Below are 54,979 nucleotides of genomic sequence, written 5' to 3'. Positions count from 1 at the left end.
AGGTCAACGACGTCAACGAACAGATGCGGCGCGCGATGGATGCGCGTTTCGGCAACGGTTACGACTACATGTATCTGTACCCGGGCTTGCAGAAGGTCGTGCAGGCGGCCGGGCGCGTGATCCGCACCGAGCACGACGAGGGCGTCGTGCACCTGATCGACGATCGTTACCGGCGGCGGGAGGTGCGCGATCTGCTGCCACGGTGGTGGCGGATCGGGTGACTGTCGGGGGCGCCCGGCGTGCGCGCCTGCGCCGAACGCCTACAGCACGTTGAGCATCGCCAGCGCGGCTTCCTGCAGATGCGGCAGCACGCGCCGCACGGCCGCGTCCGTCGATTCCGTGCCGATCGGCATGTTCGTGCTCAGCGCGGCGACGACTTCGCCGTGACGATTCTTCAACGGCACCGCGATGCCGCGCACGCCGACCTGCAGTTGCTGCTCGATGACCGCGAAGCCCGCGTCGCGCGCGTGGTCGACCTGTTCGAGCAGTCGTGCCTTGTTGGTGATCGTGTGCGGCGTGAACGGCGCGAGTTCGGCGTCGGCGAGCCACGCGCTGACGGCTTCGCGATCGGGATGGTGCGCGAGCAGCACGACACCGGGCGACGTCAGCGGCGCCGGCACGCGTGCACCGAGCACGAAGCCGGTCGTCATCACGCGGGACACGCCGTTGCGGGCGATGAACACGAGTTCCCAGCCATCGAGCACGCTCACGTACGCCGATTCGTTCAGCGACGCGCTCAGTTGCTGCAGATAGGGCTGGACCGTACGCGGCAGCCGCGCCGAATCGAAGTACGACCAGCCGACCCGCAGCACGCGCGGCGTGAGGCCGTAAAGCTTGCCGTCGGTGTACACGTAGCCGAGCGATTCGAGCGTCAGCAGGTAGCGCCGCGCGGCCGTGCGCGTGAGCCCGGTGCGGGCGGCGGCCTGGGTGGGGGTCATCCGCGCGTGCTGGCTGTCGAACGCTTCCAGGATCGCCAGGCCTTTTTCGAGGCCGGCGATCCAGTCGCGTCGGTCGAGGTCGGGTTTTTTCATTGGCGGCGGCTGGACGGTGGCTGCGCGGTGTTCGCGCGAATTTGGGCGATTATCGCTCGAAGTGCGGGGCGGCGGCGAATCCGTTGCTGCACCATCGTGGCCGGTTGGGTCGCGCAGAGATAGAGTCGACGACGTTTATCGAGGGAGGTCGTATGCGGATTGCAAAGTGGGGGGATAGCCTGGCCGTGCGCCTTCCGGCCGGTCTGGTTGACGAACTGGGAATCCGTGAAGGCGACGAAATCGAAATCGTCGTTCGCCGCGCCGGCGCTGTGGCCGCGAGCGGAGACGCATGCCCCGAAGAGCTTCTTCTGTCTTTGCGGCGTTTCAGAGGCAAGCTGCCGGGTGATTTCAGGTTCAGGCGGAGCGAGGCAACCGAGCCGGACTGAGTCGGCCGAATCGATCGCCGGAAGGCAGCCGCGGTGCGGTCCAGCTTACTTGTGGGCATGGCAAAGGGCGGCAATGCGCCATCGCGCATCAATCACACACCACCGCTCCACGAAATCGAAGCGGGAATCGATTGCCTGGCCGATCCAGACCGACCCGGTGCCCGTGACTGTCGCCCGTTGCCCCCGTGTAACGATCTGCATGGTTTCGTCCCGATATGCGGCGCAAACTCTCCCCGATGCGCGCTCGGCAGCTACGACGCGCATGCGCGCAAGAAATTGGGCCTTTGTGCGAATCCGAGTTTCGTGCTGGACAAAGAAGTGTGGGCTTGCGACGAAATCGAGTTGTTCGACGTCGGCGTGACGATACGCATCGATCCAGACGTCACGCATCTGCGCCAAGGTGAATTGAGGTCCCATAGGGTGAGCATGTTCCTGCTGGCTCGCGGGTTCGCGGTTTTCGGCGGTATCCGCCGGTCCGGAACCAAGCCTATGGCCGGGCCTCACGTTTCGGCAATTGGACAGGTCTGAATCTGGTTTTTCCGCGAGCGGCAAGACGCCACCGGGCCACAGGAGGAGACCTCCCGACGATGATCATCGGGCTGCCGTTGACTGCCGGGAGGGGAATGAAGCGGCGAGCAGCGTGCTGACGCGAACAGATGACGGCCGATGGCAGAACGCTGCGCGGCGGCACATTGAAGCTACAGATACGGCGTGGAAAGCGAAGGAACCGGATGCGGCGCGACCACTATGCGCGCCGCATCCGTACCAACCTTACTCGCTGCTCGTCCACTCGACGTTCGCGCCGACCGAACGCAGGTTTTCGACGAAGTGCGGGTGCGCGCGGCGGATCGGCAGCGCGTTCATGATTTCCGAGCGGCCTTCGATGCTCGCGGCCACCATCAGCAGCGCGATCGCGACGCGGATGATGTACGGGCTCTCGACGCGCGCCGGCGTCAGTTGCAGCCCGCCGAACGTGATCAGCCGGTGCGGATCCGACAGCAGCACGTGCGCGCCGAACTTCGACAGTTCGCCGGACCAGCCGAGCGCGCCGTCGTAAACCTTGTTCCAGAACATCGCGCTGCCTTCCGCGCGCACGCCGAGCGCGATGAAGATCGGCAGCAGGTCCACCGGCAGGTACGGCCACGGCGCCGCTTCGACCTTGGTCAGGATGTTCTGCGTGAACGGCCGGCGCACGCGCAGCGGGCCGTCGCGTTCCGCGCGGGACCAGCCGTCGCGGTGCGTGACGGTCACGCCGAATTTCGCGAACGTGCGGTCGATCAGCGGGAAATGCTCCGGCGACGAGTTGCGCACGGTGATGTCGCCGCCCGTAATCGCGCCGAGCGCGAGGAACGTCGCGATTTCGTGGAAATCCTCGGCGAAGCGGAATTCGCCGCCGCCGAGCTTGCCGCCGCCCGTCACGCACAGACGCGACGTGCCGATGCCCTCGATCGAAACGCCGATCATCGCGAGGAACTGGCAGAACTCCTGCACGTGCGGCTCGGACGCCGCATTCATCAGCGTGGACGTGCCGCGCGCTGCCGTCGCGCACAGCGCGAAGTTTTCGGTGGTGGTGACCGACGCGTAGTCGAACCAGTGATCGTTGGCCGTCAGCGGGCCGTCGGCACGGACGATCAGCGAATCGGGCGTGCGCTCGATATGCGCGCCGAAGCGCTCGAACACCTCGACGTGCGGATCGATCTCGCGCACGCCGAGCGTGCAGCCTTTCACGTCGTTCTCGAGGCGCGCGACGCCGAAGCGCGCGAGCAACGGCGGAATCAGCATGATCGACGAGCGCATCGCCTCGGGCAGGCGGTGAACGGCCGGGTCGAACGTCGTGTTGCGATGGTGGAGCTCGAGGATGCCCGTGTCGAAGTCGACCGACACGTCGCTGCCGAGCGTGCGGAAGATGTCGAGGATCTTGCGCACGTCGGTGATGTCCGGCACGCCGACGAGGCGCAGCGGCTGATCGGTCAACAGGGTGGCGCACAGAATCGGCAGGACGGCGTTCTTGTTCGCGGACGGCTTGATGTCCCCGCGCAGCGGAGTGCCGCCGTGGACGATGAGATTCGACATGATATGGGGGCGTATCGGTGACTGACGTAGGCCCATATGATGCCATTGGTCGGCGCGCGGCGTGGAATGTTCAGCGCGGAAAAAGGGCTTCTGCGTGCGGGATTGACGGTGTTTGACGTTGGGCGGGCGCGGATTGCACCCGACTGCCGGCAGAGGGAAGGCGCGGCAGAAATGGCCGGCCGCGTAGCGGGCCGGCCATGCGGTCATTGCGTCACTGCGCCGCCCGCATCCGCGCGGCGACCACCAGCGAGATCAGGCAGCCCACCGCGAGATAAGCGGCGACGAAGTGCCACGAACCGCCGGCCATGCTGACCAGCGCCACCGCGATGAACGGCGTGAACCCGCCGCCGACCACACTCGCGAACTGATAACCGACGCCTGCGCCGCTGTAGCGGTATTCCGCGCCGAACAGCTCGGTGAAGAGCGGCTGCTGGACACTCACGACCATGTCGTGCGCGGCATTGGCCAACAGGATCGAGAACACGACGATCCACGCGATCGAACGCGACTCCAGCGCGACGAAGAACGGCACCGCCGACACGAGGCCGATCACCGCGCCGATCAGGTAGATGCGGCGCAGGCCGAAGCGGTCGGCGAGCCACGCGAAGCACGGGATCGTCACGCAGCTCACCGCGCCGACCAGCAGGCCGATGTTCAGGAACAGGTCACGCGACAGGCCGAGGTTCGACGTCGAATAGCTGAGCGCGAATGCCGTGACGATATACATCGTGAACAGCTCGGCGAGCCGCAGCGCGACGATCAGCAGGAACGCCTTCGGATGGCGCGTCAGCGCTTCGAGCACCGGCAGGCGCAGCTTGCGGTTGCCGTGCTCCACCTTCTCGACGAACTCCTGCGACTCGTCCATGCTCTTGCGGACCCACAGCCCGATCAGCACCAGCACGATGCTGAACACGAACGGCAGGCGCCAGCCCCACGTCTTGAACGCGGCCTCGCCGAGCGTATGGCTCAGGATCGACACGATCCCCGTCGCCAGCACGAGCCCGACGCCGTAGCCGACCTGCACGCCACTGCTGTAGAACGCCTTCTTCTGCTTCGGCGCGCTCTCGACGGCCATCAGCGCCGCGCCGCCCCATTCGCCGCCGACCGCGAAGCCCTGGATCGCACGCATCAGCACGAGCAGCACGGGCGCCCACCAGCCGATAGTCGCGAAACCGGGCAGCAGGCCGATCGCGACGGTCGACAGCCCCATCAGCATCACGGTCAGCACGAGCATCCGCTTGCGGCCAAGCCGGTCGCCGAAATGGCCGAACACGATCCCGCCGAGCGGACGGAACAGGAAGCCGACACCGAAGGTCGCGAACGCCGCGAGCGTGCCCATGGTCGGGCTGATCTTCGGGAAGAATTCGGAATTGAATACGAGCGCGGCGACGATCCCATACAGCAGGAAGTCGTACCAGTCGACGACGGCGCCGACAAAGCTGCCGATCGCGGCCTTGCGGGCCTGGCTGCGCGCGCGCACGCCAGCGGCGGGGTCGAGGGTGTCGAAGGTGGGTGTCATGCGAAGTCTCCTGGCACGGCGCATCGTGGAATCGTGGCGGCGCCGCGTCCGATGCTGCATTAAGTCGATGGGGTGAGCGGAGAATAGGGGGCGCGCGCTGTCACGGCAATTAGCCGATCGGTCAAAGTGCGCGATTATCGTACTATTCTGTGCGATTATCGAACGCTTTTCGGGTTTGCACTAAGCGAGGTACCGATATCCCGTTCGGCCAGGGTGTGCCGCCGTGAACGATCTGGTTAAAATCTGGACCATCAAAACCTCGCCCGGATCGGGCGGATGTCCGGCCGTCGCATCGGCCGGCCGTGCCGCGCGCCGGGCGTCGTCCCCATCGACCGCATGCCCCCGGAGACTGCAATGCCCGGCACTTCCCGCCCCCTGTCCAGCGATACGCCGCCCGTCGCCGATCCGGCCGCCAATCCGCTCGGGATGGCCGGGCTCGAATTCGTCGAGTTCGCGGCGCCGGTGCCGGACGCGCTCGCGCAACGCTTCGAGCAGCTCGGGTTCAAGGCGATCGCGCGCCATGTGAGCAAGAACGTCACGCTGTACCGGCAAGGGCAGATGCAATTCCTGATCAACGCCGAGCCCGAATCGTTCGCGGCGCGCTATGCGGAGGAATACGGGATGGGCGTTTGCGCGATCGGGCTGCGCGTGGCGAGCGCGCGGCGCGCGTTCGAGCGCGCGATCGAACTGGGCGCGTGGGCGTTCGAGGGCGAGCGGATCGGGGTCGGCGAACTGAAGATTCCGGCGATCCAGGGCATCGGCGATTCGCACCTCTATTTCGTCGATCGCTGGCGCGGGCGGGACGGCCAGCGCGGCGGCGTGGGCGACATCTCGATCTTCGACATCGATTTCCGGCCGATCGACATCGCGACCGCGCATACCGATTTCGATTGCGCGGGCACGGGCCTGCAACAGGTCGACCACTTCACGCAGACGGTCGGGGCCGGGCGCATGCGCGAATGGCTCGACTTCTACCATGACTTGCTGCACTTCCGCGAAATCCACGAGATCGATGCGCACTGGCATGTATCGGAAGAATCGCGCGTGATGGTGTCGCCATGCGGCGCGGTGCGGATTCCTGTGTACGAGGAAGGCACGCGGCGCACCGAGCTGATGCACGCGTATCTGCCGGACCATCCCGGCGAAGGCGTCCAGCACGTTGCGCTGTCGACCGACGACATCCTGGCGAGCATCGACGCGCTGCGCGCGAACGGCGTCGAATTCATCGAGCCGCCAGCGCGCTATTACGACGAAGTCGATGCGCGGCTGCCGGGGCACGGCGTCGATCTCGACGCGCTGCGCCGCCGTGCGGTGCTGGTCGACGGCGAAATCGGCAGCGATGGCGTGCCGCGGCTGTTCTTCCAGACCTTCGTCAAGCGCCGGCCCGGCGAGATCTTCTTCGAGATCGTGCAGCGGCAAGGGCACCACGGTTTCGGGGAAGGGAACCTCGCGGCGCTGGCCCGCGCCCGCGGCGCCTAGCCGGCCGCGCCGAGCTTGCGCGCCTGGCGGCGCATCCCGTCGAAGATCGCATCGGCCACGTCTGCGGGGAAGTCCGCGGGAATGCGCGACGCGACGTCGGCAATCGCCGGTTCGGTGCGTGCGGCCACGTCGGCCATCGCCGCGCGGACCTCGTCTTCGGTCAGACCGACCCGCGCGCCCTGCGCGATCCAGTGGCGCGGCTGGATGTCGGCGATCACGTAATGGCGATTCTTCCCGCACACGGCCATTGCCAGCCGTGCGCGTCGCGGCGGCAGCTGGTTGCGTCGGGTGCCGATGATCGGATGCGCGGACAGCACGTCGTACAGCGGCGTGCTCCGATACGTGTTGCCCGGCAGGTGCGCGATGCTGAAATTCTTCGCGTGGCCGTCGATGGCCGCGAGTACCCAGAACACGAGGTGCGTGACGAAGAAGTTCTTCCGGTCCTGCTCGGCCTCGGCGGAATTCGCGAGGATGCCCATGATCGTCGCGATGCCCGGGCCGCCGTCGGATTCGTATTTCGCGCCCGACGGCGTGCCGGTCGCCTGGCACATGTCCTCCTGCGGCAGCCGCAGGATCCATGTGCCGTCGCGCGACGGGCGGCGGTCGAAGCGCTCGACGATCAGCGCCTTCTGGTCGTCGAACCGGCCGATCTCGCACGCGGCGACCGGCAGGCCGTATGCGGCGACGATCTTCGAGCACAGCCATTCGTTCTCGACCGACGTGCGCATGTCGGCCTGCATGTTCCCGACGCGCCCCAGCGGCAGCTTGAAGATATGCGTGGTCGGCGTGCTGCCCGACGGCAGCAGCCAGCGGCTGCCGTGGCGCAGCAGCGCGGTCTTTTCCTGCGCGCCGGCGATCGACAGACGCAATTCGCCGTCCGGTTCCGCGTGGCCGGGCAGCGGCGCGGCGGTCGCGTGGCGCAGCACGTCGGCGACGGCTGCGTCGTCGAGCGCGGTGCCGTCGATCGCTTGCAGGTCGACGGGCGTCTCGTCCGGCGGCAGCAGCTGCAGCGCACCGACGCAATCGCGCCCGATCGACGCGAGCAGTTCGAACGGCGCCGTCGAGCCGAGCCGGTAGCGCTGCGCGATGCGGCGGCGGATCGGCTGGCTGTCCGGCAGCAGATTGTCGAAATAATCGGCGACGATTGCGCCCTGGTGCGGCTGGTTGCCGGGCGTGAACGGCAGGGACAGCGACAGCGGACGCCCCTGCGGATCGTCGATCCACGCCGGCAGGTAGACGAGGCGCTCGGCGCCGCGCCGGACTTCCCAGTATCCGACCGGGATGCCGTTCATCCACAGGTCGAGGCGGTCGTGGCGGGGGCGGCGGGCCATCGTCACCAATCCTCCCGCTTGGGGTTCCGGGGCTTGCCGGGTGTCGCCGCGGCAGGCCGTTTCCGCGCGCCGGCGGAGGGAGCCTTCGCGGCGGCTGGCGGGCGGTTCGGCGTATCGGATAAGGCGGACGAGCCGGACGAACCTGACTTGCGACCGCGCGCGGCGGCTGCACGCTTGGGTACGGGCACGGGCTCAGGCACGGCGACGTCGGGCGTCGCCGCGTCGTCCGGCGTGCCTGGATCCAGCGTCAGGCGCACTCCCAGCACGTTCAGCACCTTGAAAAACCGTTCGATGCTGACCGCGGACGGATTGGCTTCTAGCTGCGCATACGACTGCTGCGTGACGCCGAGGCGGGCGGCGAGCTGCGCCTGCGTGAACCCCGCGGACTTCCGGAAGCCGACGAGGATCGGGCGCAACTGGCTCAAGGTCTGGACAGGGAATGCCATGGGCTCTCCGCGAAATGACAGGCGATCGCTTGTAATCGAAAAATACAGTGTATGGTATGTATCGTCAAAATACAAACCCGAGACTGTATTTCACAAAAACAAGCGATAGCCTGTCAGGCGGACACCCACGGGTCAGCGCACACACGGGCGAAGTGCGCCCGCCGGCGCCACGTCACGCCACCCCGCAGCGGGCTCGCATGCGCGGCGCGGCGCGGCGCGCTTCTCGCAGACGGGCGTGACGCGCCAGGCGACGCTCGTGCGGATCCTGCTCGCGAGCGTGGTGCCGCTGGGTTGATCGGGAGCGGCGCATCCGGCGCCGCCGCATCGATATCGCGCGCATTCGCCTGCGTTCGGCGTGTACGTTATGGCGACCACGGTGGTCACGACATCATGAACAAGAGGCTCGCGCGTTGCGAGCCTCTTTCGTTTCGTGCGCCATCGAAGGCGGGTTTCGAATGCGTCAGCTCATCGCCCGGGACGAGACGGCGAACATCGTCACGACCCCCGCGTCGAACGGTTCGCCCACGCCGCCCATGCCGGCCATTGCGCGCAACCGCGCCGGATGAACCCGGCGCCCGTACGAATCACGATCGCGCCGATCGCAAGCGCGGCGAGATCGTCGAGACGGCCGAGGCCGACCCACGCCGCGCACATCGCCAGCGCCGCCAGCAACGCGGACAGCGCGTCGGTGCGCACATGCCAGCCGCTCGCCTCGAGCAGCGCCGAGCCGGTTTCATGCGCCTTGCGCAGCATCCAGCGCGACAGCGCGGCCTTGCCGGTCAGCGTGAAGACGACCAGCGTGAGCGTCATCGCGCCGGGCTGCACGACCGGCGGCGCATCGAACCGATTTGCCGCGTGCCAGATCATCTGCACGCCTGTGGCGACGAGCAGCGCGCCGAGTCCTGCCAGCGCGAGCGGCTCGTAGGTCGGGCGCCGCTCGGGCGGCAGCCGTGCGTCGAGCCGGCACGCGACGAGAATCAGCGCGTCGGCCGCGAGATCGATCGCCGCATGCGCGACGTCCGCGAGCAGCCCGGACGAATGCGCGGACCACGCCGCGACCGCTTCGGCGGCAAGCAGCAGCAGGTTGATCGCAAGGCTGGCAGCGAGGGCGCGGGAGGTGGCCGCATAAACGTGGGGCGTGGCGCGCGAGGTGCGCTGCATGGCGGATTCGTCTGTCGAAAGCGTGGGCAGCCTCGAACGCTACCGGTCGACGATTGCAGATACGTGACAGCAGCGGCCGAAGCTGGTCAGGAATCGTGCCGATGCGATCGGCGGGTTCCTGCACGGAGCGCCGCTTCGGAACTTCATCGTGTCGGCAACCGTCCGGCGGCCGTTGACCCACGTCAAGCGCCCGTCACCGGGCCGTGCGGACGCGATGCGCGACGAGTAGCCTTGAAACGCGAAGCGCGCGAACACGATCGCGCGGTGGGGAGACGAGCATGCTCGCGATGATGTTTGACGGCACGACACCGCATTTGCGCGAAGCGCGCATGCCCGACTTGTCGCCTGCTGCCGGTCAGCTCCTGATCGACATCCATGCGTGCGGCGTCTGCCGAACCGATCTGCACGTCGTCGACGGCGAACTCGCGCATCCGAAACTGCCGCTGATTCCGGGGCACGAAATCGTCGGAACGGTGCGCATGCTCGGCGAAGGCGTGACGGGTTTCTCCGTGGGCGACCGGGTAGGCGTGCCGTGGCTCGGCTCGACCTGCGGGCATTGCGCGTATTGCACATCCGGCCGCGAAAACCTGTGCGACAGCCCGGGCTTCACCGGCTATACGATCGACGGCGGCTATGCCGAGTGCACTGTCGCCGACCATCGGTATTGCGTGCATCTGCCGCGGCGCTATTCCGACCTGGAAGCCGCTCCGCTACTGTGCGCCGGGCTGATCGGTTATCGAACCTTGCGCATGGCGGGCGACGCTCGCCGCATTGGAATCTACGGCTTCGGTGCCGCGGCCCATCTCGTCGCGCAGGTCGCGCATCGCGAAGGGCGCAAGGTGTTTGCGTTGACGAAGCCCGGCGACACCGTGGCGCAGCAGCTCGCGCGGTCGCTGGGCGCCGCGTGGGCCGGCGGCAGCGACGAAGCGCCGCCCGAGCCACTCGATGCCGCGCTGATTTTCGCGCCGGTCGGTGCGCTGGTGCCGGCGGCGCTGCGTGCGGTCGACAAAGGCGGGATCGTCGTCTGCGGCGGCATTCACATGAGCGACATCCCGGGCTTTCCGTACGCGTGGCTGTGGGGTGAGCGCCGCATCGCGTCGGTGGCCAACCTGACGCGTGCGGATGCAGTCGAATTCATGCGGATCGCGGACGCGATGCCGCTGCAGGTCGAAGCCGTGCGCTACGCGCTGACCGATGCCAACCGTGCACTCGACGACTTGCGCAGCGGGCGCGTGTCGGGTGCCGCCGTGCTGGGCATGCGCGGTTGATCTGCTCGACGGAGCCAGGCGGCGCGATCAGATTTGCCGCAGGCCTTCCGGATCGACGATCCGGATCTGCTTGCCCTGCGTCGCGACGAGCCCCTTGTGCTGGAACTTCGACAGCATGCGGCTGACCGTTTCGAGCTTCATCCCGAGATATTCGCCGATCTCGTCGCGCGTCATCCGCAGTACGAATTCCGCGGCCGAATAGCCGCGCGCCTTGAAGCGTGCGGAAAGATTCAGCAGGAACGCGGCCACGCGCTGTTCGGCGGTCATCGTGCCGAGCAGCAGCATCTGCGAGGATTCGCGCACGATCTCGCCCCCCATCATCTGATACACGTGATGCTGCATCGGCCGCACTTCGCGGCACATCTGCTCGAGCTGGCCGAACGGGATGATGCAGACCGTGCTGTCCTCGAGCGCGATCGCGTCGCCGTTGTGATGCCCGGTGTGCACGCCCTCGAGCCCGAGCGACTCGCCGACGAGCTGGAAGCCGGTGATCTGTTCGTCGCCGTCGCGATGCATGACGATGGTCTTGAACGACCCGGTTCGCACCGCATAGATGCTGTTGAACGTGTCGCCCGCGCGAAACAGCGTTTCGCCGCGCTTGACGTGGCGCGTGGTGCAGATCATCGCGTCGACGCGCGCGAACTCGTCAGGCGAAAGATCGGATGGCATGCAGACGGTACGCAATGCGCACGTCGAACAGCGGGACGCGGCGCGCTTGGGCTGATCCGCCGGCTGGACCGGATGCAGCGGGATGAACGGGCGTGACGGCATGGTCGTCGAGACTTCGGCACTGCTCTGCATGATCGGCTCCAGTTCGGGGCAGCGGCGGCTCGCCGTCGGGCGGAATCGCGCTGACCGTTGTATCGGCGGCCTTGGTCTCTGCCGCCTGACTGTCGGGAAGCCCCATCGGACGCGCAGGAAGACCGATACGCCGGTCTCGACGATGCTGCATTGGCTCCGGGAGGCACGCTGGGTTGCTTTTCTCGACGTGCAGTATGGATGTTGCGCGACGTCAAGAAAATCAGCGGGAATTGAAGTTGCGGTAGGCGAGAGGGAAGCCTTGTAGGGAGATTCCTACACGGGCATGGCAATTTGTCGCGATCGGCGCGGGCGTGCGCCGGACACGGATGACGGGCGTTGACCGGTGTCAAGGCAACGGTGCCCGTCAGGATCAGACTGGCTCGATGAACCGATCGAACCCGGACGGCAGCAGGGAGGCAACATGTACCAAAGGATCTTCGCGGCACTCGACGGCAGCCGCAGCGCGCGGCTCGCGCTCGACGAGGCGATTTCGCTCGCGCGCCATTCGGGCGGCCTGGTCATCGCCACATGCGTGGTATCGGATGCGCTCCGGCCGGCCGGCATCGACCGGGACAGCGGCCAGATCGACCAGCGCGACCCGGCCGGACTGGACGCGAACAACGCCGCGACCGCGGTCTCGGACGCGGAAGCCGCGTTTCGGCTGTCCGGCGTACGCGGCATCGCGCGCACGATCGATGCGTGTGGAGCGGACATTTCGGACGTGCTGGCGCGCGCCGCCGCCGAATGCGATGCGGACCTGATCGTGATGGGCACGCATGGTCGTCGCGGCTTGCGCCGTGCGTTGCTCGGCAGCGTTGCCGAATCGCTGGTGCGCATCGCGGATCGGCCGGTGCTGGTCGTGCGGGAAGGGCCGGGCGCGGGCGCGGACATGTCGTGACGGGCGTGACAACAAGCGGGCCGCCGCAAGCGGCTGCCCGCTTTCACGCGCTCAGTGGGACAGCAGAACCGGCACCGTCATCGTCTCGAGGATCGTGCGCGTCGCGCCGCCCAGCACGCGTTCGTGCATGCGGGCATGGCTGTACAGGCCCATCACCAGCAGATCCGCATGCACGTCGGTCACCCGGTTCAGCAGCATCGCGCCCGCGCTCACCGAGCGTTCGCGGGGCGTGGTGGAGAACGACGCGCGAATGCCGTGCCGTTCGAGATACGCGGCGACATCGACGCCCGCCGGCGTCTCGTCCGGATCGGGATGCGCGCGGGTGATCGTCTCGACGTGGACGAAGCGCGCACGGGCGAGCAATGGCAGCGCGTCGGCCGTCGCGCGGGCGGCCTCGCGTCCGCCGTCCCAGCCGATCAGCACGTTCTCGCCGAGCGTTCGCACGTCGCCCGCGTACGGGACGACGATCGCCGGCCGTCCGCTACCCATCACGACGTCCTCGACGAAATGACGCGCCACGTAGGTCATGCGGTCGTCGGGATCTTCCTGGCCCAGCACCAGCAGATCGGCATGGCGTGCATGCAGGATCGCGGCAGCGGTCACGTCGCCGGCGGGCGCCTGCCATTCGACGCTGCGTCCGGCACGCTCGGCGGCCATCAGGAATCGTTCTTCCGCATCCTTGCGTCGCTGCTCGCACAGGCGTTCGTAGACGGCTAGCTTGAGCGGCTCGTCAGGCCGCCGCAACGGCTCGAAGAGATCCTGGCAGACCGCGTAGAGGCCAATCAGGTGGGCATTCCAGCGTCCCGCGAGTTCGAGCGCGAGGTCGACGCGCGCGTGGCAGCGGTCGCTGTCGTCGAGATGGACGAGCAGGGTCTTGTAGCTCATGATGGCTCCTTTTCGGTTGATGCGGCGACGGTTCCGGCGGATGCCCCGGCCGCGCAACGCGCCGGGATCATCAGGACCGGACACGTGGCATGACGCAGCACGCGTTCGGCCACGCTGCCCAGCACGAGGCGGCGAAAGCCGCGCCGGCCGTGCGTGCCGAGCACGATCAGGTCGGCATCGATCTCGCCGGCGAAGCCGACGATCCGTTGCGCGACGTCTTCGCCCGCCGGCGCGACATTGCAGATCTGCGGCATGCCGGCCACGTCGCGCGCCTTCATGCGGGTTGCCGCGTCCGCCGTGACGCGCAGTCCTTCGTCGCGGAATGCATCGATCAGGATCGACGGATCGTATCCGGACGCGTCGTACGCCGGCACCAGGAAATCGACGACGTAGACAGGTGTCAGCCGTGCACGCGTCTGCGACGCGAGGTCCAGCGCGGCGTCGAGTGCGCGCGACGACGTATCGCTGCCGTCGAGCGCAACCAGAATGTTCGAATACATGACGTTTCCCTTGAGCGGATGCCGATGCAATCATCTTCGGCGCACGTGTGCCGATCGCGCTGATCTGGATCAACCGTCGCGGTTGCCGCGCAGTATGCGCACCGCCGCGCGCGCCGCGACCCATGCGTCGTTGGTCGGCTCGACAACCACCGTGACCGCGCTCGACGCAGACGACACCACATGTGCATGCGCGGCATTCGCGCGCGCGTCGAGCTCGATGCCGAGCCAGCCGAGCGACGTGCAGATCCGCTCGCGCAACGCCGCCGAGTGTTCGCCGATGCCGGCAGTGAAGGCCAGCATGTCGAGACCGCCGAGCAGGGCGGTCAGCGCACCCGCTTCACGCACGATGCGATGGACGTAGCGTCCACGTCGCGATCCGCGCGAGCACGGCGCGGTACGGATCGCCCGCGACGAACGGCAGCGAATCGTGCGGCGCCGCATCGAAGCGGATCGACGCGCCATTGCCGGTTGTGACCGCTTCACCGTCGTGCAGCGGCCGCCGCGCGGGATCGCCGTGCGGCGGATACGCAAAGACCGCGAACTTCACGCTCGACGAACCGGCATTGACGACGAGCAGCGCGAGCGTACGCATCGGACGGCTCAGTGCGACATCAGCACCGGCAGCGTCATCGACGCCAGCACCGTGCGCGTGGCGCCGCCCATCACGAGCTCGCGCCAGCGCGGATGGCCGTAGGCGCCCATCACGAGCAGGTCGGAACCCGTTTCGTAAGCGCGCGACAGCAACGTGTCGCCGACCGACGAGCCGTCACCGGTATCGATATCGAGCACGTTCACGTCACGTGCATGGCGCGCCAGCATCAGCGCGGCATCGGCGGCCGGAATGCGCGTGGCCGCGGCTTCCGAAGCGCCGTCGATCACCGCGGCGACCGTCGTGCGACCGGCATGTTCCAGAAAGGGCATCGCGTCGTGCGCGGCGCGGGTCGCTTCCCGGCCGCCGTCCCACGCGACGAGCACCCGTTCGCCGATCGACGGGAATTCACCGGTGTACGGCCAGAACAGCACCGGACGGCCCGCCGACAACACGAGATTTTCCGCAAACTGGTCGTCGATATAGGTCTCGGGGTCGTTGGGGTCGCTCTGGCCGGCTATCACGAGGTCGGCAAGGCGTGCGGCGCGCGGCACGGCCAGATTCGCGCGCTCGTCGGCACGTACCCAGGCTGCCGGCACTTTCGCGCGCGCCGTCTCCGCATGGAACAGCCGCTCCAGCGCGGCGCGCCGTTCGTCGCGCTGTTCGCGATGCGCGCGGAAATAATCGGCGGACCCCGCCATCACGTAGAACGAATGCGGTTCCGGCGTGTAGACCGCAAACAGGCCGGTCAGGTGCGCACCGAAGCGCCGGGCCATGCGCAACGCGAACTCGAGGCGCGAATGCGCGCGAGCGCTCGTATCGAGGTGCACGACCATGCTCTTGTAGCTCATCGGAATCGCTCCATCGACGGGTGATCCGCCAGTGCAATCCAGTCTACGAAGCAGGGTTTTAGCGGGCTTGACTCAGATCAACGGCACTCGTGCGCCGTGGCCGCACAGTAAAGCGGTCGCAATGCCGATCCCGGGCACGCGGGATGCGGCGTGATGCCGACCCATTGACTGGATCGAAAGAGGGGAGCCGATGAGCACGTACGCTTTCACGACACCGAACGACGTTGGCCGCGCGGGCTGCGATCTCGCGCTGCGGATGGTCGCGCTGAACCGCGACTGGCAGCACGAATGGCATGCTCTGGCTGGGCGGCGCATCGAGCGGGACCGCTCGGCGGTGCACCAACTGCAGCAGGCGCTGGCGGACACGAACGAGTGGACGGCCTTCGGCGAGGCAAACCGGCAGGTGATGCGCGACTATGCGATCGCGAGCGTCGCGATCTGGCAGGACGCCACCGAGCTGTGCATGCGAGCGCAGTACGAGGGCGCGGGCGTATGGCGTACCTGGTTGCGCGAATACGGCGCGGGCGCGCTGTCGCGTTTTCAGACCGACTGGCTGCCCGATCTGGGACGACTGGCGATGGTGAACGAGGCCAGCATGCCGTGGGCGGACTGGATGACGGCATTGGAGCACGGGATCGAGGACGCGGCTGGCGCGAGTGACGGTGCGCTGGTGGATCCCGAGCGTCTGAACGGGATGGCCGACGCACGGGAGAACGACCATGTGCGCTGATCGGGTCGCATTCGTCACGGGCGGCATGGGTGGCCTCGGCGCCGCGATCAGCCGTCGCCTGCACGAGGCCGGCATGACGGTGGCGGTGTCGCACACGGAAGGCAACGACCACGTCGCGACGTGGCTCACGCACGAACGCGAAGCGGGCCGCACATTCCATGCGTTCGCCGTCGACATCGCCGACTACGATTCGTGCCAGCACTGCGCGGCACGCGTGCTGGCCGAATTCGGGCACGTCGACGTGCTGGTCAACAACGCCGGCGTCACGCACGACGCCACGTTCGTGAAGATGACCAAGAGCATGTGGGATGCGGTGCTGCGCACCAATCTCGACGGCATCTTCAACATGACGAAGCCGTTCGTGCCGGGCATGATCGAAGCCGGTTTCGGGCGCATCGTGAATATCGGCTCGGTGAACGGTTCGCGTGGCGCATACGGGCAGGCGAACTACGCGGCCGCGAAGGCCGGCATCCACGGCTTCACGAAGGCGCTGGCGCTCGAGCTCGCGCGCCACGGCGTGACGGTCAATACGGTCGCGCCCGGTTACCTGGCGACCGCGATGCTCGAGTCGGTGCCGCAAGACGTACTCGATACGAAGATCCTGCCGCAGATTCCGGTCGGCCGCCTGGGCGATCCCGACGAAATCGCGGCGCTCGTCGCCTTCCTGTGTTCCGACGCGGGGGCGTTCGCGACCGGCGCGGAATTCGACGTCAATGGCGGGATGCACATGCGTTGAGGTCGTCCCACGCCACTGCCCGCCATACCCCCGAAGGAAGTCCCTTGGGAAAAGGCGGGGTTTCTCGGAGCAGAGTCTGATGAAAGCGTCCGTCACGCGCGCCCCGCGCGGGAACGAATCCATACGGCCATCGGGCGCGGGTGAGCCCAAGGCGGGCGCGCCCCAACGCGCGCAACGCGCGCGAGCCGGTACAACGCCCGCGGAACAATGGAACCGCGCGGCGCATGCGAACGTGGCAGCGATGACGTTCGGGCTGTCGCCCGTGTCGCTGGCGCTGGCCATGCTCGACTGGGGCGCGCATCTCGCGGTGTCGCCGGGAAAATGCTTCGATCTCGCGATGCAGGCGTGCCTGGCGGCCGGTGCACCGGCGGCAAACCAGTGCGAGGCCGAGGCCGGCGATCCGGACCCGACGGGCCTGGCGGTGCACGCGGGCCAAGCCGATCCGCGCTTTGCGGCGCCCGCGTGGGCCGGATGGCCGTTTCACGTGTACCGTGACAGCTTCCTGTCGATCCAGCGCTGGTGGCGCGACGCGACGCGCGGCGTGCCGGGCGTCGAGCGGCACCATGAGGAACTGGTCGGATTCGCTGTGCGACAGTGGCTCGACGCGTGCTCGCCGGGCAATTTCCTGGCGACCAATCCGGTCGTGCTCGACGCGACGATGTCCAGCGGCGGCGCGAATCTCGCGGCAGGCACCCTGAACTGGCTGGAGGATGCGAAGGCGCAGCTCGAGCGGGCCGGCGGCACGCATGCCCAGGACGCGCGACCGTATCTGCCGGGACGCGACGTGGCCATCACGCCGGGCCGCGTCGTGTGGCGCAACGCGTTGTGCGAACTGTTGCAGTACGAGCCGACGACGGCGCGGGTCGCGAGCGAGCCGATCCTGATCGTGCCGTCGTGGATCATGAAGTACTACATCCTCGATCTGCAGCCGCACAATTCGCTGATCCGTTTCCTGGTCGATGCCGGCTACACCGTGTTTGCGGTGTCTTGGCGCAACCCGGGTGCGGAGGCGCGCGACCTCGGGCTCGACGACTATCTGCGCGACGGGTGCATGGCGGCGCTCGATGCCGCCCGTTCGGTCTGCGGGGAAGCCGTTCACGCGGTCGGCTATTGTCTCGGCGGCACGCTGCTGGCGATCGTTGCGGCGGCGCTCGCGCGCGACGGGCGGCAGCGCGAAGCACTGCGGTCCATCACGTTGCTGGCGGCCCAGACCGATTTCAGCGAACCCGGCGAACTCGGCCTATTCATCGACGCGAGCGAATTGTCCGCGCTCGATGCGCTGATGTGGCGGCAGGGCTACCTGGACGGCGCGCAGATGTCCGCCGCGTTCCAGCTGCTGAATGCGCGCGACCTGATCTGGTCGCGGATGATGAGCGAATACCTGCTCGGCACGCGCACGAAGCCGAACGACCTGATGTCCTGGAATGCGGACACCACGCGCATGCCGTATCGCATGCATTCGGAATACCTGACGCGGCTCTTTCTCGACAACGATCTCGCGGTCGGCCGCTACTGCGTCGACGGGCGGCCGGTCGCGTTGTCGGATATCGACGTGCCGACGTTCGTGGTCGGCACCGAGCGCGATCACGTGTCGCCGTGGGGCTCCGTCTACAAGCTCCATCTGCTCACGCACCACGCGCTGACCTTCGTGCTGACATCGGGCGGCCACAACGCGGGCATCGTGTCGGAACCCGGTCATCCGGGACGCCACTACCGCCGCGCGACCCGCAAGCCCGGCGCGCCGTATCGCAGCCGGCACGACTTCGTACGGGAAACGGCGGCGGTCGACGGATCGTGGTGGACATGCTGGCGCGACTGGCTGCACGAGCATTCGTCGGGCGACGTGCCGGCCCGCACGCCAGCCGCCGGACTCGGCGCGGCGCCCGGCACCTACGTGCTCGAAACTTGACGTCCTCACCCGCCTAAAGGCAGGTGATTCCCACACCTGGCGATGCACGTCCGCATCGGAGAATGTTCAGCGCAGCGTTGGTATCTCGATCATGCTCGACACCACATTCACTACAGGCCCACTCTCTCATTCGCAGTCCCGCGATACCTTTCGGCCGCGTCGTGCTGTCTTTCGACCCGCACGCCGAACAGGACTGGGTGGAACCGCTTTCGTCCACTTCCTCGAACGTGGCCCCGTGCGCGATCGCTTTGTAGCGGAGCTTGTTTCGGAAGGACGACCAGGATGCGTCGTAGACGCTCTTCGCCATCCTGGTTCTGGCAAGTTTGACGGCAGACACATTGCCGACCGCGATGTAATCGAAACGCCGCACCAGATCGAGCGCGAGCTTGTGCTGAAAATCGGCACGGGCATTCGTCACCTTGGCGTGCAGCTTCGCGATATGGCGTTTGTGCTTTCGCGCCCGTTGCGCTTTCGCCAGTTTCTCCGCCGCGCGTCGGCCGAATCGGTCATTAAGCAGCTTCTCGCCGGTCGAAAGTGTGGCGAAGTCTTTCAAGCCGAGATCGATACCGACACCCGAACGGATCGGGCGGCCCTGAACATCGGGCATCTTGAGAAACCAGTTGCCGCGCGCATCCTGCGCAAAGTTGGTCCCATCCTTGATTTTGCCTTCGGGAAGCGCCCGGCTGTGGAATACCCGAAACGTGTTGCCGGCGAAACGGAACGCGTCACCCTCACGCTTCAGGTCGCGACCCTTCAGCGGCACCCAGCCCAGCGATTTCCTGCCGCGATAGCGCAGGTAAGGGCGCCGGTGCTGACTGCGCGACTTCGCATATTGCTCGCACGTCGCGTTGATCGTGCCGGAGTGGATGCCGAGCGCCTTGCTGCTCCCCGTCGTCAGCACGTTCAGATCGAATCCCGTCGGTCACTTCTTGCTCCACTTGAGCGCGTGCTTCTGCGTGTCGTTGCAGAAGTTCCAGACGTAGTTCACCGCACGGCTCTGCTTGTTGAGCAGTCCGTTGAGCGACTTCACGCGGTAGCGGTAGACAAGGATCATGCCGGTGATCCTAACCCGTGGAAGAAGCTGCCTGTCAACAGCACCCCTTTTCCTTCCCACCATCAATGGCGGGGTTTCTCGGAGCAAATTCTGATGAACGGCAATCCGTATGCCGAGGCGGCCGACGGCGCGCGCCTGCCCGGCCTGCTGCCGCGGCCGGCATTACCGCCTGACGCGACTGCGCCGCTATCGCGCCCTCGACGCCGGATTCAGCTGCGCGACGAACGCGACGATGCCTGAAACCAGCGTGACGATCGCGTACGGGACGATACGCTCGTCGACCAGCATCGCATGTACGACACCCAGCAGCGATGCGAGGGCGATGAACACGCAGGCCGTCGCAAGCGCGCTTCGGTATTGCGGTCGGATCATGATGTTCTCCCGGGAAGGCGGCCGCCGATGACAGGCTTGCCGCAAGCGAAGATGCCGCTGCTTGCGCAGGACATGGCGTCATGATCGCGTGCCGGGCTCCCGCACGGTTGATCTGTATCAACGGACACATCCTGATCGCGCCCCCGATGCGCCGTGCGCCGGTCGCCCCGCCGGCGGGAGTCTGCGCGCGGCGGAGCCGACCGCCGGAAGCCCATTCCGAAGCCCGAGTTGAAAAGGGCGCCCCCGGTGCGGCGACAACGCACCCGCGACGCTGCGCGATTCGGGTAAAGTGCCGCTGAACTTGCCGGCTCGACGTTACTAGACGACCGGTCTAATCGTTGCTAAGATACGCCATCATGAATGCATCTTCAGGCGCGGAAGTCCGCCAGCACATCCTGAATACCGCGAAGCCGATCATGCTCCACAAGGGGTTCTCGGCGGTCGGTCTGAACGAGATTCTCGCCGCGGCGGGCATCCCGAAGGGCTCGTTCTACCATTACTTCGGCTCGAAGGAAGCATTCGGCGAGGCGCTGCTCGAGTCGTATTTCGAAGGCTATCTCGCGCATCTCGACAACCTCCTCAAGCATCCGGCCGGCACGGGCGCGCAGCGCCTGATGACGTACTGGGGCAACTGGCTGCACACGCAATGCGCGGACGATCCGGAAGGCAAGTGCCTCGCGGTGAAGCTCGGCGCCGAGGTGTCCGACTTGTCGGAGGCGATGCGCGCGGTCCTGCGGCGCGGCACCAGTCAGATCATCGAGCGGCTCGCGGGCGGCATCGAGGCCGGGCTGGCCGACGGTTCGCTGAGCGGCGTCGACGATCCCGCACATGCGGCCGCGATCCTGTATGAGCTGTGGCTTGGCGCAACGCTGCTGGAGAAGATTCACCGCAACCGCCAGCCGCTCGAGCGCGCGATGCTCGAAACACGTCGGATGCTGAACCTGCCGCCCGTCGAGCCAGACGGAGCGCAGTCATAATCCGGGCGCGCAGCGGCGCGCCTTGTTTTTACGTGAGCACTAGACGACTGGTCTACTCAGCCGGGAGTCCGATTGCTTGACCCGCCAGGGCCGCGGCTGCGCCGGCTGATTCGCCGGCACGGCCGCGGCCTCCCGCATCACGGTTGTCGAACGTTGATCCGATCGTGCCCGTGGCACATCCATTCCTGTTGACGGAGGTTCCCATGCCGCAAAACAACACAGCAAACCGCAGAATCGTCCTGAACGCGCGTCCGGTCGGCGCACCTACCCCGAACGACTTTCGCACGGAGACCGCCGACGTGCCGGTGCCCGGCGCCGGACAGGTGCTGTTGCGCACGGTCTGGCTGTCGCTCGATCCGTACATGCGCGGCCGCATGAGCGACGCGCCGTCGTATGCGCCGCCGGTCGAGCTCGGCGGCGTGATGGTGGGCGGCACGGTCAGCCGCGTCGTCGCATCGAACCTGCCCGCGTATCGCGAAGGCGACCTGGTCGTCGCGGGCGGTGGCTGGCAGGACTACGCGTTGTCCGACGGCAGCGATCTCATTGCGCTCGGCCGCGACTTCGCGCATCCGTCGTATGCGCTCGGCGTGCTCGGCATGCCGGGGTTCACCGCGTACACCGGATTGCTGAAGATCGGCGAGCCGAAGGCCGGCGAAACCGTGGTCGTGGCCGCCGCGAGCGGGGCGGTCGGATCGGTGGTCGGCCAGATCGCGAAGCTGAAGGGCTGCCGCGTGGTTGGCATCGCGGGCGGCGCCGACAAGGTCGCGTACGTGAAGGACACGCTCGGCTTCGACGCGTGCATCGATCATCGCGATCCGCAGTTCGCGGCCAAGCTGAAGGAAGCCTGCCCGAACGGCATCGACGTCTATTTCGAGAACGTCGGCGGTGCCGTGTTCGATGCGGTGTGGCCGCTGCTCAACGAGCATGCGCGCGTGCCGGTGTGCGGCATCATCGCGCATTACAACGACGCGGCGTACGACGACACCGCGGTGTCGAGCGGCCGTGACCGCGTGCCGGCGCTGATGGGGACCATCCTGCGCAAGCGCATCCGGATGCAGGGTTTCATCATTCTCGATCATTATGCGACGGGCTATGCGCCGTTCCTGAAGGAGATGAGCGAGTGGGTCGCGCAGGGCAAGGTGAAGACGCTCGAGGACGTGATCCCCGAGCTCGCCGATGCGCCGAATGCGCTGATCGGCTTGCTCGCCGGCAAGAACTTCGGCAAGGTCGTCGTGCGCGTCGGCCCGGACGAACTGGCCTGAGGCGACGCGTCCGTCTGCACGCTGGCGTCACCGGATGCCGGCTTATGGCATGCTCGATCCCGTTTCCCAAGGAGTGAAAAACATGGCGCTTTATGTGATGGCATCGGTATTTCCGAAACCCGAACACGCGCAGGCCGTCGAAGCCGAATTGCGCAGCATGGTCACGGCGACCCGTGCCGAACCCGGCAATCGCCGCTACGACCTGTTCCGCGAACAGGACGGCTCGCCGGCGCTGCACCTGTTCGAGATCTACGACGACCAGGCCGCGTTCGACGCGCACGTCGCGAGCCCGCACTTCACCGCGTTTCGCATCAAGTCGGCCGAATGGTTCTCGGCACCGCCCGTGATCAAGGTGCTGTCGGGCATCGACGCGGCCGAATAACCCGCGCGGAACCCCCGCCGCGGCTCGCCCCACCCGGGCCGCGCGGCAGCCGCCGTGCGCTGCGCGGCGGCGATGAACAATCCGGCGCGCCGGTCGCGCCGCTTCCCCAATACACCGGCCCCGGAGGCTGAATGGTCACCCTCAATATCAACGGCGAGAGCCGCACCGTCGACGCCCCCGACGACATGCCCCTGCTATGGGTCCTGCGCGACGTCGTCGGCCTGACCGGCACGAAATTCGGCTGCGGAATCGCGCAATGCGGCGCGTGCACCGTGCATCTCGACGGCGTCGCCGCGCGCTCGTGCGTGCTGCCGGTCGCGGCCGTCGCGGGCCGCAAGATCACGACGATCGAAGCCGTCGGCGCGACGCCGGCCGGTCAGAAGGTTCAGGACGCATGGCGCGAGCTGGACGTCGTCCAGTGCGGCTACTGCCAGTCCGGGCAGGTGATGGCGGCCACGGCGCTGATCGCGTCGAACCCGACGCCGACCGATGCCGACATCGACGCGGCGATGGCCGGCAACATCTGCCGCTGCGGCACGTACAACCGGATTCGCGCGGCCGTGAAGCACGCCGCGAAGGGGAACTGACATGTCGCGAGGACTGATCGAAGCAGGTCGGGCCGGCGCGGGCGTGTCGCGCCGTTCGTTTCTCAAGGTGGGCATGTCGCTCGGCGCGGCGGCGGGCGGCGGCCTGCTGCTCGGCTTCAGCATGCCGGCGGCCGGCGATGACGCGCGGCGCTCGGTGATCGGCGGCGATGCGGACGAAAACGCGCGTGCCGGCGTATTCGCGCCGAACGCGTTCGTGCAGATCGACCGCGGCGGCAAGGTCACGCTGGTGATGCCGAAAGTGGAAATGGGCCAGGGCGTCTACACGGCGCTGCCGATGCTGATCGCCGAGGAACTCGAGGTGCCGCTGTCGAACGTCACGCTCGACCATGCGCCGCCGAACGAGAAGCTGTTCCTCGATCCGCTGCTCGGCGGCCAGTTGACGGGCGGCTCGACGTCGGTGCGCTACGCGTGGGAACCGCTGCGCCGCGCGGGCGCGACCGCGCGCACGCTGCTGGTTGCCGCGGCCGCCAAGCAATGGAACGTCGATCCGGCCACCTGCCGCGCGCAAAACGGCGAAGTGCAGCACCCGCCGAGCGGCCGGCGCGCATCGTACGGCCAGCTCGCCGATGCCGCGTCGAAGCTGCCGGTGCCGAAAGACGTCGCGTTGAAGCAGCCGGCCGATTTCAAGCTGATCGGCAAGCCGGTGAAGCGGCTCGATTCGCCGGAGAAGGTCGACGGCACCGCGCAGTTCGGGCTCGACGTGCGCCTGCCCGGCATGCTGTACGCGGTGATCGTGAACAGCCCGGTGTTCGGCGGCACGGTTGCGAGCGTCGACGATACGGCTGCGAGGAAGATTCCCGGCGTGCGCCAGGTGGTGCGCGTCGACAACGCGGTCGCGGTGGTCGGCGATCATACGTGGGCCGCGAAGCGCGGCGCGTCGGCGCTCGTCGTCAAATGGAACGAAGGCGCGGACGCGAAGGTGTCGACGAAGGACATCGTCGCCGATCTCGCGCAGGCCGCGGCGCACGGCAAGGGTGCCGTCGCGCGCAAGGAAGGCGACGTCGGCCGCGCGTTCGCGAACGCGAAGACGCGCGTCGATGCCGTTTATGAGCAACCATTCCTCGCGCACGCCACGATGGAACCCGTGAACTGCACGGTCCAGGTGCGCGCCGACGGCTGCGAGATCTGGGTCGGCACGCAGGTGCCGACGCGGGCGCGCGATACGGTGCAGCAACTCACGGGGCTGGCGCCCGAGAAGATTGTCGTGCACAACCATTTGCTCGGCGGCGGCTTTGGCCGGCGGCTCGAGACGGACATGATCGGACAGGCCGTGAAGGTCGCCAAGCAGGTCAACGCGCCCGTGAAGGTCGTGTGGACGCGCGAGGAAGACATCCAGCACGACATGTACCGGCCGTACTACTACGACCGGATCTCGGCCGGCCTCGACGCGAACGGCAAGCCGGTCGCATGGCAGCACCGGATCGTCGGCTCGTCGATCATCGCGCGTTTCGCGCCGCCCGCGTTCAAGGACGGCGTCGACCCCGACGCGGTCGAGGTTGCGGCCGAATTGCCGTACGACCTGCCGAACCAGCTCGTCGACTACGTGCGGCAGGAGCCGCGGCACATTCCGACCGCGTTCTGGCGCGGCGTCGGCCCGACGCGCAGCACGTTCGTCGTCGAGAGCTTCATCGACGAACTGGCGACGCAAACCAAGACCGATCCGGTGCAATACCGCCGCGCGCTGCTCGACAAGACGCCGCGTGCGCGCAACGTGCTCGACGTCGCGACGAAGGCGGCCGGCTGGGGCACGCCGCTGCCGAAGGGGCAAGGGCGCGGCGTGTCGGTGATGCACGCGTTCGGCAGCTTCTTCTCGATCGTCATCGACGTCGCGGTGGAGGAGGGCGAAGTGCAGGTCAAGCGCGTCGTGTGCGCGGTCGACTGCGGGATGGCCGTGAATCCGAGCACGATCGAGGCGCAGGTGCAGGGCGGCATCATCTTCGGGATCACCGGCGCGCTGTATGGCGAGATCACGATCGAGGACGGCCGCGTCGTGCAGAGCAACTTCACCGACTACCGGATGATGCGCATCAACGAAACGCCGCCGATCGAGGTTCATCTCGTGAAGAGCGCCGAGGCGCCGGGCGGAATCGGCGAACCGGGCACCGCTGCGACCGCGGCGGCCTTGTCGAACGCGATCTTCGCGGCGACCGGCAAGCGGCTGCGCAAGCTGCCGGTCGGCAATCAGCTGAAGACGGCCTGAGGGGAGGGACGAACCATGCGAAACCTGAACCTGAACCTGAACCTCAACCTGAACCGCTCGAATCGTGTCGCGCGTACGTTCGGCGCATCGTTGATCGCGCTGTCCGCGCTGACGGCCGGCACCGCGGCGCATGCCGCGCAAACGGCGCCGGCAGACAGCGCACTGGTCGCACGCGGCGCGTATCTCGCGAAGGCGGGCGACTGCGTGGCGTGCCACACCGCGCCGCGCGGCGCGCCGTTCGCCGGCGGCCTGAAGATGGTCACGCCGATGGGCGCGATCTATACGACCAACATCACGCCCGACCCGGAAACCGGCATCGGCGGCTATACGGAAGCCGAGTTCGCGGGCGCGCTGCGCGCGGGTGTCGCGAAGGACGGCCATCACCTGTATCCGGCGATGCCTTATCCGTCGTACGCGAAGCTGCGCGATGATGACGTGAAGGCGCTGTATGCGTACTTCATGCACGGCGTCGAGCCGGTGAAGCAGGCGAACCGTGCGTCCGAGATTCCGTGGCCGCTCGGCATGCGCTGGCCGCTGGCACTGTGGAACGCGGTGTTCCTCGACACGAAGCCGTACGCCGACAAGCCGACCAAGGACGCGACGTGGAACCGCGGCGCGTATCTCGTGCAGGGGCTCGGGCATTGCGGGTCGTGCCATACGCCGCGCGGCGTCGGCTTCCAGGAGAAGGCGCTGGACGAAGGCGGGGCGGCGTTCCTGTCGGGCGCGCCGATCGACAACTGGTTCGCGTCGAACCTGACCGGCGAGCACAATACGGGGCTCGGCCGCTGGAACGAGGCCGACGTCGCGCAGTTCCTGAAGACCGGCGCGAATCAACACGCGACCGCGTTCGGTTCGATGGTCAGCGTGATCAACCACAGCACGCAGGAATTGACCGACGGCGATCTGACGGCGATTTCCCGTTACCTGAAGTCGCTGCCGGCGGCGGGCGGCACGGGCGCGCCGCCTTACCGTTACGATCCCAAGGCGACGCAGGTCGTGCTTGGCCGGCCGGCGAACGATCCGGGCGCAAAGGTGTATAACGCTTACTGCCTGCATTGCCATGGCGTGGACGGCCGCGGCTACGCGCCGCTGCTCGCGCCGCTCGCCGGCAACCCGAACGTGCTCGAGGCCGATGCATCGTCGCTGATCAACGTGACGCTGAACGGCAGCGAGTCGCTCGTGATCGGCGGCGTGCCGTCCGCGTATCCGATGCCGGCGTTCTCGAACCAGTTGAACGACCGGCAGATCGCCGACGTGCTGACGTTCATGCGCGCCGGCTGGAGCAACGGTGCGCCGGCCGTGCAGCCGGCGGACGTCGCGAAACTCCGCAAGGCGACGGCGGTCACGCGCTGAGCGCGGCCGACCGTGGCGGATGACGACGGGCATGCGTGCCGCTTGTCCGTCGTCGAACATTGCCGGGTGCATCGCGCCCGGCAACGCAGCGCTTTCTGTCAACCGGCGCGCGGCCATTCGCGGCAGCGCGCGTTTTATCGACGCAAAGTAGGGGTGTGTGGATGGCTAACGTGACTTATACGGATACGCAACTGCTGATCGACGGCGAGTGGGTCGACGCCGCGAGCGGCAAGACGATCGACGTCGTGAACCCGGCGACGGGCAAGGCGATCGGCAAGGTGGCCCACGCGGGCATCGCCGATCTCGACCGTGCGCTGGCTGCGGCGCAGCGCGGTTTCGAAGCATGGCGCAAGGTGCCGGCGCACGAGCGCGCGGCGACGATGCGCAAGGCCGCGGCGCTGGTGCGCGAGCGCGCCGACACGATCGCTCAGTTGATGACGCAGGAGCAGGGCAAGCCGCTGACGGAAGCGCGTGTCGAAGTGCTGTCGGCAGCCGACATCATCGAATGGTTCGCGGACGAAGGCCGCCGCGTGTATGGCCGGATCGTGCCGCCGCGCAATCTCGGCGCGCAGCAAATGGTCGTGAAGGAGCCGGTAGGCCCGGTCGCGGCGTTTACGCCGTGGAATTTCCCGGTCAACCAGGTCGTGCGCAAGCTGAGCGCCGCGCTCGCGACCGGCTGCTCGTTCCTCGTGAAGGCGCCGGAAGAAACCCCGGCATCGCCGGCCGCGCTGCTGCGCGCGTTCGTCGATGCGGGCGTGCCGGCCGGCGTGATCGGCCTCGTGTACGGCGATCCGGCGGAAATCTCGTCGTACCTGATTGCGCACCCGGTGATCCGCAAGGTGACGTTCACGGGCTCGACGCCCGTCGGCAAGCAGCTCGCCGCGCTCGCAGGCCAGCACATGAAGCGCGCGACCATGGAGCTGGGCGGCCACGCGCCGGTGATTGTCGCCGAGGATGCGGACGTCGCGCTGGCGGTGAAGGCTGCCGGTGGCGCGAAGTTCCGCAACGCGGGCCAGGTGTGCATTTCGCCGACGCGTTTTCTCGTGCACAACAGCATCCGCGATGAATTCACGCGCGCGCTGGTGCGGCACGCAGAAGGGCTGAAGATCGGTAACGGCCTCGAGGAAGGCACGACGCTCGGCGCGCTGGCGAACCCGCGCCGGCTGACCGCGATGGCGTCGGTCGTCGAGAACGCGCGCAAGGTCGGCGCGAGCATCGAGACCGGCGGCGAACGGATCGGCTCGGAAGGCAACTTCTTCGCGCCGACCGTGATCGCGAACGTGCCGCTCGAAGCCGACGTGTTCAACAACGAGCCGTTCGGTCCGGTCGCGGCGATTCGCGGCTTCGACAAGCTCGAGGACGCGATCGCGGAAGCGAACCGTCTGCCGTTCGGGCTGGCAGGCTACGCGTTCACGCGTTCGTTCGCGAACGTGCACCTGCTGACGCAGCGCCTGGAAGTCGGGATGCTGTGGATCAACCAGCCCGCGACGCCGTGGCCGGAAATGCCGTTCGGCGGCGTGAAGGATTCGGGCTACGGGTCGGAAGGCGGACCGGAAGCGCTGGAGCCGTACCTCGTCACGAAATCGGTGACGGTGATGGCGGTCTGACGACCGTTCGAGCGCGTGCGTGCCGCTGGTTGTGCGGCGCGCACGGCGCGTTGTGTTGCCGGAGGCCGGGCGGTTTGCCCGGCTTTGTTTTTTCTTCGTTCGGGGTTGTAGGACGGATGGGCATCGGGATGATCCTGGCGCGGCCATGTCTCCACGCGAATTTGATTTTACATAACGTGAATTGCTGCGACCCCATTTTCTTGATGGGTCGCGGCTTGAGCGGAAGAGGGCGTCACAAAATTTGTGACACCAGTGAATAGGGCGGCAGTGAGAGTCATGCTTGCCAGCTTCGGGAGAAAGCGCTCCCATACGGAATGCTCGCCAACCTTCTCCGCCCGATCCATGTCGGCCGCCATGATAACCGGCAGGGGATTATCCATATTCAATGCTTCAGCAACGCGTAGACACGTCTCGTTGTCCATAAACCGCTTGCCTGTCCGGTAATTGCTGACGGTGTTTTGTGCAATTCCAAGGTATTCCGCCAGCTTTCGGTCATTCTTTAAGCCGCGTAGCTCCATAACAGCATCCAAGTATTTGGCGCTTTTCATCTGAAAGTCCTTGTCAAATATCTCACGTGTGATTACTATCCCACGTGAGATTATCTCAGCCGGGATTTTCCAGCAGTCTAGCAGGGTGCCGGGAAAGGTAAACCCCCGCGCTGATGGGGCCAGTTCACAACCAAACGGGGGTAGGTGGTGCCGAAATACCAAGTTCATGCCTACACGCAGTGCGGCCACAACCGCGTTGCCGTCATCGATGTCAGTGCACGAAGCGCCGAAAGCGCTCGTGAAAAGGCCCGCGCAAAGCTGCTGCGGGATGGTCGTAAGCCCGACCTCTGCACGTTGGTTCCCGTCGCGGTCGGCGCATCGTCGGACACGCTGACGCGTTTTCTCTAGATCGCACTAGATCACGTTGAGGAAATCTGCGGTCGCTAAAGCAGAAGCGGCGCAGACAACCAGTGATGTTTTTGTGTAGCTCAATCGCCATGCGGAGATCCCGATGATCCAGCCAATAGTGATAAGGATTCCGTGGGCGACTACGCGGACGAGTGGTGAAAGATCGATTGGATTCATGTTCCTGGAGTGATTGAAGTGAGCGAGGCAGAAGCAAGTCGTTTCGTGTTCTTGGTCGTGCTTCTCATAGCGGTTTCAACCGTCTTGGGATGCCAGCTCAACGGCCTGTTGGATGCCTTCATTCGTCGGATTCGGATGCGTTTTGCGAGAAGGCGAGGCAAATTATAAGGAGAGTTCCGATTCGACCTCGGTTTTTCGTTTGTGATGTTCCCCGCAGTCCACCGCACTACAACTCACCCTCGGATAGTGCGGTGTTTTGTGGACGGCTGACTTAGCGTCCACCTTTTTCGTTTAGCGCGTTCGTCGCGCATGCATCCGGAGTCGAAATGGCTCCGCTCAACGTGAATAGCAGTCCTAAACCAAGGAACGACGATGGCAAAGCAAAAGTTGACGATTCTGCAAGTGGTCGCGCGCAGCGGTATCTCGAAGCGCACCAACCAGCCGTGGGAAATCCACACGGCGCAATGCGTGCTGGAGCAGGAGAGCAGTGACGGCAAGCAGATTCTCGTCGGCACGATCAACCTGCCGAATGCGCTGAAAGACTCCCCGGCTGGCGAGTATCTCGCGGAATTCGCGCTTCAACAGTCGATGGAAGGCAAGTTGGAGCCGCGCATCGTCTCGCTCGTTCCGTTCGGCCGACCGACCGCGAAACCGGCGGCGAACGCTACCGCATAGCCCGTCATGGGCAACCGGTCGTTCGAAGCTGGCCCGCCCGAACGGCCCCATACACCCGGGCCAGAACCTGAGAGAGAAAGAAAATGAAGAAGCAGATTGCAGTAGCAGCTACGGCGGTCGCAAGCGTGGGCGCATTCGCGGCGGACGCGGGTACGCCGACGATGGACGTGACGTCGGTCGTGACCGCCATCAATGGCATTGGCCCGAACATCGTTCTCGTCGGCGGTGCGGTGCTCGCGCTGGCGGCGGTGACGTTCGGTTACCGCACGGTGCGCAGCTTCATCGGTCGCTGATCGAGCGGCGCGATAGGCCCCCGGTATGCCTTGGCGCGCCGGGGGCTTTTTCATTGGAGAGGACATGGCGCAGGGTATCGACGTAGTGGTGTGCGGCGCTGCCTCAGGTTCGGCGGTGACTGGCGCTCAAGTGCCGTGCACGTTGTCGGACGGTTCGCCGGGTGTTCAGCAGGTCGCGCACCTCACGCTAGTCAATGATGGGGCGACGAGCGGCGCGCCTGTCTCGGGTGGCATCGAAGCGGGTATGGCGGTCGGTAGCGCGGTGCTTCTGGTGCTGGCGGTCGCGTTCGGCCTGCGCGCGATGCGGCGCTTCGTGGATTCCGCTTCGGAGAGTTAATCGTGATCCAGTACTACATCGAATTCGCGGTGACTGTCGTCACCTTGTACACGGCCGGTTTGATCTTGATGTCATGAGGCTGATTCACCTTCTCATCGTGGCGCTGCTGTTCGCTTCGCTGGCGACGGCGAATGCGGCTGGTCCGGCACCGGCACCTAAGGCGCTTGTCCGCTTTGACACGCGCGGGAATGTCGTGATGGAGCCGGGTACGACTGCCAAACCGGCGGGGCCGCTCGACCGCATCGTTGAGGCGACTGAAGCGACTACGCCACTTGATCGCGTTGTGGTTGAGACGGAATCGCGTTCTGCGATGCAGTTATCGGGCGTGATTGCCGCGACTGAGGCGAAGCGGGGCTATGACGTCTTGGGCGCGGTGGCTGAGGCGACGGTGAAGCATATAAACACGATCACCGGCGTGGGCGGGGCGATGGCGGGCGGTGTGACGACAGCCGCTTGCGCGTTGGGAAGTGGATTTTTCGGTGTTGCCGCGTGTGCTGCGATCGGCTCGGTGGTTGGCACGTCTGTACAGATTGCGCTTGGTGGCTTGATCCGCTGGCTGTTTCCGACCACGCCGTCGACGAACGTGTCGACGTCTTCGGATCCCCGGGCTGGAAAGCTCGTCAAAGGACAACCTGCGTGGGTTGCGAGCAATTGCGGTGGTGGGATTGCGGTTCAGGGCGCCACCATTAAGTTGGTGCAGCAGGCATGCATGCAGAATAGCTATAAGAGCTTTGCGAATGTGGGGCTGCCGAATGTGCACTATCAGGACCTCGGTTGTGATGAGGCGAAGGGCACTTGCACAATTCGGCGCTACGGGGTGTCGGATCCCGATCCGTTGGAATACACGTTTGTTGTCCTTCCGAGGGCTTCTACCATTTCGTGCGATTCTGGAATGGCAGTCTCGGACTCATGTATCTCGCCGGGTCCTACGGGACCTACGGAGCAGATTTCCGTAGAGTCGGCGGTCGAGCAATTGCCTAAAAGCGATCTCGCTGCGCCGGTGAACCCGAAGATTGTCGCGGCGCTGGCTAACGAGCTGTGGAAGCAGGCAAGCGCCCAGCCCGGTTATCAGGGCGTGCCGTACGATCCGACATACCCGGTTACCGAGGACGATGTGAATGCTTGGAATCAGCGGAATCCCCAGTGGGTTCCGAACGTAGGCGAGTTCTCGTCCGTGAGTCCGGGTGCTGGCGGTGGATCGATGGGATTTCCGGTGCCGAACGGTAATCCGGGCGCTGGTACGAGTCCCGGCACCGGCACGAACCCCGGCACCGGTACGAACCCCGGCACCGGCACGAACCCCGGCACCGGCACGAACCCCGGCACCGGCACGAATCCCGGCACCGGCACGAACCCCGGCAGCGGTACGAATCCCGGCAGCGGTACGAATCCCGGCAGCGGTACGAATCCCGGTACCGGCACGAACCCCGGCACAGGTACGGACCCCGGCACCGGCACGAACCCCGGCACCGGCACTAATCCCGGAGACGGTGGGAAGCCGCAACCGTCGCCCGATCTATGCGCCTTGCATCCTGACGCGTCCGGTTGCGCACCACTCGGTAGTGCGAATGATGTTGCCGTGAAGCGCGATTCGAAAGGCGTTTCTTTGTCGCCGATCTCGATCGGCCTGAACAGCGGCGTTTGCCCGCAACCTTACGAAGTCGATGTGTTCGGCGGGCATCTCTCGTTCAGCTATCAACCGATCTGCGATCTAGCGGTGCGGCTGCGGCCGTTGGTGCTCATGTTGTCGGCGCTCGGCGCGGGTCTGATCTTCGTTATGGGGCTTATGGCATGAGTTGGGCGACCTTGCTTGTATCGCTGGTTGGTCCGATCGTCACGCGCGTATTGGCGGCGCTCGGGATCGGCTTCCTGACCGTAACCGGCATCGATTTGGCGCTGAATCAGGTCATCCAGTGGATGACGGCGAGCGTCGGTGGATTGGCCGCCGATATCGCGAACGTGCTTGCGCTCGGCGGCGTCGGCGACGGCATCGCTTATGTGCTCGGCGGCTTGTCCGCGCGCGTGTCGTTCTACCTGCTCACGTCCACAACGAAAATGGTGTTCAGCAAATGATCACGCTGATTACGGGTGTGCCGGGTAGTGGCAAGACGTTGTATGCGGTGTGGCTCCTGACGAAGCTGGCAAAGGGGCGTCGCGTGTTGGTGGATGGCATTCGCGATCTCGCCGTCGAGCACGTCGAGATTGATGAACCGTGGTTGCGGCAATGGCATGTGAACGCACAGGCTCATGACCTGATCGTCATCGATGAGGCGCAGCGCATTTACCCGCCGACGACGGCGAGTCAAAAGCCGACGCCGGACGTCGAGCAACTGCACGTTCATCGGCATATGGGCGTGGACTTCATCATAATCACGCAGCATCCGCAGCGGATCAGCAAGACAGTGCGCGATCTCGTCGGCCGACACGTTCATGTGCGCAACCTGTTCGGCCTCAAGCGCGCGATGCTGTACGAATGGGATCACTGCCATAACCCGAGCAGCTTGAAGGACGCCGTGAAGCGCCAATGGTCCTATCCGCGCGAGGTGTTCAAGCTCTATACCAGTGCGGAAGTGCATACGAAGAAACAGGCGGTCGTACCGAAAGCGCTGTTCGTTATACCGGTCGCATTGGTCGTGTTCATCGTGCTGGCCGTGAAGATTTATCACAAGACGCATGAGGGCTTCGGCGTCGCGCCGGAAGCGACGGTAGCCGGGCCGGTTGCGTCATCGCAACCTGCGACTGCGCCGCGTCCCGCTGATGCGAACAAGTCGGCTGAGTGGCGGGTAGCAGGACGCTACGCGGTGTCCGGGATGTCCTTTGTCGTGGTGGTCGCGGCGGACGGCCGGTTGCGTGCGGTTCCATCGTCCGAATTTCGCGGCGAGGGCGTGCGGCTGGTTGGCGATGTGGACGGCAAGACGGCAAGCGGGTGGACTGGCGTGCAAGGTGGAAAAACAGAACAAAACGGGGGTATGCGATGAGGCGATGTGCTGCGCTGCTTGGCGCGTTGATGCTGTCGAGTGGTTGGGTGCATGCGGCCGGCACGGTTCCGCCGTTGCCGACCCTGCCGGCTGATCCGGGTTTGGCCGCTGCGGTATCTGCGTCGCCTCTGCCTGCGCAACAGCCGCTCACGCCGCTCAAGCACGTTCGCGGGACGGCGTTCGATCTGCGGTTCGTCACAGTGGCGCAGGTGGTTGACCTGATCTATCAGGACGCGATGCGCACGCCTTATGTGCTCGGTCCCGACGTGCTGACCGACACTCGCCTTGTGTCATTCCGCCTGGACGATCAGAGCCGCGACGTGCGCGATGTGATGGTGGATTTCCTCGATTCGCTCGGCTTTCAGGTGGTCACCAAAAACGGCGTCGATTACGTGATGAAGAAGCCGGGCGCCGTGCTCGCGAAAGCGGATCGCGATGTGTACGTGTACAAGCCGCGATACCGGAAGGCGAGCGAGTTACGCGAACTGGTCGAGCCGTTGATTGGTGCACGTTCGATGTTACCGCCCGTATCCGTCGGCCCGGTCGCCGGTGATGCTGTTGGTGCGGTACAGGTGCCGGGCGCGTCGGCCGCGATGCCAAATAGCGGGCCGTTCGTTCAACCGGTCGCGGGTGGTGTTCAGGCGCGTGGCAGTGATCTAGTTATCGTCGGCTCGCGTGATGAGGTCGCGTTGCTACGCAAGGTGGTTCCTGAGCTGGACACGGCCCCCGGCGAGGTGGTGGTGCGTGGCTGGGCGTATGAGGTGACCAACACCGATTCCGCCAATTCGGCGTGGAGCATTGCGGCGAAGGTGCTGGGTGGCCAACTGCGTATCTCGAGTGGCGACACGTCATCCGACTCGAGCGCGGTGCGATTCACGGGGCCGGGTATCGACGCGGCGATATCCGCGCTCAATGCCGATTCGCGGTTCAAGGTCATCAGTTCGCCGCATGTCCGGATCGCGTCGGGTGAAAAGGTGCGCCTGAATGTCGGGCAGCAGGTTCCCACGCAGTCGAGCGTGAGCTATCAAGGGTCGAGCGGCACGCCGGTTCAATCGATCACGTATCAGGATGCCGGGTTGATTTTCGATGTCGAGCCGACCGTGATGCGCGACGCGATCGAGCTGCGTGTGCATGAGGAAATCTCCGATTTTGTCGCGACGAAAACCGGCGTCGATACGTCGCCGACGAAGAACACGCGCCAGCTACAGACGGTCACGCGGTTGAAGGATGGCGAGGTCGTGGTGCTGGGCGGCTTGATTCAGGACCGCAATGCGACGGCGCGTAGCGGTTATGCGTGGCTGCCGAGCTTCCTTGATGGCCGGTCCAGTTCGAAGCAGCGCACAGAGGTGCTGCTGGTCCTGCAGGTACAGAGAATTTGATGTTACTAGTAACGGATATCTTTATTTTCCGTTACTAGTAACATCAAATATGGTCATTGCCGATATGGAGTGTTCGCGATGATTCAGCAGGAAGACACGAAAACAATCCCGTTACCACTCGATCCTGTAACGGAAAAGCGCGGTCGCGGCCGTCCCCGCAAACCGGGCGGGGCGATGACGAATGCGCAGCGTCAGGCGGCGTACCGTGCCCGGAATAAGGCGATTGGCAATCCCGTTACGGTAACAAGAAATATTCCGGCCGCTGCCGATGGTTACGACGAGCTGGTGTTGGAAAACGATCGGCTTCGCGAAGAATTGGCGCAAGTCCGTCGCGATTTGGAGGCGGTGAAGTGTCAGATTGTCGGCGCGCAGCGATCGCCGCAACCTGCCGGGCAAGGGGTGATTACGGTTACGGATGCGGTGCGGGAAGCGATTCCGGCGCACTCGCAGTTGGGTCGGCGGCGAAAGCTGACTTTCACGGTCGATGAGGCGATGCGTTGTGCGCTGGAGCGGTTGGCGGCGGACGGGGGCGTGTCGGAAGCTGATGCGCTTGAACGCTTGGTGTATTGGGCGGATGAGTCTGTTTGGAAGTCGTTCGTGAGCGATGAGAAGTTTAATCGTTACCTTGAGCGAAATCGTAACGGAAAATCCGGCGTCTAGCGTTAGGAGTGTCCGGCCGGAATCGCAGCGACGTAGGGCGACGGCCGTAATGCGGAGTCGTGGCGGTTGTCGCGCGGCTCAGCGCGGCTTGCCGGACCGAGTAGCGGGTACTCGCGATCGCGGGCAACGAAGGCGCGGCGGGGAAATGCCTTCCCTCCTGAAAGCCTGCTGGGGCCGATGTGGTTCCGGCGCGATAGGAGAGGGCGTATGCGGCTGCGGGTAGGGAGGTGGGGGTATGGCTGCGGGCGGCTCGCCCAGCGCAGCAGAGCGCGCCGGGCGGGCCGCGCGCAGCGCGGCCCCTAAACTTGTATTAGGGACACTTAACGGATACGGGACACGGGCAGGGACGCAAACGTAGGCAGGACAAGGACAGAAAGGCGGCTCGGAAAAAAGAAAAGCCCTGAACGCGGCAACGGTCAGGGCTTGGTGAAACAGCGCATTACAAAGGTGAGTTGCAATGCACGACGCAAGTATAGGCGATTACTCGCCGTTCCGTAGAGAGTGGGTGATCCGTGGCCGGAATTTCGGTGACGGTCAGGTCGAAGTGACGGCGACGCGGTTTGATCGCTACATGGGCGCGCTGTCTTTGAATGCGATGCCCAAGGCGAAGCGCGGCGAGTCGGAGAACAGCGAGTCGAACCTGATGGACGCCGCGAAACGCGCCAAGCAACAGGTGCGGCTTCGCTGTAAAGCGATTGGGGCGGATCGAATGATCACGTTGACGTACCGCGAGAACATGCAGGACAAAGCCCGCCTGAAGCGTGATTTCGACGCGCTGCGCCGTCGCCTGTCGAAGCTCTCTAGCTTCCAATACGTGGCGACGCCGGAACGTCAGAAGCGCGGCGCATGGCACCTCCACGTCGCGGTGCGGGGGCGCCAGAACTATCGCGTGCTGCGCTCGATCTGGCAAAGCATCGTGGGCGTCGGAAACGGCCAGGTCAACGTGCGGAATCCGTTCAAGGAAAAGGGGCTGCGGCACAAGCTCGCGGCCTATTTGGCGAAGTACATCACCAAGGATTTCGCGGAGCACGCGCTGAACGAAAAGCGGTACTGGACGAGCCGCGGCGTAGTCGTCCCGGAAGTCATGCCGATCGATCACATCACGTCGAACGACCCGGCTGAGGCGTTGAAACTCGCGTTCAAGGCGGCGTTGCAGGCTGGCGCGACGCTCGACCGCTGTCAGGCGTTTTGGCGGCAGGAACTAGGTGTGTTCTGGCTCTCTACACGGGAAAGCGCTTAGATTCTCGTTTACAATAATCCGGTATCAAAATAGGAGATGCATATGCTCACAGTAGCTCTTCCCGTGGAGCTGGAAAGTGCCATCGTTACAGCGGCGCACCGGTCGGGCCAGTCGGTCGATGAGTACGTCGCGACGGTGTGTGCGGACGCCTTGTCGCTCGAAGTAGATCGCGCGCGACTCGATTCGTACCTGTCTGGTACGCCGGGCGTGCAGCATGAACGCGCTCGCGCGTGGTTGGCCGATCTCGCCTCAGGGAAGCGTACCGAATGCCCGCGCTGATCTGGCACCCGGACGCGCTGGAAGACATTGCACGGCTGTATGATTTTCTTGTCGTGAATAGCCCTACGGCTGCACAACGTGCGGCTGAGGTCATTATGGAAGCGGCCGATCTGGTCGCAGAAAATCCTAGCATCGGCGCGCCCCGGGCCGAATTCCGGGAGTGGCCGGCAAGATTCGGCCGAAGTTCCTACGTCCTGCGGTACGCCGTTCTGGACGACGAGGTGCTCGTTACTCGCGTCTGGCATAGCCGCGAATTCCGGTTGACGGCCGGTGACGCATAATTGATACAGCATCCGCTTAATTCATGAGGGTGATTACCGATAACCGGTTTATTACCTTCATGAGAGTGACATGGATCAGTTGGAGTTGTTGGAGCGAGCGCGTTTGACTGAGCTGGAACTGATCGACGTTGCGCGGGACATCCGAAACCTTTACTGGACGATCAGAAATACCCGGCGCGGGGTGCAGGACGCTCGGCGTCGGCGGGTGTATCGGCAGATTGAGGTCCATAAAAAACGCCTGCTCATGGCAGGCGTTTCGAAGGACGCGATTCTGGGCTTGTTACGCTGTTGCAGGGCGCGGGATTGCCGGGAACAGGGATGCTTTGATTGCCCGAAGCTTCGCGGTAAACCACCGTGCGAAACTTGACATAACGTGAATTATCGATAGTTTGTGTTGTAGTGGCTAGATAGAGATGTCCGCTTTTGGCTACATAGAGATGTCCGCTTTCGGGCCGCGTAAGCTGACCGGCCGCCGGTTGTCCGGCGCCGGAGGCTGCGATGGCTGCAACGGAGCGGATCACGATGACGATGCGCGAGCTGGACCGATTCAAGGTCATTCAGGACGTAGCCGACGGCAAGCTCAAGCCATGGCGTGCGGCAGAACGGCTGGAGTTGACGACGCGACAGATTCGTCGTCTGGTCGACCGACTTCGTGAGCATGGACCGCAAGGTCTTGTGTCGCGACGGCGCTCGAAGCCGAGCAACAACCGGCTGGATGCCGGAACGGCCGACCGTGCACTCGCGATCATCCGCGATCGTTACGCCGATTTCGGCCCGACGGGTGTCCGGCGCCGGAGGCTGCGATGGCTGCAACGGAGCGGATCACGATGTCGGCGCGCCGGTCGTTGCCTCGTGCGGGCATTCCCGCGCTAATCGCCGACGATCGCGATCACGCCCAACACGATGAACAGCGTGCCGGCGAGCAACTGGCCGATCCGGAGCGCCTGCCCGCCCGATGCCACGCGGGCGCGCAACGGATGGGCAAGCACGATGCAGAGCACGTCGGCAGCGGAGAACAGCAGGTTTGCGCACGCACCGAGCAAGAACAGTTGCCAGCCGAGCCCGAGCGACGCGCCCGGATCGGTGAACTGGAGCAGAAACGAGAAATAGAACAGCGCCGATTTCGGATTCGACGCCTCGATGAACGCGCTCGACGACACGACGTTGCGCGGCACGTTGATCGCCGCGTCCTGCCTGGCAGGCGTACGGATGCGCTGGATGCCGAGCCAGATCAGGTAGGCGCCGCCTACCACCTTGAGCACGTGATACAGCATCGGCGACGCTTTCAGCACCGCGACCGCGCCGAGTGCCACGATGCAGATCTGGAAAAAGGCGCCGAGGTGAATGCCGAGCGCGGACAGAAAGCCGGCCCGCCGCCCGTGCTGAAGCGTCAGCGACACAGTCTGCAGCAGCGCAGGGCCCGGAATGAAGCCGAAGCCGATGCAGGTCAGGCCGAAGAACAGCGCTTGCTCGGGTGACATCAGAGATCGTCCCCGATCACGATGCCGAGCCGGCCGCATTCGCCGCGCACCCGATCGCGTGCGCCGGCGAGCCGCTCCTTCGACAGTTCGGGCATGAACACGTCGATATAGTCGTCGATGGCAGCCTCGCGATCGAAGATATCGACGTTCCGGTAACGGTCGGCCACATCCTGCCGCAGCGAGCGGTTTCCGATCGGCAGCCCCAATCGGGCCGACGTCGTCTCAGCCTCATCCGGATCGGTCAGATAGCGAAAATCCTTCGAGCCCGGTTCCGGCGACAGCAATTCGATGTCGGCGCTGACGATCACATCCCGCCCGGCCTTCAGAAAAGCGATGTAGGTTTCGATGTTTTCCTCCAGCAACGCCTCGTTCATCCCCAGATGCCCCAGCACGAATCCCGCCTTGATCGCCACGCCGTGCGTGCGCGCGTTGTGCAGCGCCCGCAGATTGGCGTCGGCCATCCGCTGCGCAGCCGCCACCGGATCCTTGTTCCGCAACGGCTTGTTGAGCGCCTGCAGCGAACGCGCGGCGCCCGCGTCGACGCCGACGAACAGGATACGAAAGCCGATCTCGCGCATGGCTTTCAGCACCTGTTCCTTCTCCATGCCGTCCGCGCGCGCGTAGCCGACCAGAACTGGACGCGCGTCCGCTGGCAATGCGCGCCACCAGGGCGGCGGCGACTCTGCCATGTCGAGCATCAGTCGGGCGAACGTGAGCGGCAACTCGTCGGCCGTCACGTACAGGTAATCGTAGCCGGCTTCCCATGCGCTGCGGATGACCGACCACGCGTGGTCCGCAGGCAGCGCGTTCTTCCACATGCTGCCGTACTGGATCGAGCAGAACGAACAGGCATCGTCGCCGCTGAACTTGATGCAGCCTCGCCCGATTTCGACCGGCACGCCCTTGCGCACCTGCCGCCCGGTCAGTGCCAGGATCCGGCCGCCCAGGCGTCGCGTGAAATTCTCCGTGTAGACGGCGGTATGCGGCAAGGTCCGGTCGATCAGGCTGTAATCGATTACGCGGTTCACCGCTTCCTGAATCGCCGGATCGGCGACGATCCGTCCGGATTCAAAACGGACCGAACCGGCGTAGATGCCGGCAGCGCGCGATCGCTGCCGATCCTTCAGGTAATCGACCAGGCCGGCATACACTTCATTGCCGACAAAGCCGCAATCGATCAGTTCGGCGTGGCGATCGAGGATCTCGCGGCTCAATGCCGTGAAATGATCATTACCGACCACGATCGCGATCTGCGGATCGATGGATTTGACCGCGCGGGCGATCCGGATCGCAGCCTCGTAATTGGCCGTGATCGCGCTGAGACAGACGGCGAGCGTACTGCCGGCCCGCTCGCGAATGGCCGAAAGGATGCGGTCGAGGGGATGAATCACGCCGTCGATGTAACAGCCTTCGAAGCCGGGCATTGCATCGATATGGGACGCCAGCGACAGGATGCCGAGATGCGGGAAATTGGCCCAGTCGGTATGTTGAATACCCTTCGATACGACGATGTCGTCCGCTTCGCCCGCGCGGTCGGCATCCAGATCGTTACTGTTCGGCGGGTTGATGAAAAATACGACGGCCCTCAGCTCGCCCATGGCGCGGTTCTCTCCGTATCGTGGATCTTATCTGGCGACTACCATCGGCCAGCGCACGCGTCCGCGCGCGGGGCCGCCCTCGATCTCGCTAATGTAAGAGAAAGCCCTTGAACCGGAACCTGTCAGCTATGGCAGGGTCGCAAATTGGATATCCCGCGTCGTGCGTGCGTTACTTCCTGTACAACGATAGTCCGTCCGTTTCTCGGGACATTGCATATCAAACGGATCGTCGCGCGGGCGAGTTCTGCCATGGATACCTCCCCCACACCGGTCAACCGGAAGCTGATTCACCGCTATATCGATGTATGGGAGTACCCGGACGGACGAATCGAAATCCGAGCCGATGGCAAAGTCCTGTCTTGCCGCAATTACGGCAAGTTGGCGGAGGTCGATCAAGGTGCCGTGATCGAGCAAAAACGACTGAGTCACGTGCTTCAAGTATCGCAAGCGATTCAGGCGCAGCGCGACAATCGTCGAGCATCCGGATCGCCGTCGCGAACCAATCAAGGTCAGGCCGTGCGCGGTTCGAAGCAACCGGTCGGCACCCAAAAGCAACGTGCATTCACGCAGGCCGACGTCGAGCAGGTGATCGTTGATCTCGCCGAACTCCGACAGGCGGAGAATCAACCGCGCAAACCTGGCCGGCGGTCTGCGAAGGCCAACGCGGTAAGCGTAAGCGCCCTGCCCGATCAGAACCAAATCGCGGCAGATTGAACGGCTGCTCGCCCGGTATGCGGTCCCCCCGCGCATTCAATCGGCCGGCGAGCGCGTTCCCGTGTTTGACATGCGTCAATCGCCGGTTCGGCGCCGCGCATAGACTGACGCGGACTACTTGCCGGACACCGCGCGATGACGACCGCTCCAGTGACTCGCATGCCGGGATACCTGCTCGCCCTCACATGGTTGGCCGGCGGAACGGCGTCCGGTCGCAGGAGCCCCCCGGCGCTTGTCGACCGGCCGCATTGGATGTTCTGTCATAGCTTCGACATGCCGTTCCTCGCACCGTCGTTTCACGAGATCGCGAAGCGGTATCGGGACACGCCGACATGCCGACACGCCGAAGATATCCTCACGGACAAGCCGAGGCCGGGCGGCCGGTGCGGCGATACCGCAATGCCGTTGCTCGCGGGGGCACGGCGGCCCGCTGTCCACCGAGCACGCGCATATGCTGATTCGCCGGGTCATGAGCCAGTCAATGCGTCGACCGCCGATGACGGCGGCCGCCCTCCTTCGTCAAATCGGAGTCCATCGTGCGAATCACCCTGCATCTCGATACTTTCGCCTGCGACAACCCTTCGGCGTACGCCATTCTCTGGATCGATACGGCCATGCGCCGCTGGTCGCGCGAAGGTCATGCCGGGATGGACCTGCCAGCGTGGGGAACACTCGTCCACGAAGGCAGCGCCACCCTGATGAAGGGTTCCGACAACCTCGACTTATGCTGGCTCGACGATTTCGACCTTGACGCACCGTCCGGGCCGTTCGAAGGCCAAAGCGGCATCGCGCGCTGGCTGCGCGATGCCCGGCAAGCGCCCGTGCCCGGCACATGGCGGGTGCAGTGGGTCGACGTTACGGCGGAGACGCCGGAACACGAGGTATTCACGGGCGACGAAGAAGATTAGCCGTACTGAGTTGCCGTCTGCGCCATCACCATTGCCGCGGCGGACCGACTCGCGCCTGGCGCACCGCGGCGGCCCGGTACACCGGCTATGGCGAATCGAGTCCGATGCGCGGGACGTGTCAGCGTGGGCGAGAGCCGGTTCGTCATTGTGCGCTCGCCATACCCGATTTCAGGCATCCCTCTTCCGTGGCGACGGCCACGCCTCGCTGACGTCCATCAAACGACGGACATTGCCGCATGCGGCTCGCCGCCGGGCGCCTTGTCTCGCGCGATCGGTGCCGACCAACCAGCCGCCCAGCCGCGCGGCGCGCCCCGCCGGCTCGGCTTGAAGAACGAACGGCTTCACGCCACGATTGATTCAGATCAACGGTTGACCGGTATCGGGCAGCTACAGTCGCCGGCATCAGGTTTGCTGCTCCGCACAACGGGGCTTCCGGAGGAGCGCGAGCAGTGTCACTTCTGCGTCGCGAGCCGTTCCTCGCAAGCAAGCTGACGGCAGTACGCGACGCGCCACCCTATGCCGAGGAACGCCACATGGACACCCGCTTCAGAGCAGTTTCCGCATCCGTTCAAGCCCCCCCCGATATCCCCCTTGCCGACGCATCGGCCGCGCCGTTTCGCGCGCTCGACCACGCCAAGGAAGCGTTCATCGCGCGCCTGACCGGCGGTCTGTCGCCGGCGGCGCTGACGCTGGCGTGGGCCGACTGGCTCATCCATCTCATGGCCGCGCCCGGCAAGCAGCTGGAACTGGCGTCGCTCGGCATTCAGCACGCAATCCGCGTCGCCGGCTATCTGGCGCACCCGTCGCGTGGCGACGATGCGACACCGCTCGCCGAAGCATCGCCGGCGGACCCGCGGTTTCGCGCCGACGTCTGGCAAACCGAACCCTACCGCTTCTGGCAGCAGGCGTTCCTGTTGGGCGAGCAATGGTGGAGTGCCGCGACGCGCGGCGTGCCCGGCACCACGCGCCATCACGAAGACGTCGTGTCGTTTGCCGCGCGCCAATGCCTCGATGTGATGGCGCCGACGAACTTTCCGTTCAGCAATCCGGAAGTCTTGCAGCGCGCCGCCGCGACGCTGGGCATGAGCGTGGCCCAGGGCATGGGCAACGCGCTCGACGACGCGCGGCGCCTGGCAAGCGGCCAGCCGCCGGCCGCGCCCGATGAGTTCGCGGTGGGCCGCAATCTCGCCGTGACGCACGGCAAGGTGGTGTACCGCAACCATTTGATCGAGCTGATTCAATACAGCCCCACAACGGCCGATGTGCTGGCCGAGCCGGTGCTGATCGTGCCGGCATGGATCATGAAGTACTACATCCTCGACCTGTCGCCGCACAATTCGCTGATCCGTTATCTGGTCGAGCAGGGGCACACGGTGTTCTGCATTTCATGGCGCAACGTCGACGCGAACGACCGCGACCTGGGCCTCGACGACTACCGGCAACTCGGCGTGATGGCCGCGCTCGACGCGATCTCGTCGCTCGTGCCGGAGCAAAGGATCCATGCCACCGGCTATTGTCTCGGCGGCACACTGCTTTGCATCGCCGCCGCCGCGATGGCCGGTGTCGGCGACGATCGGCTTGCATCGGTTTCCCTGTTCGCCGCGCAAAGCGATTTCAGCGAACCCGGCGAGCTGCAGGTTTTCATCGACGACAGCGAAGTCTATTTTCTCGAGAGCATGATGTGGTCGCAGGGCTATCTCGCGGCCCATCAGATGGCGGGAGCCTTCCAGCTGCTGCAATCCAACGATCTCGTCTGGTCGCGCATCGTGCGCGACTATCTGCTCGGCGAGCGCGCGTCGCTCTTCGATCTGATGGCATGGAACGCCGACGCGACGCGCATGCCCTACCGGATGCATTCCGAATATCTGCGGCATCTGTTCCTCGACAACGATCTGGCATGCGGCCGTTACCAGGTCGGCGAACAGCGCGTGTCGATCCGCAATATTCGCGTGCCGATGTTCGTGGTCGGCACGGAGCACGACCACATCGCACCGTGGCATTCGGTGTTCAAGATTCACGATCTGTCCGATACCGACATCACGTTCGTGCTCACGAGCGGCGGCCACAATGCCGGCATCGTCAGCGAACCGGGCCATCCGCATCGGCATTTCAGGCTCAAGCACACGGCAGCGGACGATCTGCGCACCGGCCCCCAAGCGTGGCTCGACACCACGACACCGCAGGAGGGTTCATGGTGGCCCGCGTGGAGCGGATGGCTCGGCGCGCATTCGAGCCCGAATCGCGTCGCGCCGCGGGCGCCGGGGCAAGGCAACGGCGCGCACGCGCTTGCCGACGCGCCCGGCACTTACGTGCTGCAAGCCTAGGAGCCGCGCCATGAACGACATCCTGTTACGTAACCGAACGTTCGATGAACTCGCGATCGGCGAGTCGGCCTCGCTCGTGCGCATTGCCGGGCAGAACGACATCGATCTGTTCGCCGCCATGTCGGGCGACGTCAACCCCGCCCACATGGATGCAGCATTCGCGTCGACCGATCTGTTCGGCCATGTGGTGGTGCACGGCATGTGGACGGCGGCGCTGATTTCCGCGTTGCTCGGCACGCGCCTGCCGGGCCCCGGCACGATCTATCTCGACCAGACGCTGCAGTTCCGTCGTCCGGTCACGCCGGGCGACACCATCACCGCTACCGTGACCGTCAAGGAAAAGCGGGTCGACAAGCGTATCGTGCTGCTCGACACCCAGTGCACCAACCAGAAAGGCGACGTGGTGCTGCTGGGTATCGCCACCGTGATCGCGCCGGCCGTGACGATCGTCGTGCCGGCCATGCCGCGCCCCGAAGCGGCGGTGCGCCGCCATGATCGCTACGAGGCATTCATTCGTGAGGCGCGCGCGCATCCGGCCCTGCGCACCGCGGTCGTCCATCCGTGTTCGCCGGATGCGATCCGGGCGGCGCTCACGGCGCGCGACGAGGGGCTGATCGATCCGCTTCTGATCGGCCCCGAAGGCAAGATCCGCGCGGCCGCCGACGCCGCGCAACTCAGCCTCGACGGCGTGAAAATCGAGCCGGTCGAGCACAGCCATGCGGCGGCCGCGCGCGCAGTCGAGCTGGGCGCGGCGGGCAAGATCGCCGCGTTGATGAAAGGCAGCCTGCATACCGACGAACTGCTGTCCGCTGTAGTCGCGACGGCATCGGGGCTGCGCACCGCGCGCAGGATCAGCCACGTGTACGCGATGGATATTCCCGAGTACGCCAAGCCGCTGATGGTCACCGACGCCGCCGTGAACATCGCGCCGACGCTCGACCAGAAACGCGATATCTGCCAGAACGCCATCGACCTGATGCGCCTGCTCGGCGTGGACGTGCCGCGGGTCGCCGTGCTGGCCGCCGAGGAAACCGTCAACTCGAGAATGCCAACCACGCTGGACGCCGCCGCGCTCACCGTGATGGCCGCGCGAGGTCAGATCACCGGCGCGCTGGTGGACGGCCCGCTCGCGTTCGACAACGCGATCAGCATGGCGGCGGCCCGCACCAAGGGCATCACGTCGCCGGTGGCGGGCCAGGCCGACATTCTGTTGGTGCCCGACCTCGAGGCCGGCAACATGCTGGCCAAGCAGCTGGTGTACTTCGCCGGCGCCGACGCCGCGGGCATCGTGCTCGGCGCGCGCTTGCCGATCATTCTGACGAGCCGCGCCGACAGCTTGCGCGTCGGCCTCGCGTCGGCCGCGCTGGCCAAACTCGCCGCCGAACGCGCGGCGCAAGGAGCGATGCCGTCATGAACCCGCCGCTTCTGCTTACCTTCAACGCCGGTTCGTCGACGGTCAAGATCGGCCTCTTTCGCGTCGCATCCGGCGCGGCCGTGCGCATCGGCCAGGGTACGATCGACTTTCGCGAGCAACCGTTGCGCCTGCAACTGACGAACGGCAGCGAGACGATCGACATCGCGCTGCTGTCGAGCGTGACCGAAGACCTGCATGACGTGCTCGACGAAACGCTCGGCTGGTTCGCCGCGCACTTTCCGCTCGACGATCTCGTATCGGTCGGCCATCGCGTCGTGCACGGCGGCGACCGCTTCGCCGGACCGGTCGCGATCGACGACGACACGCTTGCCGCGCTGGCGGCGCTCGTGCCGCTCGCGCCTTTGCATCAGCCGCAGAGCCTGCGGCTGATTCGCGCGATCCGGCATCTGCGGCCGCATCTGGTCCAGTCGGCCTCTTTCGACACGGCGTTTCATCGCACGCAGACCGATCTCGTGCGCCGCTTTGCGATTCCGCGCCACCTGTTCGACGAGGGCGTCAAGCGCTACGGTTTTCATGGGTTGTCCTACCAGTTCGTGATCGGCCAACTCGCGCGGGAGTTCCCGCAGCTCGCGCGCGGCAAGGTAATCGCCGCCCATCTGGGCAGCGGCGCGAGCCTCGGGGCGTTCGAAGACGGCCGAAGTCGCGACAGCAGCATGGGCTTCTCGACGCTCGACGGCATTCCGATGGCGACGCGCTGCGGCGCACTCGACGCCGGTGTCGTCCTGCATCTGCTTGAGCAGCGGCACATGAGCAGCAGCGCCGTCGAAGAGATGCTGTACACGCAGTCGGGCCTGCTCGGCGTGTCGGGCATCAGTGCGGACAGCCGTGAGCTGCAGGCGAGTCACCGCCCCGAAGCCCGTGAGGCGCTGGAGTTGTTCGCCTTTCGCATCGCAGGGGAAGCGGCAAGGCTCGCCGCCACGCTGGGCGGCCTCAACAGCCTCGTGTTCACCGCGGGCATCGGCGAACATCAGCCAGAAGTGAGGCGCGCCATATGCGATCGTCTGGTATGGCTCGGCCTCGAGCTCGACAGCCAGTCGAATGCCCGTAACGCGCGGGTAATCAGCAGCGCGCGCAGCCAGGTGACGGTGCTCGTCCTGCCGACCGACGAGGAACAGATCATCGCCAACGAAGCCCTGAGCGTCTGTCATCGTGAGGAGTCAACGTCGTGAATTCGATTATCGATCTCTCCGGCAAGCGCGGCCTCGTGGTCGGCATCGCCAACCAGCAAAGCATTGCCAGCGGCTGCGCCAAGCTGTTCCGGGCCGCGGGCGCGCAACTGGCCATCACGTATCTGAACGACAAGGCCGAACCGTACGTTCGCCCGATTGCCGAAGCACTCGAAGCGCCGCTCTTTCTGCCCTGCGACGTCGTCGTGCCGGGGCAGCTCGAGGCCGTGTTCGATCGGGTGACAAAGGAATGGGGGCGGCTCGACTTCCTGCTTCACTCGATCGCCTTCGCGCCCGCCGACGCACTCCACGCGAGCCTGATTGACTGCCCGGCCGACGGTTTCGCGCTCGCCATGGCGGTGTCGTGCCATTCGTTCATCCGCATGGCAAAGCTCGCGCGGCCGTTGATGCCCGACGGCGGCAGCCTGATGACCGTGAGTTTTTACGGCGCCGAGCGCGCGGTCGATCACTACAACGTGATGGGCCCGGTGAAAGCGGCGCTCGAATCGAGCGTGCGCTATCTGGCCGCGGATCTCGCGGCGCAGCGCATTCACGTCCATGCCATTTCGGCCGGCGCGGTGAAGACGCGCGCGGCGTCCGGCATCGACCATTTCGATGCGCTGCTTGACGACGTGCGCGCGCATACGCCGGCCCACCATCTCGTCACCATCGAGGAAATCGGTCGCATCGCCGCGGTGCTGGCGGGCGACGCCGGCATGACGCTGACCGGTTCGACGATCTACGCGGACGCCGGTTTCCATATCACCGCATGACCATGGCCGACGAACATCCCGACATCCGGCCGCAAGCGCCGACGGACAATCAGTCGCCCGCACCGGCGCACGGCACGGCGGTTCATGGCCGCGTGATCGCGGTGCGCGGCGCGGTGATCGACGTCGCTTTCGACGCGGCTCCACTTCCGCTCATCGAAGAAGCGCTGTCGATCGTCGCCGATGACGGGCCACCGATCATCGCCGAGGTGCAGGCCCATCTGGATGAATCGACGGTGCGTGCGCTCGCGCTGCAATCCACCAACGGCCTGCGCCGGGGCGCGGCGGTGCAGGCCACCGGGCCGATCCAGGTGCCGGTGGGCGAAGCGATGCTGGGCCGGCTGATCGACGTCACCGGCACACCGGGCGATCGCGGCGCGCCGTTGCCGGCCGACGTGCCGCGACGGCCGATCCATCGTCGGCCGCCGCCGCTGTCGTCGCAGAGCGGCGCAACCGACATCTTCGCGACCGGCATCAAGATCATCGATCTGCTCACGCCGCTCGCGCAGGGCGGCAAGGCAGCGATGTTCGGCGGCGCGGGCGTCGGCAAGACCGTGCTGGTGATGGAGCTGATTCATGCGATGGTGGAGCGCTATCAGGGCATTTCGGTGTTCGCTGGCGTCGGCGAGCGTTCGCGCGAAGGCCATGAAATGTTGCTCGACATGCGCAGCTCGGGCGTGTTGCCGCGCACCGTGCTGGTGTACGGGCAGATGAACGAGCCGCCCGGCGCGCGCTGGCGCGTGCCGCTGACCGCGCTCACGGTGGCCGAGTACTTTCGCGACGAACGGCAGCAGAACGTCCTGCTGTTGATGGACAACGTGTTCCGCTTCGTTCAGGCCGGCGCCGAAGTATCCGGCCTGCTCGGACGCCTGCCCTCGCGGGTCGGCTATCAGCCGACGCTGGCAAGCGAAGTGGCCGCGTTGCAGGAGCGCATCGTGTCGGTCGGCGGCGTATCGGTTACGGCCATCGAAGCGGTCTACGTACCAGCGGACGATTTCACCGATCCCGCCGTGACCACGATCGCCGCGCACGTCGACAGCATGGTCGTGCTGTCGCGTGCCATGGCCGCGGAAGGCATGTATCCGGCCATCGATCCGATCGCGTCGTCGTCGGTGCTGCTCGACCCGCTCGTCGTCGGCGACGCGCACGCGGCCATCGCCACCGAGGTGCGGCGAACCATCGAACACTATCGCGAGTTGCAGGACGTCATCTCGCTGCTCGGCGTGGAAGAGCTCGGCGCCGACGACCGCCGCATCGTGGGCCGCGCGCGCCGGCTGCAACGTTTTCTGACCCAGCCGTTTGCGGTGACCGAAGCGTTCACCGGCGTGCCCGGCCGCTCGGTCGCGGTCGCCGACACGCTCGCCGGCTGCAAGGCGATCCTGGCGGGCGAGTGCGATACGTGGCAGGAAAGCTCGCTCTACATGGTGGGCACACTCGACGAGGCGCGTGCGCGGGAACACGGGTCGCCTCCGGCAACGCAAATCTCCGGCGACGGCGTACGTGCCAGCACCGCCAGCGCCAGCGCAACCGGCACCAGCGGCGCTCCTGCCACCGACACCGCCGACACCGCCGTACCGGCGGCCGCCGCGAGCGCCGCGAAATGAGCCAGCCGCTCCATCTGACAATCGCCACGCCCGCGGCCGTACTGGCCGATAGCGCGGAGATCGTGGCGCTGCGCGCGGAAGACGAAACCGGCAGCTTCGGCATTCAGCCCGGCCACGCCGACTTTCTGACCGTGCTCGTGCCCTGCGTGATCCGCTGGCACGGCCCCGATCACGTGCCGCGGTTCTGCGCAGTGGACGGCGGTGTGCTGCGGGTCGCGCAGGGCCACCACGTCACGATCGCGTGTCGCGACGGCATATGCGGCGACACGCTCGTCGCCTTGCAGGCGCAGGTGGCGGCGGCCCACGCGAAGCGCCTCGACGCTGCGCGGCGCGCGCGCGTCGAACAAACCCGGCTGCACGCGCGGGCGCTCCGGCAGTTGTTGCGCTATCTGCGCCCCGGCGCACGCGACGATCACCGGGCACACAGCAAGGAGACGTCATGAACCGCAACGGCGGCGCAGGTCCAGATCAAGAGCCGGACAATTCGAGCGGCGCACGGCGTGGGGACGGCACGAATGATGCGAATAACCCGCCCGACGAGACGGACGACACCGGCGGGACCGCACATGGCCCCGCCGGCTCACCCCCGTCGATCGACCCGTCATCCGAACGCGTCGTGCGCGCGGCGCGCCGGGCCGTGTCGCGCGAACGCGTGGCGCGCGACGAACCGGAGCCCTCGCTCGGCGCGCGCCTCGGGCAGATCGGCATTCTCGGCTGGACGATCACGGCGCCGACGCTGCTCGCCCTCGTGCTCGGTCGCTGGCTGGACCGCATTTTTCGCACCGGCGTCTTCTTTTCAGCGCCGCTGCTGATGATCGGCGCGGCCATCGGCCTGTGGTCCGCATGGAAGTGGATGCACCGGCAAACGGGGAGCAAATGAGCATGACATTCCATTCCGTTCTCGCCGCGCAGATCGCGATCGGCCTGCCCGTCGGCGTACTGGCGGGACTGATTCATTTCGCCGGGCTGCACTGGAACGTGCGGCTCCTGAGCGCCGGCATGCCCGGCCGTGCGATCGGCTTGCAGCTCGCCCGCCTCGGCGCCCTCGCGGTGGTCTTGGTGCTGCTGGCGCGGCTCGGGCCGTGGTCGCTGTTATCCGGCGCCGGCGGGCTGCTGCTCGCACGGCATGCGATGCTGCGCCGCGTCAAGGTGCAGCCATGATGCACTCTCCGCTCGCCACCGAACCGCTCTTTCACCTCGGCCCCGTCCCGCTGTCGGCGCCGGTGGTGACGACGTGGATCATCATCGCCCTACTGTGGGCAGGCGCGGCGTGGGCCACGCGGCGTCTCGCCCTCGCGCCGTCGAAAGCCCAAGCGGTGCTGGAGTTGCTGGTGAGCACGGTCGACGACCAGATTCGCGACACGATGCAGGCCGAACCGCACGCCTACCGCTCGCTCGTCGGCACCCTCTTCCTGTTCATCCTGATCAGCAACTGGTCGTCGCTCGTGCCGGGCGTCGAGCCGCCCACGGCGCACGTCGAGACCGACGCGGCGCTCGCGTTGATCGTGTTCTGCGCGACGATCTTCTACGGCGTACGCACTCGCGGCCTCGGCCGCTATCTCGCGACGTTCGCCGAGCCCACGTGGATCATGACGCCGCTGAACCTGGTCGAGCAGATCACGCGCACGTTCTCGCTGGTCGTGCGTCTGTTCGGCAATGTGATGAGCGGCGTGTTCGTGGTCGGCATCGTGCTGTCGCTCGCCGGGCTGCTCGTGCCGATTCCGCTGATGGCGCTCGACCTGCTGACCGGCGCCGTGCAAGCCTACATCTTCACCGTGCTCGCCATGGTATTCATCGGCGCGGCGATCGCCGACGCCGCACCGCAATCCACGAATCGACAACAAGGCAAACCATGAACAATCTCATTCAGGTGGTCAGCATTCTTGCCGCGGCGATCGCGGTTTCGTTCGGCGCGATCGGACCAGCGCTCGGCGAAGGGCGCGCGGTCGCCGCCGCGATGGACGCGCTGGCCCGCCAGCCCGAATCGGCGGGTACGATTTCGCGCACGCTGTTCGTCGGGCTCGCGATGATCGAGACAATGGCCATTTACTGTCTCGTGATCGCGCTGCTGGTGCTGTTCGCGAATCCGTTCATCAAGTAAGCGGGAGACCGTCATGCATATCGACTGGTGGACGCTCGGCCTGCAAACCGTCAACGCGCTGATCCTGATCTGGCTGCTTGGGCGGTTTCTGTTCCGGCCGGTCGCCCGGATGGTCGCCGAGCGCCAGCAGGCCGCCGCCGCGCTGATGAGCGACGCCGCCGCGGCCAAAGCGGCGGCAGTCGATACGCGCGAGCGCGCGGCGGCGGAACTGGAGCGCATCGCGCAGCAGCGCGCCCAGCTTCTGGACGCCGCCAGCGCCGAAGCGGCCGCGCTGAAGACGTCGCTCGAAACGGCTGCGCACGCCGACGCCGAGCGTTTGCGCGCCGACGCCCGCAACGAGATCGACGCCTTGCGCCGCGACGCCGCCCAGTCCGATGCCGCGCGCGCTTCGCAACTCGCGCTCGACATCGCCGCGCGGCTGCTTGACCGCTTGCCGCCGCAAGCGCGGGTCGCGGGCTTCATCGACGGCCTCGCCGCCGCGCTTGCCGATCTGCCCGACGCCACCCGCGCGCAACTCGCCACCGGCGCCGACGGCTTGCGGCTCGTCGCCGCGCGTGCGTTGAGCGACGACGAACTGGCCGGTTGCCGCGCGGCGCTCGCACGCGTCATCGGCCGCGAGGTCGCGCTCCATGCATCGGTCGATCCGACGGTCATCGCCGGCCTCGAACTCGAAGCGCCTCACGCGATCGTGCGCAACAGCTTTCGCGACGACCTCGCGCACCTCGAAAAGGAGTTGCTCGCCCATGAGATCCATCACGCCTGATCCGGCGGCCGACGACTGGCTCGCGCGCAGCCGGGCCACGCTGGCCCAAACCCGCTTCCGCCCGCATGCGCAAACGGTCGGCCGCGTCGAGCACGTAGCGGACGGCATCGCCCTCGTCTCGGGTCTGCCCGACGTGCGGCTAAACGAACTGCTGCGCTTTGACGGCGACCGACTCGGTTTCGCACTCGCGCTCGATGCCGACACTATCGCCGCCGTGCTGCTCGACAACGGCGACGCCATCGCCGCCGGCTCGCAGGTCGAGGGCACGGGCCAGGTGGTCGAAGTGCCGGTCGGCCCCGGCCTGCTCGGCCGCGTGGTCGATCCGCTCGGCCGGCCGCTCGATCGCGACGAGCCCGTGCCGGCCGCCGCGCATATGCCGATCGAAAGACCGGCGCCCGCGATCATCGAGCGCGGTCTCGTCACGCAGCCGGTGGCGACCGGCATTCTGCTGATCGACGCGCTGTTCGCGATCGGCCGCGGGCAACGCGAACTGATCGTCGGCGATCGCGCCACCGGCAAGACCTCGATTGCGCTCGATACGATCGTCAATCAGAAAGACACCGACATGATCTGCGTGTACGTGGCGGTCGGCCAACGTGCGACGGCGGTGCAGCGCGCCATTGAGGCAGTGCGCCAACACGGCGCGCCGCAACGATGCGTGTTCGTGGTGTCGCCGGCATCGGCTTCGCCCGGCTTGCAATGGATTGCGCCGTTCACCGGCATGACCATCGCCGAATATTTCCGCGACCGGGGCCAGCACGCGCTCGTCGTGATCGACGATCTGACGCGGCACGCCGCCACGCACCGTGAATTGGCGTTGCTGACGCGCGAACCGCCGGGCCGCGAAGCTTACCCCGGCGACATCTTCTATCTTCATGCGCGGCTGCTGGAGCGCGCGGCACGGCTGTCGGAGGAGCTGGGCGGCGGTTCGCTGACCGCGCTGCCGATTGCCGAGACCGACGCCGGCAACCTGTCCGCCTATATTCCGACGAATCTGATTTCGATCACCGACGGCCAGATCGTGCTCGACGCGGGCTTGTTCGCCGCGAACCAGCGCCCCGCGGTGGATGTCGGCCTGAGTGTGAGCCGGGTGGGCGGCAAGGCGCAGACGGCCGCGCTGCGCGGCGTGTCCGGCCGGCTGCGGCTCGACTACGCGCAGTTTCAGGAGCTCGAAATGTTCACGCGCTTCGGTGGCCTGACCGATGCACGGGTCAAGGCCCAGGTGGCGCGTGGCGAGCGCATCCGCGCGCTGATCACGCAGCCGCGCTTCACACCCTTGCGTCCCGTCGACGAAATCGCGCTGCTGGCCGCGCTGGACGAAGGCGTGTTCGACGCGTTGCCCGTCGAATGCGTCGCCGCAGTGCGCGCGCGGCTCGCCGCGCATCTGGATGCGCACGGCGGCGCCGCGGCAGCCGCCGCACTGACGGCCACCGGCGCGCTCGATGCGGCGACGCGCGACGCGCTGGTGGCGGCGATGCGCGATCTCGCCGGGCAGTGCGCGACGCCGGCCACGGCGGTCTCGCCATGAGCAACAAGCTGAGCGAAGTCGACGCGCGCATGGCAAGCGTGCACGAACTGGAATCGGTGGTGAGCGCGATGCGCGGCATTGCAGCGGCGCGCGCGCGGGAGGCGCGCGGCCGGCTCGACGGCATTCGCGCATGCGCCGCGATGATCGGCGCGGCGATCGGCGACGCGCTGATGCTCGGCGAACGCGAAGCGTCGCCACCGGTTGCGGATGCCGGCGCGCGCGCCGACACGCACGTGGTGATCGTCGTCTGCGCGGAGCAAGGCTTCGTCGGCACCTACAACGAACATCTGATCGACGCCGCGGAGCACATGCCCGGCGCAGGCGCTTGCGACTACTTCGTGATTGGCGGGCGCGGCGCCGCGGTGGCCGATGTCCACGGGCTGCGGATCGGCTGGAGCGCGCCGATGGTCGCGCATGCCGACGAAGTCGCGGCGCTCGCGAGCCGAATGACCGAGGCGCTGTACGAACGCCTCGAAACGGGCCGCGCCACCCGCGTGACGTTGCTGCACGCCGTGCCGCAGTTGTCGGCCGCCATCGACATCGAGCAGAAGTCGTTGCTGCCGTTCGACTTCACGCGCTTCGAGCTTCCCGCGCGCGGTCTCGCGCCGCTCGTCACGCTCGCGCCGCGGCGTCTGCTCGCGGAACTTGCCGAAGAGTATGTGTTCGCGCAACTATGCGAGGCGCTCATGCTGGCGTTCGCGGCGGAAAACGAAGCCCGCATGCGTGCAATGATTGCCGCGCGCGCCAACGTTCACGATACGCTCGAACAGTTGACGGGCGACTTTCGCCGGCTGAGACAGGAAGAGATCACCGCCGAGATCGTCGAGTTGTCCGCCGGCAGTCCCGCGGTCGGGACCAAGCGGCGCGAGCCGCGTCCGCCGCACTGAGCGCGGAGCCCCCCTTCACACTAGCAAGAAACGCTTATGGAGCGAGAACGGGTTGAACCTCGCAACCGAGGTCGTTCAAGCGCTTCAGCAAGCGTTG

The 54,979-nt window shown here is 66.1% G+C and carries 57 protein-coding genes and 4 pseudogenes (1 of these 61 cut by a window edge); 43 read left to right on the top strand and 18 right to left on the bottom strand.

The genetic code is table 11. The features are described 5' to 3' along the window. Positions 1-221, top strand: partial view of an ATP-dependent DNA helicase gene (locus SB786_RS21335; protein ID WP_410729218.1) — the end only. Its footprint begins 2,080 nt before the window's first position; the window shows 221 of its 2,301 coding nt (coding positions 2,081-2,301); its start codon lies beyond the left edge, outside the window; its stop codon occupies positions 219-221. Between the two features lie 39 nt (positions 222-260). Here the strand turns inward: SB786_RS21335 and SB786_RS21330 are convergent, their stop codons facing one another. Then, positions 261-1,031: an IclR family transcriptional regulator C-terminal domain-containing protein gene (locus SB786_RS21330; protein WP_410729217.1), complete on the bottom strand. Its 771-nt coding sequence runs from the start codon at positions 1,029-1,031 to the stop codon at positions 261-263. Positions 1,032-1,183: 152 nt separating this feature from the next. Between SB786_RS21330 and SB786_RS21325 the strand changes: the two genes are divergently transcribed. Continuing rightward, positions 1,184-1,417 carry an AbrB/MazE/SpoVT family DNA-binding domain-containing protein gene (locus SB786_RS21325; protein WP_410729216.1) on the top strand — a complete coding sequence of 78 codons (234 nt, stop codon included), beginning with the start codon at positions 1,184-1,186 and terminating at the stop codon, positions 1,415-1,417. A gap of 45 nt (positions 1,418-1,462) precedes the next feature. On the opposite strand, the gene SB786_RS21320 is transcribed toward SB786_RS21325, so the two are convergent. From SB786_RS21320 to shiA, 3 genes are all read right to left on the bottom strand, one after another. Further along, positions 1,463-1,834 (bottom strand): DUF4440 domain-containing protein, encoded by a 372-nt coding sequence (locus SB786_RS21320; RefSeq protein ID WP_410729215.1) that lies wholly within the window; start codon positions 1,832-1,834, stop codon positions 1,463-1,465. A 354-nt stretch (positions 1,835-2,188) separates the two neighbouring features. Beyond that, a complete protein-coding gene (locus SB786_RS21315) occupies positions 2,189-3,490 on the bottom strand; it encodes a UDP-N-acetylglucosamine 1-carboxyvinyltransferase (protein ID WP_410729214.1) in 1,302 nt (433 codons plus the stop codon). Between the two features lie 211 nt (positions 3,491-3,701). Then, on the bottom strand, positions 3,702-5,009 hold the full coding sequence (shiA, locus tag SB786_RS21310) for a shikimate transporter (RefSeq protein ID WP_410729213.1): 1,308 nt from the start codon (positions 5,007-5,009) through the stop codon (positions 3,702-3,704). Positions 5,010-5,363: 354 nt separating this feature from the next. Between shiA and SB786_RS21305 the strand changes: the two genes are divergently transcribed. Further along, complete coding sequence (locus SB786_RS21305; protein ID WP_410729212.1) at positions 5,364-6,488, top strand: 4-hydroxyphenylpyruvate dioxygenase family protein; 1,125 nt, start codon at positions 5,364-5,366, stop codon at positions 6,486-6,488. Here the strand turns inward: SB786_RS21305 and SB786_RS21300 are convergent. From SB786_RS21300 to SB786_RS21290, 3 genes are all read right to left on the bottom strand, one after another. Continuing rightward, the gene (locus tag SB786_RS21300) at positions 6,485-7,819 is read right to left on the bottom strand and encodes a type II toxin-antitoxin system HipA family toxin (RefSeq protein WP_410729211.1); all 1,335 of its coding nucleotides are present in this window, start codon (positions 7,817-7,819) and stop codon (positions 6,485-6,487) included. The two genes, SB786_RS21305 and SB786_RS21300, sit on opposite strands and share 4 nt — an antisense overlap. 2 nt (positions 7,820-7,821) lie before the next feature. Next, positions 7,822-8,265 (bottom strand): helix-turn-helix domain-containing protein, encoded by a 444-nt coding sequence (locus SB786_RS21295; RefSeq protein ID WP_410729210.1) that lies wholly within the window; start codon positions 8,263-8,265, stop codon positions 7,822-7,824. A 495-nt stretch (positions 8,266-8,760) separates the two neighbouring features. Further along, complete coding sequence (locus tag SB786_RS21290; RefSeq protein WP_410729209.1) at positions 8,761-9,426, bottom strand: cation diffusion facilitator family transporter; 666 nt, start codon at positions 9,424-9,426, stop codon at positions 8,761-8,763. Positions 9,427-9,704: 278 nt separating this feature from the next. Here SB786_RS21290 and SB786_RS21285 point away from each other — a divergent pair, with 278 nt between their 5' ends. Beyond that, entirely contained in the window at positions 9,705-10,694 is a 990-nt protein-coding gene (locus SB786_RS21285; protein WP_410729208.1) for a zinc-dependent alcohol dehydrogenase family protein, read from the top strand. A gap of 27 nt (positions 10,695-10,721) precedes the next feature. Here the strand turns inward: SB786_RS21285 and fnr are convergent, their stop codons facing one another. After that, positions 10,722-11,495, bottom strand: a complete 774-nt coding sequence (gene fnr, locus SB786_RS21280) for a fumarate/nitrate reduction transcriptional regulator Fnr (protein ID WP_410729207.1) — start codon at positions 11,493-11,495, stop codon at positions 10,722-10,724. Positions 11,496-11,916: 421 nt separating this feature from the next. Between fnr and SB786_RS21275 the strand changes: the two genes are divergently transcribed. Continuing rightward, positions 11,917-12,393 (top strand): universal stress protein, encoded by a 477-nt coding sequence (locus SB786_RS21275; RefSeq protein WP_410729206.1) that lies wholly within the window; start codon positions 11,917-11,919, stop codon positions 12,391-12,393. Between the two features lie 51 nt (positions 12,394-12,444). On the opposite strand, the gene SB786_RS21270 is transcribed toward SB786_RS21275, so the two are convergent. The 4 genes and pseudogenes from SB786_RS21270 to SB786_RS21255 form a co-directional block, all read right to left on the bottom strand. Next, positions 12,445-13,278 carry a universal stress protein gene (locus tag SB786_RS21270; RefSeq protein ID WP_410729205.1) on the bottom strand — a complete coding sequence of 278 codons (834 nt, stop codon included), beginning with the start codon at positions 13,276-13,278 and terminating at the stop codon, positions 12,445-12,447. Continuing rightward, the gene (locus tag SB786_RS21265) at positions 13,275-13,778 is read right to left on the bottom strand and encodes a universal stress protein (protein ID WP_410729204.1); all 504 of its coding nucleotides are present in this window, start codon (positions 13,776-13,778) and stop codon (positions 13,275-13,277) included. The genes SB786_RS21270 and SB786_RS21265 overlap by 4 nt, the downstream gene beginning before the upstream one ends. 69 nt (positions 13,779-13,847) lie before the next feature. Beyond that, positions 13,848-14,370: pseudogene (locus SB786_RS21260) on the bottom strand (hypothetical protein). An 8-nt stretch (positions 14,371-14,378) separates the two neighbouring features. Further along, entirely contained in the window at positions 14,379-15,218 is an 840-nt protein-coding gene (locus tag SB786_RS21255) for a universal stress protein (protein ID WP_410729203.1), read from the bottom strand. A gap of 190 nt (positions 15,219-15,408) precedes the next feature. Between SB786_RS21255 and SB786_RS21250 the strand changes: the two genes are divergently transcribed. From SB786_RS21250 to SB786_RS21240, 3 genes are all read left to right on the top strand, one after another. After that, positions 15,409-15,948, top strand: a complete 540-nt coding sequence (locus SB786_RS21250) for a hypothetical protein (RefSeq protein WP_410729202.1) — start codon at positions 15,409-15,411, stop codon at positions 15,946-15,948. Then, a complete protein-coding gene (locus SB786_RS21245) occupies positions 15,938-16,684 on the top strand; it encodes a beta-ketoacyl-ACP reductase (protein ID WP_410729201.1) in 747 nt (248 codons plus the stop codon). The genes SB786_RS21250 and SB786_RS21245 overlap by 11 nt, the downstream gene beginning before the upstream one ends. Before the next feature lie 79 nt (positions 16,685-16,763). Then, on the top strand, positions 16,764-18,593 hold the full coding sequence (locus SB786_RS21240; protein WP_410729200.1) for a PHA/PHB synthase family protein: 1,830 nt from the start codon (positions 16,764-16,766) through the stop codon (positions 18,591-18,593). 13 nt (positions 18,594-18,606) lie between these two features. Here SB786_RS21240 and SB786_RS21235 read toward each other — a convergent pair. After that, positions 18,607-19,647: pseudogene (locus SB786_RS21235) on the bottom strand (RNA-guided endonuclease InsQ/TnpB family protein). Between the two features lie 186 nt (positions 19,648-19,833). After that, positions 19,834-20,019, bottom strand: a complete 186-nt coding sequence (locus SB786_RS21230; RefSeq protein WP_006752850.1) for a DUF2964 family protein — start codon at positions 20,017-20,019, stop codon at positions 19,834-19,836. 356 nt (positions 20,020-20,375) lie between these two features. On the opposite strand from SB786_RS21230, the gene SB786_RS21225 reads away from it, so the two are divergent. The 7 genes from SB786_RS21225 to SB786_RS21195 all read left to right on the top strand — a co-directional run bounded on the left by SB786_RS21225 (position 20,376) and on the right by SB786_RS21195 (position 28,408). Beyond that, positions 20,376-20,996: a TetR/AcrR family transcriptional regulator gene (locus SB786_RS21225; protein ID WP_410729199.1), complete on the top strand. Its 621-nt coding sequence runs from the start codon at positions 20,376-20,378 to the stop codon at positions 20,994-20,996. Between the two features lie 203 nt (positions 20,997-21,199). Further along, positions 21,200-22,258, top strand: coding sequence for an NADP-dependent oxidoreductase (locus tag SB786_RS21220; RefSeq protein ID WP_410729198.1), 1,059 nt, complete (start codon positions 21,200-21,202; stop codon positions 22,256-22,258). Positions 22,259-22,340: 82 nt separating this feature from the next. Continuing rightward, positions 22,341-22,640 (top strand): putative quinol monooxygenase, encoded by a 300-nt coding sequence (locus tag SB786_RS21215; RefSeq protein ID WP_410729197.1) that lies wholly within the window; start codon positions 22,341-22,343, stop codon positions 22,638-22,640. Between the two features lie 131 nt (positions 22,641-22,771). Next, entirely contained in the window at positions 22,772-23,227 is a 456-nt protein-coding gene (locus tag SB786_RS21210) for a (2Fe-2S)-binding protein (protein WP_410729196.1), read from the top strand. Between the two features lies 1 nt (position 23,228). Then, positions 23,229-25,448 (top strand): molybdopterin cofactor-binding domain-containing protein, encoded by a 2,220-nt coding sequence (locus tag SB786_RS21205; protein ID WP_410729195.1) that lies wholly within the window; start codon positions 23,229-23,231, stop codon positions 25,446-25,448. Positions 25,449-25,463: 15 nt separating this feature from the next. Continuing rightward, complete coding sequence (locus SB786_RS21200; protein WP_410729194.1) at positions 25,464-26,801, top strand: c-type cytochrome; 1,338 nt, start codon at positions 25,464-25,466, stop codon at positions 26,799-26,801. Positions 26,802-26,962: 161 nt separating this feature from the next. Continuing rightward, positions 26,963-28,408 (top strand): NAD-dependent succinate-semialdehyde dehydrogenase, encoded by a 1,446-nt coding sequence (locus SB786_RS21195; RefSeq protein WP_410729193.1) that lies wholly within the window; start codon positions 26,963-26,965, stop codon positions 28,406-28,408. 167 nt (positions 28,409-28,575) lie between these two features. Here the strand turns inward: SB786_RS21195 and SB786_RS21190 are convergent, their stop codons facing one another. After that, the gene (locus SB786_RS21190; protein ID WP_410729192.1) at positions 28,576-28,956 is read right to left on the bottom strand and encodes a helix-turn-helix domain-containing protein; all 381 of its coding nucleotides are present in this window, start codon (positions 28,954-28,956) and stop codon (positions 28,576-28,578) included. Positions 28,957-29,103: 147 nt separating this feature from the next. On the opposite strand from SB786_RS21190, the gene SB786_RS21185 reads away from it, so the two are divergent. The 12 genes from SB786_RS21185 to SB786_RS21130 all read left to right on the top strand — a co-directional run bounded on the left by SB786_RS21185 (position 29,104) and on the right by SB786_RS21130 (position 37,603). Continuing rightward, positions 29,104-29,304, top strand: a complete 201-nt coding sequence (locus SB786_RS21185) for a hypothetical protein (RefSeq protein WP_410729191.1) — start codon at positions 29,104-29,106, stop codon at positions 29,302-29,304. Positions 29,305-29,853: 549 nt separating this feature from the next. Further along, positions 29,854-30,156 (top strand): cellulose synthase, encoded by a 303-nt coding sequence (locus tag SB786_RS21180; protein ID WP_410729190.1) that lies wholly within the window; start codon positions 29,854-29,856, stop codon positions 30,154-30,156. A gap of 83 nt (positions 30,157-30,239) precedes the next feature. Then, a complete protein-coding gene (locus tag SB786_RS21175) occupies positions 30,240-30,449 on the top strand; it encodes a major capsid protein (RefSeq protein ID WP_410729189.1) in 210 nt (69 codons plus the stop codon). Between the two features lie 64 nt (positions 30,450-30,513). Beyond that, positions 30,514-30,786, top strand: coding sequence for a hypothetical protein (locus SB786_RS21170; RefSeq protein WP_410729188.1), 273 nt, complete (start codon positions 30,514-30,516; stop codon positions 30,784-30,786). Between the two features lie 73 nt (positions 30,787-30,859). Then, positions 30,860-32,581 carry a virulence factor TspB C-terminal domain-related protein gene (locus SB786_RS21165; RefSeq protein ID WP_410729187.1) on the top strand — a complete coding sequence of 574 codons (1,722 nt, stop codon included), beginning with the start codon at positions 30,860-30,862 and terminating at the stop codon, positions 32,579-32,581. Beyond that, positions 32,578-32,859, top strand: a complete 282-nt coding sequence (locus SB786_RS21160; RefSeq protein WP_006758379.1) for a DUF2523 family protein — start codon at positions 32,578-32,580, stop codon at positions 32,857-32,859. The genes SB786_RS21165 and SB786_RS21160 overlap by 4 nt, the downstream gene beginning before the upstream one ends. Beyond that, positions 32,856-33,764, top strand: a complete 909-nt coding sequence (locus tag SB786_RS21155; RefSeq protein WP_410729186.1) for a zonular occludens toxin domain-containing protein — start codon at positions 32,856-32,858, stop codon at positions 33,762-33,764. Before SB786_RS21160 ends, SB786_RS21155 begins: the two co-directional genes overlap by 4 nt. Then, positions 33,761-35,143, top strand: coding sequence for a type II secretion system protein GspD (locus SB786_RS21150; protein ID WP_410729305.1), 1,383 nt, complete (start codon positions 33,761-33,763; stop codon positions 35,141-35,143). Before SB786_RS21155 ends, SB786_RS21150 begins: the two co-directional genes overlap by 4 nt. A 78-nt stretch (positions 35,144-35,221) precedes the next feature. Next, a complete protein-coding gene (locus tag SB786_RS21145) occupies positions 35,222-35,803 on the top strand; it encodes a hypothetical protein (RefSeq protein WP_410729185.1) in 582 nt (193 codons plus the stop codon). A 457-nt stretch (positions 35,804-36,260) separates the two neighbouring features. Further along, positions 36,261-37,043: a hypothetical protein gene (locus SB786_RS21140; protein WP_410729184.1), complete on the top strand. Its 783-nt coding sequence runs from the start codon at positions 36,261-36,263 to the stop codon at positions 37,041-37,043. A gap of 42 nt (positions 37,044-37,085) precedes the next feature. Further along, positions 37,086-37,322 carry a hypothetical protein gene (locus SB786_RS21135; protein WP_410729183.1) on the top strand — a complete coding sequence of 79 codons (237 nt, stop codon included), beginning with the start codon at positions 37,086-37,088 and terminating at the stop codon, positions 37,320-37,322. Next, positions 37,310-37,603, top strand: a complete 294-nt coding sequence (locus tag SB786_RS21130; RefSeq protein WP_410729182.1) for a type II toxin-antitoxin system RelE/ParE family toxin — start codon at positions 37,310-37,312, stop codon at positions 37,601-37,603. The genes SB786_RS21135 and SB786_RS21130 overlap by 13 nt, the downstream gene beginning before the upstream one ends. Before the next feature lie 16 nt (positions 37,604-37,619). On the opposite strand, the gene SB786_RS21125 is transcribed toward SB786_RS21130, so the two are convergent. Then, entirely contained in the window at positions 37,620-37,832 is a 213-nt protein-coding gene (locus SB786_RS21125) for a hypothetical protein (protein ID WP_410729181.1), read from the bottom strand. A gap of 269 nt (positions 37,833-38,101) precedes the next feature. Between SB786_RS21125 and SB786_RS21120 the strand changes: the two are divergent. Beyond that, positions 38,102-38,383, top strand: a pseudogene (locus SB786_RS21120) (helix-turn-helix domain-containing protein); the annotation flags it as partial. An 89-nt stretch (positions 38,384-38,472) separates the two neighbouring features. Here SB786_RS21120 and SB786_RS21115 read toward each other — a convergent pair. Further along, entirely contained in the window at positions 38,473-39,084 is a 612-nt protein-coding gene (locus tag SB786_RS21115) for a LysE family translocator (RefSeq protein WP_410729180.1), read from the bottom strand. Then, complete coding sequence (locus SB786_RS21110) at positions 39,084-40,682, bottom strand: B12-binding domain-containing radical SAM protein (protein WP_410729178.1); 1,599 nt, start codon at positions 40,680-40,682, stop codon at positions 39,084-39,086. The genes SB786_RS21115 and SB786_RS21110 overlap by 1 nt, the downstream gene beginning before the upstream one ends. A 264-nt stretch (positions 40,683-40,946) precedes the next feature. On the opposite strand from SB786_RS21110, the pseudogene SB786_RS21105 reads away from it, so the two are divergent. The 15 genes and pseudogenes from SB786_RS21105 to SB786_RS21035 form a co-directional block, all read left to right on the top strand. Beyond that, positions 40,947-41,396 (top strand): annotated as a pseudogene (locus SB786_RS21105) (ISNCY family transposase); the annotation flags it as partial. Positions 41,397-41,932: 536 nt separating this feature from the next. Beyond that, the gene (locus SB786_RS21100) at positions 41,933-42,304 is read left to right on the top strand and encodes a DUF3564 family protein (protein WP_410729177.1); all 372 of its coding nucleotides are present in this window, start codon (positions 41,933-41,935) and stop codon (positions 42,302-42,304) included. 533 nt (positions 42,305-42,837) lie between these two features. Then, complete coding sequence (locus SB786_RS21095) at positions 42,838-44,628, top strand: PHA/PHB synthase family protein (RefSeq protein WP_410729304.1); 1,791 nt, start codon at positions 42,838-42,840, stop codon at positions 44,626-44,628. A gap of 10 nt (positions 44,629-44,638) precedes the next feature. Further along, the gene (locus SB786_RS21090; protein WP_410729176.1) at positions 44,639-46,042 is read left to right on the top strand and encodes a bifunctional enoyl-CoA hydratase/phosphate acetyltransferase; all 1,404 of its coding nucleotides are present in this window, start codon (positions 44,639-44,641) and stop codon (positions 46,040-46,042) included. Beyond that, positions 46,039-47,232, top strand: a complete 1,194-nt coding sequence (locus SB786_RS21085; RefSeq protein ID WP_410729175.1) for an acetate/propionate family kinase — start codon at positions 46,039-46,041, stop codon at positions 47,230-47,232. The genes SB786_RS21090 and SB786_RS21085 overlap by 4 nt, the downstream gene beginning before the upstream one ends. A gap of 8 nt (positions 47,233-47,240) precedes the next feature. After that, a complete protein-coding gene (fabI, locus tag SB786_RS21080) occupies positions 47,241-48,002 on the top strand; it encodes an enoyl-ACP reductase FabI (RefSeq protein ID WP_410729303.1) in 762 nt (253 codons plus the stop codon). A gap of 2 nt (positions 48,003-48,004) precedes the next feature. Further along, positions 48,005-49,603, top strand: a complete 1,599-nt coding sequence (gene atpD, locus SB786_RS21075) for a F0F1 ATP synthase subunit beta (RefSeq protein WP_410729174.1) — start codon at positions 48,005-48,007, stop codon at positions 49,601-49,603. Then, the gene (locus tag SB786_RS21070; protein WP_410729173.1) at positions 49,600-50,046 is read left to right on the top strand and encodes a F0F1 ATP synthase subunit epsilon; all 447 of its coding nucleotides are present in this window, start codon (positions 49,600-49,602) and stop codon (positions 50,044-50,046) included. The genes atpD and SB786_RS21070 overlap by 4 nt, the downstream gene beginning before the upstream one ends. Beyond that, complete coding sequence (locus tag SB786_RS21065) at positions 50,043-50,483, top strand: AtpZ/AtpI family protein (protein ID WP_410729172.1); 441 nt, start codon at positions 50,043-50,045, stop codon at positions 50,481-50,483. Before SB786_RS21070 ends, SB786_RS21065 begins: the two co-directional genes overlap by 4 nt. 2 nt (positions 50,484-50,485) lie before the next feature. Then, the gene (locus tag SB786_RS21060; protein ID WP_410729171.1) at positions 50,486-50,764 is read left to right on the top strand and encodes an ATP synthase subunit I; all 279 of its coding nucleotides are present in this window, start codon (positions 50,486-50,488) and stop codon (positions 50,762-50,764) included. Then, on the top strand, positions 50,761-51,459 hold the full coding sequence (locus tag SB786_RS21055) for a F0F1 ATP synthase subunit A (RefSeq protein WP_410729170.1): 699 nt from the start codon (positions 50,761-50,763) through the stop codon (positions 51,457-51,459). Before SB786_RS21060 ends, SB786_RS21055 begins: the two co-directional genes overlap by 4 nt. Continuing rightward, on the top strand, positions 51,456-51,704 hold the full coding sequence (locus SB786_RS21050) for a F0F1 ATP synthase subunit C (protein ID WP_408436242.1): 249 nt from the start codon (positions 51,456-51,458) through the stop codon (positions 51,702-51,704). The genes SB786_RS21055 and SB786_RS21050 overlap by 4 nt, the downstream gene beginning before the upstream one ends. Positions 51,705-51,717: 13 nt before the next feature. Beyond that, a complete protein-coding gene (locus tag SB786_RS21045; protein WP_410729169.1) occupies positions 51,718-52,467 on the top strand; it encodes a F0F1 ATP synthase subunit delta in 750 nt (249 codons plus the stop codon). Then, positions 52,448-53,995: a F0F1 ATP synthase subunit alpha gene (locus tag SB786_RS21040; protein ID WP_410729168.1), complete on the top strand. Its 1,548-nt coding sequence runs from the start codon at positions 52,448-52,450 to the stop codon at positions 53,993-53,995. Before SB786_RS21045 ends, SB786_RS21040 begins: the two co-directional genes overlap by 20 nt. Then, entirely contained in the window at positions 53,992-54,882 is an 891-nt protein-coding gene (locus tag SB786_RS21035) for a F0F1 ATP synthase subunit gamma (protein ID WP_410729167.1), read from the top strand. Before SB786_RS21040 ends, SB786_RS21035 begins: the two co-directional genes overlap by 4 nt. The last annotated feature ends 97 nt before the right edge of the window (positions 54,883-54,979 follow it).

Origin of the sequence: Burkholderia sp. SIMBA_062 (assembly GCF_046534765.1) — a bacterium.
Lineage (GTDB): Bacteria > Pseudomonadota > Gammaproteobacteria > Burkholderiales > Burkholderiaceae > Burkholderia > Burkholderia ambifaria.
Note: the sequence above shows the minus strand (reverse complement) of the source record. Positions and strands in the feature narration are given on the sequence as shown.

What these genes read in the sequence shown, in the direction of transcription:
- SB786_RS21330 (WP_410729217.1), bottom strand. Translation starts at nt 1,031, where the DNA reads ATGAAAAAACCCGACCTCGACCGACGCGACTGGATCGCCGGCCTCGAA.
- SB786_RS21325 (WP_410729216.1), top strand. Translation starts at nt 1,184, where the DNA reads ATGCGGATTGCAAAGTGGGGGGATAGCCTGGCCGTGCGCCTTCCGGCC.
- SB786_RS21320 (WP_410729215.1), bottom strand. Translation starts at nt 1,834, where the DNA reads ATGGGACCTCAATTCACCTTGGCGCAGATGCGTGACGTCTGGATCGAT.
- SB786_RS21315 (WP_410729214.1), bottom strand. Translation starts at nt 3,490, where the DNA reads ATGTCGAATCTCATCGTCCACGGCGGCACTCCGCTGCGCGGGGACATC.
- shiA (WP_410729213.1), bottom strand. Translation starts at nt 5,009, where the DNA reads ATGACACCCACCTTCGACACCCTCGACCCCGCCGCTGGCGTGCGCGCG.
- SB786_RS21305 (WP_410729212.1), top strand. Translation starts at nt 5,364, where the DNA reads ATGCCCGGCACTTCCCGCCCCCTGTCCAGCGATACGCCGCCCGTCGCC.
- SB786_RS21300 (WP_410729211.1), bottom strand. Translation starts at nt 7,819, where the DNA reads ATGGCCCGCCGCCCCCGCCACGACCGCCTCGACCTGTGGATGAACGGC.
- SB786_RS21295 (WP_410729210.1), bottom strand. Translation starts at nt 8,265, where the DNA reads ATGGCATTCCCTGTCCAGACCTTGAGCCAGTTGCGCCCGATCCTCGTC.
- SB786_RS21290 (WP_410729209.1), bottom strand. Translation starts at nt 9,426, where the DNA reads ATGCAGCGCACCTCGCGCGCCACGCCCCACGTTTATGCGGCCACCTCC.
- SB786_RS21285 (WP_410729208.1), top strand. Translation starts at nt 9,705, where the DNA reads ATGCTCGCGATGATGTTTGACGGCACGACACCGCATTTGCGCGAAGCG.
- fnr (WP_410729207.1), bottom strand. Translation starts at nt 11,495, where the DNA reads ATGCAGAGCAGTGCCGAAGTCTCGACGACCATGCCGTCACGCCCGTTC.
- SB786_RS21275 (WP_410729206.1), top strand. Translation starts at nt 11,917, where the DNA reads ATGTACCAAAGGATCTTCGCGGCACTCGACGGCAGCCGCAGCGCGCGG.
- SB786_RS21270 (WP_410729205.1), bottom strand. Translation starts at nt 13,278, where the DNA reads ATGAGCTACAAGACCCTGCTCGTCCATCTCGACGACAGCGACCGCTGC.
- SB786_RS21265 (WP_410729204.1), bottom strand. Translation starts at nt 13,778, where the DNA reads ATGTATTCGAACATTCTGGTTGCGCTCGACGGCAGCGATACGTCGTCG.
- SB786_RS21255 (WP_410729203.1), bottom strand. Translation starts at nt 15,218, where the DNA reads ATGAGCTACAAGAGCATGGTCGTGCACCTCGATACGAGCGCTCGCGCG.
- SB786_RS21250 (WP_410729202.1), top strand. Translation starts at nt 15,409, where the DNA reads ATGAGCACGTACGCTTTCACGACACCGAACGACGTTGGCCGCGCGGGC.
- SB786_RS21245 (WP_410729201.1), top strand. Translation starts at nt 15,938, where the DNA reads ATGTGCGCTGATCGGGTCGCATTCGTCACGGGCGGCATGGGTGGCCTC.
- SB786_RS21240 (WP_410729200.1), top strand. Translation starts at nt 16,764, where the DNA reads ATGAAAGCGTCCGTCACGCGCGCCCCGCGCGGGAACGAATCCATACGG.
- SB786_RS21230 (WP_006752850.1), bottom strand. Translation starts at nt 20,019, where the DNA reads ATGATCCGACCGCAATACCGAAGCGCGCTTGCGACGGCCTGCGTGTTC.
- SB786_RS21225 (WP_410729199.1), top strand. Translation starts at nt 20,376, where the DNA reads ATGAATGCATCTTCAGGCGCGGAAGTCCGCCAGCACATCCTGAATACC.
- SB786_RS21220 (WP_410729198.1), top strand. Translation starts at nt 21,200, where the DNA reads ATGCCGCAAAACAACACAGCAAACCGCAGAATCGTCCTGAACGCGCGT.
- SB786_RS21215 (WP_410729197.1), top strand. Translation starts at nt 22,341, where the DNA reads ATGGCGCTTTATGTGATGGCATCGGTATTTCCGAAACCCGAACACGCG.
- SB786_RS21210 (WP_410729196.1), top strand. Translation starts at nt 22,772, where the DNA reads ATGGTCACCCTCAATATCAACGGCGAGAGCCGCACCGTCGACGCCCCC.
- SB786_RS21205 (WP_410729195.1), top strand. Translation starts at nt 23,229, where the DNA reads ATGTCGCGAGGACTGATCGAAGCAGGTCGGGCCGGCGCGGGCGTGTCG.
- SB786_RS21200 (WP_410729194.1), top strand. Translation starts at nt 25,464, where the DNA reads ATGCGAAACCTGAACCTGAACCTGAACCTCAACCTGAACCGCTCGAAT.
- SB786_RS21195 (WP_410729193.1), top strand. Translation starts at nt 26,963, where the DNA reads ATGGCTAACGTGACTTATACGGATACGCAACTGCTGATCGACGGCGAG.
- SB786_RS21190 (WP_410729192.1), bottom strand. Translation starts at nt 28,956, where the DNA reads ATGAAAAGCGCCAAATACTTGGATGCTGTTATGGAGCTACGCGGCTTA.
- SB786_RS21180 (WP_410729190.1), top strand. Translation starts at nt 29,854, where the DNA reads ATGGCAAAGCAAAAGTTGACGATTCTGCAAGTGGTCGCGCGCAGCGGT.
- SB786_RS21175 (WP_410729189.1), top strand. Translation starts at nt 30,240, where the DNA reads ATGAAGAAGCAGATTGCAGTAGCAGCTACGGCGGTCGCAAGCGTGGGC.
- SB786_RS21170 (WP_410729188.1), top strand. Translation starts at nt 30,514, where the DNA reads ATGGCGCAGGGTATCGACGTAGTGGTGTGCGGCGCTGCCTCAGGTTCG.
- SB786_RS21165 (WP_410729187.1), top strand. Translation starts at nt 30,860, where the DNA reads ATGAGGCTGATTCACCTTCTCATCGTGGCGCTGCTGTTCGCTTCGCTG.
- SB786_RS21160 (WP_006758379.1), top strand. Translation starts at nt 32,578, where the DNA reads ATGAGTTGGGCGACCTTGCTTGTATCGCTGGTTGGTCCGATCGTCACG.
- SB786_RS21155 (WP_410729186.1), top strand. Translation starts at nt 32,856, where the DNA reads ATGATCACGCTGATTACGGGTGTGCCGGGTAGTGGCAAGACGTTGTAT.
- SB786_RS21150 (WP_410729305.1), top strand. Translation starts at nt 33,761, where the DNA reads ATGAGGCGATGTGCTGCGCTGCTTGGCGCGTTGATGCTGTCGAGTGGT.
- SB786_RS21145 (WP_410729185.1), top strand. Translation starts at nt 35,222, where the DNA reads ATGATTCAGCAGGAAGACACGAAAACAATCCCGTTACCACTCGATCCT.
- SB786_RS21140 (WP_410729184.1), top strand. Translation starts at nt 36,261, where the DNA reads ATGCACGACGCAAGTATAGGCGATTACTCGCCGTTCCGTAGAGAGTGG.
- SB786_RS21135 (WP_410729183.1), top strand. Translation starts at nt 37,086, where the DNA reads ATGCTCACAGTAGCTCTTCCCGTGGAGCTGGAAAGTGCCATCGTTACA.
- SB786_RS21130 (WP_410729182.1), top strand. Translation starts at nt 37,310, where the DNA reads ATGCCCGCGCTGATCTGGCACCCGGACGCGCTGGAAGACATTGCACGG.
- SB786_RS21125 (WP_410729181.1), bottom strand. Translation starts at nt 37,832, where the DNA reads ATGGACCTCAATCTGCCGATACACCCGCCGACGCCGAGCGTCCTGCAC.
- SB786_RS21115 (WP_410729180.1), bottom strand. Translation starts at nt 39,084, where the DNA reads ATGTCACCCGAGCAAGCGCTGTTCTTCGGCCTGACCTGCATCGGCTTC.
- SB786_RS21110 (WP_410729178.1), bottom strand. Translation starts at nt 40,682, where the DNA reads ATGGGCGAGCTGAGGGCCGTCGTATTTTTCATCAACCCGCCGAACAGT.
- SB786_RS21095 (WP_410729304.1), top strand. Translation starts at nt 42,838, where the DNA reads ATGGACACCCGCTTCAGAGCAGTTTCCGCATCCGTTCAAGCCCCCCCC.
- SB786_RS21090 (WP_410729176.1), top strand. Translation starts at nt 44,639, where the DNA reads ATGAACGACATCCTGTTACGTAACCGAACGTTCGATGAACTCGCGATC.
- SB786_RS21085 (WP_410729175.1), top strand. Translation starts at nt 46,039, where the DNA reads ATGAACCCGCCGCTTCTGCTTACCTTCAACGCCGGTTCGTCGACGGTC.
- atpD (WP_410729174.1), top strand. Translation starts at nt 48,005, where the DNA reads ATGGCCGACGAACATCCCGACATCCGGCCGCAAGCGCCGACGGACAAT.
- SB786_RS21070 (WP_410729173.1), top strand. Translation starts at nt 49,600, where the DNA reads ATGAGCCAGCCGCTCCATCTGACAATCGCCACGCCCGCGGCCGTACTG.
- SB786_RS21065 (WP_410729172.1), top strand. Translation starts at nt 50,043, where the DNA reads ATGAACCGCAACGGCGGCGCAGGTCCAGATCAAGAGCCGGACAATTCG.
- SB786_RS21060 (WP_410729171.1), top strand. Translation starts at nt 50,486, where the DNA reads ATGACATTCCATTCCGTTCTCGCCGCGCAGATCGCGATCGGCCTGCCC.
- SB786_RS21055 (WP_410729170.1), top strand. Translation starts at nt 50,761, where the DNA reads ATGATGCACTCTCCGCTCGCCACCGAACCGCTCTTTCACCTCGGCCCC.
- SB786_RS21050 (WP_408436242.1), top strand. Translation starts at nt 51,456, where the DNA reads ATGAACAATCTCATTCAGGTGGTCAGCATTCTTGCCGCGGCGATCGCG.
- SB786_RS21045 (WP_410729169.1), top strand. Translation starts at nt 51,718, where the DNA reads ATGCATATCGACTGGTGGACGCTCGGCCTGCAAACCGTCAACGCGCTG.
- SB786_RS21040 (WP_410729168.1), top strand. Translation starts at nt 52,448, where the DNA reads ATGAGATCCATCACGCCTGATCCGGCGGCCGACGACTGGCTCGCGCGC.
- SB786_RS21035 (WP_410729167.1), top strand. Translation starts at nt 53,992, where the DNA reads ATGAGCAACAAGCTGAGCGAAGTCGACGCGCGCATGGCAAGCGTGCAC.